The sequence below is a fragment of the uncultured Tateyamaria sp. genome (assembly GCF_947503045.1).
Classification (GTDB): domain Bacteria; phylum Pseudomonadota; class Alphaproteobacteria; order Rhodobacterales; family Rhodobacteraceae; genus Tateyamaria.
In genome coordinates this window covers 224,536-280,725 of sequence record NZ_CANNCF010000005.1, presented here as the reverse complement: position 1 = coordinate 280,725, position 56,190 = coordinate 224,536, and the positions used below count along the sequence as shown (strand labels likewise).

The following is a 56,190-nucleotide window of genomic DNA, read 5'->3' as shown; positions in this document are numbered from 1 at the left end:
GTTAGCCGGTCAACGCGCCCTCGAAGCGGGGATGACGCTGGAACGCACGCTGGAACTGGCGCGCAGTTTTCGCGAACAGGATGACACCACCCCGATCGTATTGATGGGCTATTACAACCCGATCTATTCACGCGGTGTGGAAAAGTTCCTTGTGGACGCCAAAGCCGCAGGCATAGACGGTCTGATCGTCGTCGACCTGCCCCCCGAAGAAGACAACGAGCTGTGCATTCCGGCGCAGGCTGCGGGCCTGAACTTTATCCGTCTTGCCACGCCCACCACGGATGACAAGCGTCTGCCCCGCGTGCTGCAAAACACCTCCGGCTTTGTCTATTACGTCTCGATCACCGGCATCACCGGCGCGGCCGAGGCTGAAGCCACGGATGTCGGCCCCGAAGTGGCGCGGATCAAGGCGGCGACCGACCTGCCCATTATCGTCGGCTTTGGCATCAACACGCCCGAAAAATCCCGCGCCATCGCATCGGTGGCGGACGGGGCCGTGGTCGGCTCGGCCATCGTCAGCAAGATCGGTGCTGGTGACAGCACCGAAGACGTGCTGGCTTTTGTGAAATCCTTGTCGGACGGCGCACACGCGGCCTAACAAGCGCCAGGCTGGTGCAGCCCGGCATCCGCGCAACTGCCTCGAGTCCGGGACGGCACACAGAAAAACACTCCGGGGAACTGTTTAGCCCCGCGCCTGTTCCACAAAGGCAATCGCCGCCGCCACAGCCGCCTCGATCCCCATCTCGGACGTATCCAGCACTTCGGCCCCGATCGCAGGTTTCAAAGGGGCCGCGCTGCGTTCACTGTCGCGCCGGTCACGCGTCTCGACATCGCGCAGCACGTCTTCAAACACCGGGCCATGACCGCGCGCCTCCAACTCGTCAAAGCGGCGGCGCGCACGCACCTCGGGCGAGGCCGTCACAAACAGTTTCACCTCGGCCTGCGGGCAGATCACGGTGCAAATGTCGCGCCCGTCCAGCACAGCGCCGCCCGCCCGACGGGCAAAAGCACGCTGAAAATCCAGAAGGGCCGCGCGCACTTCGGGGATGACGGCCACTTTACTGGCCTCTTGCGCCACCGCAGCCGTGCGCAGCGCATCATTCTCCAACGCCTGTGCGTTCAAGCCTTGCGCGGCCTCCACCGGGTCCGCACCGGTCAACACCTGCGCCCCGACCGCGCGGTACAGCAGCCCGGTGTCCAGATGCGCCAGCCCGAACCGTTCCGCAATCGCCCGTCCAATCGTGCCCTTTCCGGCAGCGGCAGGGCCATCAATGGCGACGGTAAAGGGCTGCGTGCCAATCACCCTGCACTGTCCCGGGTCACCTGCGCCCCAAGGCCCGCCATGAGCGGTTCAAAGATCGGAAAAGACGTCGCAATGGGCCCGCCATCATCGACCGACATCGGATTTTGCGTGGCCATCCCCATCACAAGGAAGGACATGGCAATCCGGTGATCCAGATGGCTGGCGCAGCGCACCCCGCCCCGCACATTGCCATGTCCAAGGCCCAGCACAGTCCACCAGTCCGGCCCATCCTCAACTCCGACGCCAGCGGCGCGCAACCCATCCGCCATGGCGGCAATCCGGTCGCTTTCCTTCACGCGCAGTTCCTTGACGCCTGGCATATGCGTCTCGCCTTGGGCAAAGGCAGCCACAACCGACAGAACAGGGTATTCATCGATCATGCTGGCCGCGCGCTCTTCGGGCACGGTAATGCCTTTGAGGTCGGGCGAAAAGCGCACGCGCAGATCCGCGACAGGCTCTCCACCCTCGATCCGCTCGTTCTCATAGGTCAGATCCGCGCCCATCTCGCGCAGCGTGGTGAACAGCCCCGCCCGCGTCGGGTTCAGCCCGATGGTCGGCACCAACACGTCCGAGCCGGGCACGATCAGCGCCGCACAGACCGGAAAGGCGGCCGAGGACGGATCGCGGGGAACGTCGATATGCTGCGGCTTCAACTCGGGGCGGCCCTTCAGGGTGATGACCCGGCCCTCTTGCGTCACCTCGGTGCTGATTTCGGCGCCAAAACCCGCCAGCATCCGCTCGGTGTGATCGCGTGTCGCCTCGGCCTCGACCACCACCGTCTCGCCGGGCGCGTTGAGGCCTGCCAGCAGCACCGCGGATTTCACCTGGGCCGACGGCATCGGCACGCTATAGCGCACCGGCACAGGGCCCGCCGCACCCACCAGCGTCATGGGCAAACGCCCGCCGTCGCGACCCACCGCCTCGCAACCAAACAGCGCCAACGGGTCGGTCACCCGCGCCATCGGGCGCTTGTTCAGGCTCGCATCACCGGTAAAGGTCGCCGCAATAGGCGAGGTCGCCATCGCGCCCATGATCAAACGCACGCCGGTGCCCGAATTGCCGCAATCAATCACCTGTTCCGGCTCGGCAAATCCACCGACACCGACACCGTGCACAGACCACCGCCCGCCACCGTGATCGGTGACCTCGGCGCCAAAGGCGCGCATCGCCTTGGCGGTGTCCAGCACATCCTGCCCTTCCAGCAGGCCCTGAATGGTGGTCTCACCCACCGCCAGCGCCCCAAGGATCAACGAGCGGTGCGAAATCGACTTGTCGCCGGGCACGTCCGCCACGCCCGACAAGGGGCCGCAGGGGGCAGAGGTCATCGGGATAGGGTCACCGTGGCTGGACATGGCTGATCTCGCATCTGTTTATTCGCGGCACACCTATCCGCCCGCGAAAGGCCCGTCCAGACCGGCGCGACCCTCTTGCATTTCTTCTGACCAAAAATACCACGGGGGAGGCCGCAAGGCCGGGGGCAGCGCCCCCCCCCAAACCCTCAGCCCAAGCGACGAAACGTCAGATAATGCGGCACCCGCCCCTCGCGCAGCGCCTTCTGCTCATAACGCGTGCTCAGCCAGTCGTCCCACGGCGCGCGCCAGTCGGATGGACGCTCGGCGAGCCACTCGAACCCGGCCTTGGGCACTTCTTCCAGCGTCTGGCGCACGTAATCGGGAATGTCGGTCGCCACGCGCAGCACAGCGCCGGGCTGCATCACGCGGGCCAGGGGGTCCAGATGCTCGGGTGTCACGAACCGGCGGCGGTGATGCCGGGTCTTGGGCCAGGGATCGGGATAGAGCAGAAAGGCACGCGCAATGCTCGCCTCCGGCAGCACATCCATCAGATCGCGCGCATCGCCGGGATGCACCGCCAGATTGTCGACACCGGCACGGCGGATCTTGCCCAGCAGCATCGCAACACCGTTGATGTAAGGCTCTGCCCCGATGATGCCGACATCCGGGTTCAGACCGGCCTGATGCACCAGATGCTCGCCGCCGCCAAAGCCGACCTCAAGCCACACAGGCCGCCCGCCAAACAGGGCCTCAAGGTCCAACGGCACCCGGTCGGGATTGTCCTCCCAGGACACGGGCCCCGGCGACAGCGCGTCGAGGTCCTCGGCCAGATAGGTCCGTTGGCTGTCCTTCAGGGTCTTGCCCTTGATACGGCCATAAAAATTGCGATGGGGGCGATCTGTCATGGCGGCGCATTTAGCGTGCAGCGCGGCGCGGGGCAATGGTGTAAGGCGCACTTGCGTGTGCGCCGACCTCAGCCGTCGCGGGCACGGTCGAGAAAGATACGCAAATCCGTGAGCACCGGCTTGATGTCGACCAGCCGGTCCAGATCAAACCCTTGGGCCAGCTGCGCCAGATCAGGACCAAGGGCGGCAATGGTCCCGTCGCGCAAATCCCTCCCCTCGTCCGTCAACCACACGCATTTCGACCGCCCGTCCTCGGGGTTCGGGCGCAAGGCCACCAGCCCGCGCTCTTCCAGCACTTTCAGCGTGTGGGTCATCGAAGTCTTGGGCACCTGAAAGGCGCGCGCCATATGCATCGGCGTCTGCCCGTCGCTCACGCGACACAGATGGTTCAACACAGTGAAATGCGGCGCGATCAGCCCGTCCGGCAGCCGCGCCTCCAAAATGGCGCGGCTCAACTGTTCGATAATGCCGATCTCGTTGAATACCTCAAAGAACACGGCGGGTGACGGGTCAGGCATGCACGAATTTGCTTTCCAATGGCCAGCGCGGACTCTGACCCACCTCGGGGCCATATCCAATCCGGGCAAACATTTGCACGGTTCCCCCGTCCGGGGCCAGCCGCTTGTGCAATTGATCGTAGATGCCAGACATTTCCGGGTATTCCTGCAGGCCCTGGCTCAGCGGTTGCATCCCCAGACCGGCCGCGGCCGTGGCGAGGTTCAACCGCACCCAGTCGCGCCCGGCCTCGATCTGATCAGCGCGGGTATTGCCCCGTGTGACCTGCCACAGATGGCCCATCGCCGTGTCCGTGTTGGCAAAGACCGCCTTTTCGCCTTCGGAATAGGCCATGGACGAGCGATCCAGCGCCCCTTCCCGCGTGAACATGCCCGTCAACGCCATCGCCTCGAACATCGGACCCGTAAAATCGATGCCATCGGGATTGGCCGCCACTTCGCGGCTGCCGATACGGAACAGATCGACGCTCTCCTGATAGGTGCGGGGCGTGTCCAGCTCGATGCGCAGGGCGGCATGGCTGATCTCGCGCAGTTCCGCGACGTCGCCCGGGTCGACCGAGCCTGCAACGGATGTGCGCCGCGCTGCCGCCAGAACGCCAGCCAGAGTGGCCGGATCAACTGTGCGCGTTGTATCAAACGGCTCTTTCAGCGACCGGCGCGCCATGACCTGATCAAACAGTGCAGGTTCGGGCGTTGCCGCATCGGGGATTAAGCGGGCCACAGCGACGGGGCGGGAATCCAGTGCATTGATGTCGGACCCGTCCGGAAACAGATCAAACTCGACCCCATAGCCATCCTGCGCCGCCGCCAGCGCCAACACCTCAAGAAAGCAGCCCAGACCAATCACGATCTGGCGGCTGAACGGATCGGTGTGGGGCAGCAACCGGTCGGTGTCCACGTACAGGGTCACCTCACCGTCTTTGCGCAAATCCACCAGCCACGGCTGGCGATTGTGTGGATTGGGCGCAAGGATCGCATAGCTCAGCGCCCGCATCCGAGGTTCCGAATAAGTCCCCGCCGCCGCCCAGGGGGCAAACGCCGTCTCGGGCATGCGGGTCACGCTCACTCCGGCAGCGGCCGTGGCGGCCAGAATGGTGCCGCCCCCCAACAGGGCGAGTGTCTTGCGACGGGTCAGGGTCATGGGTTTCTCCTATTGGTACGATTTCGAACTACGTGAGTTGATATAATACGATTTCGCACCAAACAAGTCCCATTTCGTACCATTTCCACGATTTCAAAAAGGAGATTGATCCCAACTTGTCGAATTGGTAATGAAACCTGACCAATATGCGAGGTTTGCCCGTGCCCGTCATCACCAATATCGACGATCTCAAGCGCATCTATAAGCGGCGCGTGCCCAAGATGTTCTTTGATTACTGCGAATCCGGGTCCTGGACCGAGCAGACCTTCCGCGAAAACACGTCCGATTTCGACCAGATCCGGCTGCGCCAGCGCGTCGCTGTCGACATGACCGGGCGCAGCACGAAAACCCAGATGATCGGGCAGGATGTGGCGTTGCCCGTGGCCCTCGCCCCGGTCGGCTCCACGGGGATGCAACACGCGGATGGTGAGATCCTCGCAGCCAAGGCGGCCGAGGCCTTTGGCGTTCCCTTCACCCTGTCCACGATGTCCGTCTGTTCGATCGAAGACGTGGCGGAGCACACCTCCAAACCGTTCTGGTTCCAGCTCTATGCGATGAAGGACAAGGACTACACCAAGCGCGTGATCGAGCGGGCCAAGGCCGCGAACTGCTCTGCCCTTGTGGTGACGCTCGATCTGCAAATTCTCGGGCAACGGCACAAGGACATCCACAACGGGTTGACCATCCCGATCCGCCCGACGCTGGGCAATATCATCGATCTGGCCACGAAATGGCGCTGGATCGCGGGGATGGCGCAAACCAAACGCCGCCAGTTCGGCAATATCGTCGGCCACATTGACGGCATCAGCGACATGTCATCGCTTTCGGTCTGGGCGGCGGAAAGTTTCGATCCAAAGCTGAACTGGGAAGACGTCAAGGAAATCAAAAAACAGTGGGGCGGTCCGCTCATCCTCAAAGGCATACTCGATGCCGAGGACGCGAAAATGGCGCTGCAGGTCGGGGCGGATGCGATTGTCGTCTCCAACCACGGCGGGCGGCAGCTTGACGGCGCTCTCAGCTCGATCCGCATGCTGCCCGCGATCATGGACGCGGTCGGCGACAAGATCGAAGTGCATCTCGACAGCGGTATCCGTTCGGGCCAGGACGTGCTCAAGGCGCTTGCCATGGGGGCCAAGGGCACCTTTATCGGGCGCGCCTTCATCTACGGGCTGGGCGCGATGGGTCAAGAGGGTGTGAGCAAGGCGCTCAGCGTGATCCACAAGGAACTCGACATCACCATGGCGCTGTGCGGAGAGACGCAAGTCACCGATTTGGGGCGGCACAACCTGCTGGTCCCCGAAGGGTTTGAAGGGCGCTGGCAGCCATAGCACCGGCACGGAATCAAGGCCGCAGGCCGCCGTGCCAGCGGCTGCCCGCCCCCCCCCCGGGCGGCCGCTACTTTGCCGTTGGCGCCATGCTCGGACCCAATAGGCAAATGATCCCGATAAACCGCGTCGTATTGCCCGTTTTGCGGCCTTCCGCGGGCAGCCGCTGCCCCGGCTCAGCGCGCGGGTGCTTCACGTCCCGCCAGCATCCGCGCCCATGCCGGCACCAGCACCGCCGCCACCACCAGCATCACCGCCCCAATCACGTAAAACGACGCGCGCAGGCCGAACAACTCGGCCACGTACCCCATCACCACCGGACCTAGGAAAAACGCGGCATAACCCAGCGCCGCCGCCTGTGAAATCGCGGCCAGCCGATGACGCGCCGACACCGCCTGCCCCACAAGGCCCAGGGCCAGCGGGCCCACAACGGAAACGCCCAGACCACCCAGCAAAAAGCCCACATAGGCCACCGGCAGCGAAGGCGCCGCCCCGGCCAGCGCAAGACCCACACCCGCGAGGCACGCGGCAATGATCATCACCCGGATCGGCGGCCAGCCCGCACCAAACAGATGCGCCCCAAGCCGACCCAATGCCATGCCGGTGCCCAGCAGGGCCGGACCCAGCGCACCTTCGGCGGGGCCACCGCCCAGCGTGCGCTCAAGATGCAAGGCCGACCACCCCTCGGACGCCGCCTCGCCCAGAAAGGCGGCCAGCACCACAATGCCACCAACCCAGACCAGCGCGCGCGGCATGCCTGCAGCCTCAACTGCTTCGTCCTCGATATTGCGCCGATCCGGCAGCCGCATCCAAATCATCAAAACGGCCACCACCACACCCATCCCGGCAAAGACGGCAAAGGGGCCAAAGCCCGCCTCGCGCGCGAACCCGACACAGATCGCGGCCATCGCATAAGTCAGGGAAAACAGCCCGTGATTTAGGTTCATCAGACTGCGCCCGGTCTCGGATTCAGCCTCACTGACCTCGGCATTGGCCAGAACATCGCCCACACCCGACCCGGCGGCGGCCAGAAACAGACCAAAGCCGACAACCATCGGGTCCTGCGCCAGCCCGGTCACCAGAAACCCGAGGATCATGAACGAGATACCGGCCATCAGCGCCCATGTGCCCAGCAACCGATAGACCAGCGGCGCCAGCCACATCGCCATCAGCGCCCCGGTCGAGCCCATCAGGATCAGCGTCCCCCAGAACCCGTCGCCGACGCCGACTTGGGCCTTGATCACAGGCATCTGCGCCGAAAAACTCGCCCAGCCGATGCCGATCACGGCAAAGGCGGCAAGCGCGCGCCGCGAGGCATAAAGGTCGTCCCAAATCCGCATCAGCAAGCGGTGCCACGTGGCCCCTGCCCCGTCCAGCCCAAACCACGCTGCATTTGCACTTTTCAACTCGACCAATCCGGTCTATAGCGCGCACTTCACGCGGGGTGACAGCCTTGGAGGCATCCCGCCCTTACAAATTGGAGAATTATCATGGCTGGAGAGATTCCTGATCTCGAAGCTCTGGAACGGACGGGGACAGGCAAGGGCGCCGCTCGTCAGGCACGCCGCGACGGCATGGTTCCGGGGATTGTATTTGGCGGCGACACAGATCCGCTGCCCATCAATCTGCCCTTTAACAAGCTGCTGAAAATGTTGCGCGCAGGCCGGTTCAAATCGACCCTGTTCAACATGAAGGTCGACGGCCACGACGACGTGCGCGTCATCTGCCGTGACGTGCAGCGCGATGTGGTCAAGGACCTGCCCACTCACGTGGACTTCATGCGTCTCAAGCGGACCACCAAGATCAACCTGTTCATCGGTGTCGAAGTGGCAGGCGAAGACGTCTCGCCCGGCCTCAAGAAGGGTGGCGTGCTGACGCTGATCCGTCCCGAAGTCGAACTGATCGTGACCGCCGGGGACATCCCCGAATTCATCACCATCGACGTCTCCGAACTGGAAATCGGCGACAACGTCACCATTTCGTCGGTGAACCTGCCTGAAGGTTCGAAACCAACGATCGACCGCGACTTTGTGATCGCCAACATCTCTGCTCCGTCCGGCCTGCGCGCCGCCGACGATGAGGAAGAAGGCGAAGCAGAAGACGTCGATGCAGCCGACGTGCCAGCAACAGAGCGGACCGAAGAGGCATAAGCCGACTCATATCTGCTGACCAGATCAAGGCCGCTCCTGCCCGGGGCGGCCTTTTTCAATGGGATCAGGGGTTTGTGCGGTAAGTGAGGGGCCGGAAAGGCGTCAGACCCGCTCTTTACGCATCTTGCGCCGTGCAACGGCAAAGGCGCCAACACCGCTCAGCAGCATCACCGCACCCGCGGGCAGCGGCACCGGGCTTACTGGGGACGAAAAGTCAGCAGTGTAGATGCCGTTGTTGAAGAACGCAGTCGATCTGGCATCTGCCTTGTCGGCAGTGAAAAACGCCTTCCAAGCACTGACGCCCAGCGAATAAGAGCCGCTCGCCAGCGCATCTACACCGAGGAACGACAGGGTTGTCCCGCCGCCGCCATTGCCCGACCCGCGCGTGCTTTGCGCAACAAGGGTCGATCCGGAATAGAGGGCGATGATCTCGCGGAAGTTGCTGCGCGGCGCGCTGGTCACGGAAATGGTCAACTCGGTCGCCGGACCACCAGATGTACCCACGGTGAATTCAATGAAATCAAGCGTCTGCACGCTCAAGGTCTGCGTCGTGCTCGCACCGCCCGTCACATCCCCAAGGATATGCGTGGCCGCAAGACCCGCACTGGCGGAACTCGCAACAAGCACGCAGGACAGGATCACGGATTTCAACTTCTTCGCAAACATCGACAGCACCAGATAGACAGCAAGCAGGGGTGCAGCAGGACGCACCACAGGCTTTGGGTTCAGTTGAGAATGAATACCCTTCAATTTTGTTAAAATTTGGACAAAATGATGGGGGACATGAGGCTGCGATCGACAAATTGGCCCGCCTGAGAACGCTCTTTTGGCCCTTAACCTTTCATCAACATTTCGCAGCGCACGCTGCGTTAACCCGCCCCAATCCGCCCAATCGTATGCCGGGTGGTGCACAGGGTGTGCACAGTCTGTGCACGGAGTGTGACTCGCCGATTCGCCTTGTTTTCATGGCGTTAACGCTTCCAAAACAACGCGGCGTCAACTGACGCCCCCGCCCCGTTGCGCGTACGGTCCTTGTTCGCCCATCCGCGCGGGCGTATGCTGCACAGCGGCAAACAGGCGGAGACCTCCATGAAACTGATCGTCGGCCTTGGCAATCCGGGTGCGAAATACGCGCACAACCGGCACAATATCGGCTTCATGGCGCTGGACAGAATCGCCGCCGATCACGGCTTTCCGGGCTGGAAATCCAGGCATCAGGGCGTCATCAGCGAAGGACGCTTTGGCTCCGACCGCGCCGTCCTGCTCAAGCCCGAAACCTATATGAACAAGTCCGGTGACTCGGTCGGGGCCGCGATGCGGTTCTACAAGCTGGAGCCCGAGGATGTCATTGTTTTGCATGACGAAATCGATCTCGCGCCGGGCAAGGTAAAGTGGAAAATGGGTGGCGGACATGCGGGCCATAACGGCTTGCGCTCGGTGCATGCCCATATCGGGGCCGACTACGGGCGCGTGCGTCTGGGCGTCGGACATCCCGGCCACAAGGACGCGGTGCCGGGCTACGTGCTGCGCGACTTTCCCAAGGCGGATGCGGACTGGCTGGACGATGTGCTGCGCGGCTGCTCGGACGGCGCGCCGCATCTGGCGCGTGGCGACGGGGCCAAGTTCATGAACGCCGTGGGCCTGCGCCTGTCCCCGCCCCGCTCGGGCACAGGCGAGAAAACGCCCGTGAAACCAAAGGCTTCCGCGCCGGAAACGACTCCCCCCCCGGACACCCGCACCACCCTGCAAAAACTCATGGACCGCTTTACATGAGCCTCCTTCAGGCCTTCCGCGACCAGTCCGACACCTGCACGCGAATGGGCTCTCCCCTTATGGGCCGCGTGCTGCGCATCCTGGCGGAAAACTGGGATGCAGACAGCGCGTTGGGGCAGAAAATGGCGCAATATCAGGGCGATATCGGCCCCGCCGGACATTCCCTGCCATTGCGCATCTGCGGCGGGTTGCACGCGCTGGTCCTGCAGGATCGCGACGCAGGTCTACGCGCCGCCTACCCGCCCAACACGAGCAGCGATGCACAGCTTGAAGAGGCCGTGCTAATCGCCTTGAAAACGCATCAGGATTTCCTGATCGACTGGACCCAAAGCCCGCCGCAAACCAACGAAGTCCGCCGTAGTGCCGCGCTGATGGCCATGGCTCATGTGACGCTGTCCCATTTCGATCGGCCCATCGTGTTGTCCGAACTCGGCGCCAGCGGCGGGCTGAACCTGATGTGGGATCACTTTGCACTCGACACCGGCAGCGCCCGTTTGGGGCCCAAGGACGCGGTCCTGACCCTCGAGCCCGATTGGACGGGTGCCGCGCCACAGCAGGCTTATCCACAGGTTGTGAACAGATCAGGTGTTGATCTCAACCCCTTGAATCCAAACGACCCTGCAGACCTGTTGCGCCTCACCGCATATCTTTGGGCAGATCAACCACATCGTCTGGCGCTGACCAAGGCGGCAGCCTCCGTGATGGATGCCCTTGTCGAAAAAGGCGATGCAATCAACTGGTTGGCGACGCGTCTTGAGGCAGCACCTGAGGGGCATCTGCACATCATCCAGCACACCGTCGCCTGGCAGTATTTTCCGGCAGAGGCGCAAAAGCGCGGCACCGATCTGATCGAGGCCGCAGGCGCGCGTGCCACGCCCACCACGCCGCTGGCATGGATGCAGATGGAAACCGATGGGGACGCAACCGGTGCCATTGGGGCCGCCCTCACCCTGCGGCTTTGGCCGGGTGATCTGACGCTGCATCTGGGGCGTGCAGATTTTCACGGGCGCTGGATCAAATGGGCGGGCCGACCTGCGGCGCGCCGTCAGTTAAGGGTAGGTTAGGACAAATGGGGAAGATTACATGCGCAAGGTCCTGAAATGGATAGTCCGCATCGGCGCGGCGTTGATAACTGCGGCTGTTCTGGTCGGATTGTGGAAGCGGGAAGAGATCACGCGCCTGCTTGCAGTGAATTCGCTGTTTAACGAAGACCGCATTGTGTCGAACTTTTCGAACATGGACAGCGCATTTCTCCACCGTGATGTCCACAAGGGCGACGGCCCCGTCAGCCCCCTGCCCGAAGGCGATCAGATGGAGATGCCCGGCAGCTACGCGGACTGGGTCAGCGCGCGCACTGTCACCTCCGTTCTGGTCCTGAAGGACGGGCAGATCGTGCACGAGGCCTATTATCAAGGCACCAGCCCCGACGACCGCCGGATCAGCTGGTCGGTCGCCAAGAGCTACCTGTCTGCGCTGTTCGGCATTCTGGTGGACGAAGGGGCCATCGGCTCGCTGGACGATCCGGTCACAAAATACGCGCCCTCTCTCGCCGGTGGCGCCTATGACGGAGCGAGTGTTCTCAACGTTCTGCAGATGTCGAGCGGGATCACCTTTGACGAGGACTATCTCGATTATGACAGCGATATCAACCGGATGGGCCGTATCCTTGCCTTGGGCGGCAAGATGGATGACTTTGCGGCGGGCCTGAGCGAGAGCTTTGCCGCGCCCGGCGAAACCTGGCAATACACCTCGATCGACACCCATGTTCTGGGCATGGTTGTGCGGGGTGCGACGGGGCGCGATATTGCGGATCTGATGAGCGAAAAGCTGGTTCAGCCGCTTGGCCTCGAACAGACGCCGTTCTACCTCACCGACGGGGTCGGCGTTGCCTTTGTGCTGGGCGGGCTCAACGTCACAACGCGCGATTACGCTCGCTTTGGGCAGATGATCCTGCAGAACGGCGCATGGCAAGGACGCCAGATCGTGCCCGCCGACTGGATCGCCGCCTCGACCGTCGCGAGCGCCCGGACCGACCCGGGCGAAATCCGCTATGGCTATCAGTGGTGGATCCCGGTGGACGCCAATGACGGAGAGTTCATGGGCCGTGGAATTTACGGCCAATACCTCTATATTGATCAGGCAGCGGGCGTCGTTGTCGTCACCACGGCGGCGGACCGACAGTTCCGCGAAGACGGCGTAAGCGAGAGCAATATCAACATGTTCCGCGAAATCGTGGCCGCAACAAAGGACTAGGATCATGGAGCCAGATGACAGCGTCAACGTGCTGGGCACCGAATTGTCGGCCTGCGGCATGGACCCGGTCACAGGCTTCTTTCGCGACGGGCATTGCAACACCTGCGCCGCCGATCAGGGCAGCCACACGGTCTGCGCAGTGATGACGGCCGAGTTCCTCGCCTTTTCCAAATATGTGGGCAATGACCTCAGCACGCCGCGCCCCGAATTCCGCTTTGCCGGGCTCAAACCGGGGGACAGCTGGTGCCTCTGTGCAGCGCGTTTCCTGCAGGCCCATGACGAAGGCTGCGCGCCCAAGGTCAGCCTTGAGGCAACACATATGCGCGCGCTTGACGTCGTGCCGCTGGACGTGCTGCAGCAACACGCGGCCTAGGTGATCGGGCCATCCATCAAGTCTTCGATAAACAGGCTGAGCAATTGTGGACGTCCAGACACTCCGGCCTTGCGGTAGATCGCATTTGTCTGCGCCTTGACCGTTCCTTCGGATACCTCACGTATGGCCGCAATGTCCTGAATACTCAGCCCTTTTATGGAAAAAAGTGCAACGTCGCGCTCGGACGGGGTCAGCTCCCATTCCTCGAAACGGTCCTGCATCAGCTCTGCAAAAGCACCGGAGGCTGCGCGCAACTGGGATTCCACCCGCTCCGCCCGTTCCTCAATACGCCGCAATAACAATGTCCCCATGACCACTCCCACGATCAGGCTGATTGCGGCCGTCAATTCGATGACCTCGTGCAAGGTCCAGTCCAGAATGACAGGGATACCCAGGATCGGGATCATCAAATCGAACATAAACAGCGACGCCGCCACCACCTGAAGACCAAGCACCAAGATGATAACTACGCGTCTTGCCATGTGTTTACGCAGGTGCGCTCCGCGTTGACCTAATCATCATCGTGATCATCCCCATCCTCGGAACCGCCGTTCCGGTTACCCGGTCCGCTGTTGTCGTTGTCATCGTCCTGATCATCGTCATCGTCATCGTCATCGCGGTCATCGTCATCGCGATCATCATCGTCATCGTCATCGTCGTCGTCATCATCGTCGTCGTCGTCGTCGTCGTCAAAATCATCAGCGTCGCCCTTGTCGCGCCGCTTTCTGATTTCCCAATAATCACGCAGGATCTCGCCGGTATTGGGGTTCATGATGATTTCGCGCCGACCGGCAGCGCCAGAGGCCTTTATCCTTGTACGCCCCAGAAACGTCCGAGAAACCGTAATTTTTTCAAGCCCTTGGTCGACAAGTTGTTGCACGACCGTATCGACGGGCCCAGCGGCGCGCACTGGAACACCGTCAACAAGCAAGGCCAAGAGCAACATGGTTGCAAATATCATGCGCCATCTGGACATGCGTTATGATTTCCCACCTTTACGTCGCAGCTTGCACAACACAGGGCAAAAAGCCAACCAAGCACGATGAACCGCATGGAGGGGCAAGCTCAGTCGTCGTCGCTGTCGTCATCGCGGTCATCGTCCCGATCGTCATCGCGACCATCGTCCCGATCGTCGTCGCGATCATCATCTCGGTCGTCATCGCGATCATCATCTCGGTCGTCATCGCGATCATCGTCCCGGTCGTCATCATCATCCGAACGGTTACGAATTCCCCGATCACGAAGGAAATCACGGTCCCGCGTGTCGACTTCAATGCCAGGCGCGGTGTCGTCAGTGGCTGACACCTGTTCAGTCTCTTGCTTGACCACAGTGCCAGACGCACGATCATAGATGACCTCGACCTTCTGGGTGCCCCTGATCGCTTCGACCTTGGTTTGTGTCGGGCCATTCTTGACTTCAATACGCGTGTACCCGAGGTCCTGAAACTGGCCGATCACCCTGTCTGAAAAACTCTGGGCAAGGGCCATCGAGGCCAAGGTCACACTTGCTGCCGTGGCGAGGAAAATCTGTTTCATTGCTTCATCCTTTTGATAACAGACCGGATATATTCCGGACGTCGTTCAAACAGTCATGATGCGATCCCGTTTCCTATCGAGCACAAGTTTAGACCCCGCGCCATGGGCACAGGGTTTAGATGCATAAACTGGAGTTTAGAGCCGTGTGACGCGGATCAGACCGAAAGTTTCACTCGACATTGCGCCCTTCGGGCCCGGTCATGTCAAAGCCAAGGGCGCGGGCCACTGTAAAGATGTCCTTGTCGCCCCGCCCGCACATGTTCATGCAGATGATGTGGTCGGCCGGCAGGTCCGGTGCAATCTTCATCACATGGGCCAGTGCGTGGCTGGGTTCCAGCGCGGGAATGATCCCTTCGAGCGTGCAGCAGAGCTGAAACGCCTCCAGCGCCTCTCTGTCGGTGATCGAGACATACTCCGCGCGCCCAATCTCGTGCAGCCACGCATGTTCTGGGCCGATACCGGGATAGTCGAGGCCAGCCGAGATCGAGAACCCTTCGAGGATTTGCCCGTCATCGTCCTGCAAAAGGTAAGTGCGGTTGCCATGCAGTACGCCGGGGCGTCCGCCGGTAAGCGAGGCGCAATGCTCCATCTTGGCGTTCACGCCCTTGCCGCCCGCCTCGACGCCGATGATGCCGACCTCTTTGTCGTCGAGGAAAGGGAAGAACAGGCCCATCGCGTTGGACCCACCGCCAATGGCGGCGATCAATGTGTCGGGAAAGCGCCCTTCGGCCTCGACCATCTGTTCGCGCACTTCCTTGCCGATGATGCTTTGGAAATCGCGGACCATCGCCGGGTACGGGTGCGGCCCGGCCACGGTGCCGATGCAGTAGAACGTGTCGCGCACATTAGTCACCCAGTCGCGCAGCGCGTCGTTCATCGCGTCCTTGAGCGTGCCCCGCCCGGAGGTCACCGGGATCACTTCGGCACCCAGCAACTTCATGCGGAACACGTTGGGGGCCTGACGTTCAACATCATGCGCACCCATGTAAACCACGCATTTCAAACCGAATTTCGCACAGACCGTGGCTGTGGCCACACCGTGCTGCCCCGCGCCGGTTTCGGCAATGATCCGGGTTTTGCCCATACGGCGGGCGAGGATGATCTGGCCCAGCACGTTGTTGATCTTGTGCGCGCCGGTGTGGTTCAGTTCGTCCCGTTTCATGTAGATCTTGGCGCCGCCCAGATGCTCGGTCAGGCGCTCCGCATGATAAAGCGGGCTGGGGCGTCCCACGTAATGCTTCCACAGGAAATCCATCTCGGCCCAGAACGACTCGTCCGTCTTGGCCTTTTCGTACTCTTCCTCAAGGGCCAGGATCAGCGGCATCAGCGTTTCGGACACGAACCGCCCGCCGAAGTCACCGAACCGCCCGTTTTCGTCCGGGCCGGTCATGAATGAGTTGAAAAGGTCGTTTGCCATCTTGGCCCTCGCGCGTTCAGATCAGATCGCGTTTATACCCGATATGCGAAGGGGTAAAGCCGAGGCGCTGGTAGAACCGTGCGGTATCGGTGCGACGTTTGTTCATCGTCAGTTGCATCAGCGTACAGCCTGCGGCGCGCGCACGGGCCTCGGCATCCGCGATCATCAGCGCACCGATCCCCTGCCCCCTCAAGTCGCTGGCCACCCGCACCGTTTCGATCTGCGCGCGCCGTGCGGCCCGCAGGGACAGGCCCGAGATATAGGTGATCTGGTAGGTCGCCACGATCCGCCCGTCGCTTGTGCCAACGATCAGGTGGTTGTTGCCCTCACGCTCCATGCTCTGAAAAGCGGCGCGGTATGGCGCGATCTCCGGCACCTCTCGGGTTGCCCCCAGCACATCATCGGCCATCAGCGCGAGCACGTCGGGTAGATCATCGAGGGTGGCTGCGCGGAACTGAACGCTCATATCTCTTGCGTGACGGCCAGAAACTGACGGATCAGGCCACTGTCCTTTTGCCCCGGCGCCGTTTCCACGGCCGAGCTGAGATCGACCTGCCGCGCGCCGGTGATGCGCACAGCCTCGGCCACATTGTTATGGGTCAGACCGCCGGCCAGCATCCATGGCACCGGCCAACGCCGCCCGGAAATCAGCGTCCAGTCAAAGGCCGCGCCATTCCCCCCAGGCAGGTCCGCGTCCTTGGGGGGTTTGGTGTCCACCAGCAATTGATCCGCCACGAGGGCATAGTCATCCAAGACAGGCAAGTCGCTGGCATCGGCCACGCCCACGGCTTTCATCACCGGCAAGCCGTAGCGCGCCTTGATCTCAGCCACACGTTCGGGGGTCTCTGCGCCGTGCAATTGCAACATGTCCAGCGGTACAGTGGCTGTCAGCGCATCAAGAAAGGCGTCATCCGGATTGACCACCAGCGCGACCTTGGCCACGCCCGGCGGGACGTCCAGCGCCAGATCACGGGCTGTTTCCAGGCTCACATTGCGCGGGGATTTGGAAAAAAAGACAAAGCCGACATACTTGGCCCCCGCCTCAACAGCAGCAGACACGTGCTCGGCACGGCTCAGGCCGCAGATTTTCACAGAAACGTCCGACATGGTGTCGGTCTAGCTTGCCTCGTCCAGCAGGGCCAGCACTTCGTCCTGGCCTTCGTGCTTTTCAGACTTGAGGCGTTTGACCTCTCGTTCGAGGCGGCGGACTTCGCGGGCATTGCGGGCGTTTTCGGCACGCACCGCATATTCGCGCATCCATTCCCAGATGAACCCAACCAGAAGGCCGGTCAGAATACCGCCAAAGATCACCAGAAACAGCGGCAATTGGACGGTAGGAGCAACGGCAAACAAACCCGCAATCTCGTCAGGCAGCAGCTTCAGCGTGACCGGGCCGCGATTGGCCAAGGCAACAGCAATCAGCGCGATCGCAAAAACCGCGATGCAGGCATAGCGGATGTAGCGCATCAGGCTTTCCCGTTCAGACGATCACGCAGCAGCTTGCCGGTCTTGAAAAACGGCACGTGCTTTTCCTCGACATCAACGGTTTCCCCGGTGCGCGGGTTGCGCCCGACACGGGCGTCACGCTTTTTGACAGAGAACGCGCCAAAGCCGCGCAACTCGACCCGGTCCCCCCGCGCCATCGCGTCCGTGACCTCATCAAAGATGGTATTCACAATGCGTTCGACATCGCGCTGATAGAGGTGTGGGTTTTCGTCGGCGATTTTCTGGATCAGTTCTGACCGGATCATGGCATTTCCCCCCCAAAACGATGCAACGTCTTGTTCCAATTTCGACTCAGACTATAGGAACAATAATGCGGGCCGTGAATAGCAAGGCGTTGGTCTAAGCGGGTTTTTACGCCGCCAAACGCAATCATTCGGGCCCGGTGCCAGCCAAATTGGCCAAGGGCGGCGCTGCGCGCGTCCAACTTCCGCGCGAAGGCAGTGGCACGGGGTTCATTGATTCGGTGCCGCAAATTGGATCATGGACATGCAAAAGGGGGGCCGCGCTGGCCCCCCTTTCTCGTTCATTTCGATGGCGCCCCGCGGAGCAACCCTCAGTCGTCGGTTTTCAGCGCCGCGCCAAGGATATCGCCCAGGGACGCGCCAGAGTCTGAGGAGCCATACTGTTCGACGGCCTCTTTCTCTTCTGCGATCTCGCGCGCCTTGATGGACACACCCAGACGACGGGTCTTGCTGTCGATGTTGGTGATGCGCACATCAACCTTGTCACCAACCGAGAAACGCTCGGGGCGCTGTTCGGCACGGTCACGGCTGAGGTCAGAGCGGCGGATGAAGGATTTCATGCCCTCATATTCCACTTCGACACCACCATCTTCGATCGCTGTCACTTCGACCGTCACGATCGAGCCGCGCTTCACGCCGCCCACCGCTTCGGCGAACTTGTCGCCACCAACGCCCTTGATCGAGAGCGAGATGCGCTCTTTCTCGACGTCGACTTCGGACACAACCGCGTGGACCATGTCGCCCTTGCGGTAATCCTGGATCGCTTCTTCACCGCGCTGATCCCAGCTGAGGTCGGAGAGGTGAACCATGCCGTCGATGTCGCCTTCGAGGCCAACAAACAGACCGAATTCGGTGATGTTCTTGACTTCGCCTTCGACCTCGGTGCCCTCGGGGTGTGTTTCTGCAAACACTTCCCATGGATTGCGCATGGTCTGTTTCAGGCCCAGAGACACGCGACGCTTGGCGCCGTCGATTTCCAGAACCATGACTTCGACCTCTTGCGAGGTGGACACGATCTTGCCGGGGTGGACGTTCTTCTTGGTCCAAGACATCTCGGAGACGTGCACCAGACCTTCAACGCCGGGCTCCAGCTCAACGAAGGCACCGTAATCGGTGATGTTGGTGACACGACCGGTATGCGAGGATTCCAGCGGGTACTTCGCCGCTACCAGATCCCATGGATCTTCCTGCAGCTGTTTCATACCCAGCGAAATGCGGTGTGTTTCCTTGTTGATCTTGATGACCTGCACCTTGATCGTTTCGCCAATCGTCAGGATTTCCGACGGGTGGTTCACACGACGCCATGCCATGTCTGTAACGTGCAGCAGGCCGTCTACGCCGCCAAGGTCCACGAACGCACCGTATTCGGTGATGTTCTTGACCACACCATCGACAGTCTGACCTTCGGTGAGGTTGCCAATGACTTCGGCGCGCTGTTCGGCGCGGGATTCTTCGAGGATCGCACGACGCGACACAACGATGTTGCCCCGGCGACGGTCCATTTTCAGAATCTGGAACGGCTGCTTCAGACCCATTAGCGGGCCAGCGTCGCGCACGGGGCGCACGTCAACCTGAGAGCCGGGCAGGAACGCCACGGCACCGCCGAGGTCGACCGTAAAGCCACCTTTGACACGGCCAAAGATCGCGCCTTCGACGCGCGCTTCGCCAGCGTAAGCGGTTTCCAGACGATCCCAGGCTTCTTCACGGCGCGCCATCTCACGAGAAATGACCGCTTCGCCCTTGGCGTTTTCAGCCGAGCGCAGGAAGACTTCCACTTCATCTCCAACGGAGATGTCGGGGGCTTCACCGGGATTTGCGAATTCTTTGAGTTCGACGCGGCCTTCCATCTTGTAGCCTACGTCGATGATGGCCTGACCCGCTTCGATTGCGAGAACTTTGCCTTTGACGACAGACCCTTCTTCGGGTGTGTCCATTTCGAAGCTTTCTTCAAGGAGGGCTTCGAATTCCTCCATCATTTTATCAGCCATGTGGCGTCGGTTTCCTTTAGGTGTTGTTTCTGGCCGTGCGGTTGTCTCCGCCGGTCTTTGGGTTTCGTTAGACGGTGCCCTTAATACAAAAAGGGCCGGTAACCCAGCCCTATTTTCGCATTTATTGTATCACGTCGCGTGTGGGCGAACCTCACACCCTGCGCGGCTTACGCCTTTGCGCGGCGACGCATGAAGGCCAGTGCGCCAAGACCACCGATCAACAGCGGCAAACCGGCGGGCAGTGGTACAGGAGACGGGTCTTGTTGCAATTGAGGCCCTGCGCTCACGGCGGTGATGTTGAACGCGTAGTTCGCGACCACACCAGCATCAGGTTCGGCGATGCGGAAAAAGTACGATCCAGCCGATTGAGTACCGAACAGCGGCCCAGTGAACCCGGTCCCCGTAAAGTTGCTTGCCAAGGAGTCGTCACGCCCGTTGAACGAGCCATCATCCACATAAAGACGCCATGCGGAACGTGCTGCGGTGACAGAAAAGGCAGACAGCGAGATATCAAAATCCACGGAGGACGAAAACTTGTACATGTCACGCACGTCGCCATTGTCGGCATCCGTTCCACCGACAACGTTGATCACGTCACCGAAGTTGGAAAGCTTGCCCAGCGACGTTGCCGCCAGCGGCCCGTTGCCGCCATCACCGTCAATCGCCTCATCGTAAGACGTTACTGTCGCAGCATTTACCGCACCGGCGAGAACCATCGCGGCGGACAATGTCGTAAGATACAGTTTCATTTCGTTACCTACTCACTAAAACAGTGCCAAATCTTTAACAAACATTCGCTGTTCATGCCAGCTTTACCCTACGTGAAGCGCCAAAATCTTCAAGAAATCAAGAGAAATTGGCCTTTGTCGACGCGAGGGCACATTGTCGCTGTAAAGCCGACACATTGGGGCCAAATCGTAAACACAGTTCTGCCACAATCTCTATCAGAGGTAGAAGCGTCTGTTTCAGCACGGAAATCCCAGATCGGAAGCGTTCGGCGATTCGTTGCGGATCGTGGCAATTCTATGCCTTCGACCCATGCCCGGGTGCCAAGACACAGGAAACACCCGACGCGAGCGATGAAACGAAAGGCGGACAACAGACCGTACAGGTCTAGACCCTCAGATTTCTTCACCCAACTCCTGCAATTCTTTCAGCAATTCCTGATAGATGCCGTTGCTGTCTCCGCCCCCAAAACTCAGCGCGCCACCGGAATAGGTCTGCCCATAGGTGCGCGCCACGTTGATGGTCTGGATGAACGCGGACAACAGCTGGTCTTTTTCAAGCGAGCTGAGCGGGTGGATGAACACCCCCCAAAGGCGCCCCTGCGCCACGGCGTAGCGCGCATCGAGGGCCGTGTCGAAATTGGCCTGCATCAGCCGCATCAACTCGTCCGAGCTGAGCCCTGCCGCCGAGCGGATCGGCACCATGGCGCGCATCCTGTTGGCCCCGGGATCGGCAATTACCACGACGGGGATGTCATCGATGATGAACTGAATGGCGTTGCCTGCCGCTTGTGCTTCGGGGTCGATGGCCCGGATGATCTGGGCCATGCGCACCATTGTCATGGGCGGTTCGGACGCGAGGGGTGCCTCTGGCGCATCCGGAGCCTCCAGTGCGCCGGGTGCTTCCTGCGCGTCCGGGGTTTCGCTCTCCTGCGCGATGGCAAGATTTGTGCAAGCCATGAACGCGGCAAGGGCAATGAGATGGCGGAACGGGCGCAGGGGCATGTGGCAAAACCTTTCGTAAGACACAGAAAGGCTAGGCCAGACGACCCTCAAATACCAAGCACCGTTTGGTGATCGCGCCCGCAGCGCGCCCGGCCACCCCGATCAGAGAGCGGCGCGCAGCGCGTCCGCAAGGTCCGTCCGCTCCCAGCTGAACCCGCCATCCGCGTCCGGCGCGCGGCCAAAATGCCCGTAAGCCGCAGTGCGCTCATAGATCGGGCGGTTCAGTGACAGGTGCTGGCGGATGCCACGCGGCGTCAGGTCCATCGCCTGGGCCACGGCAGCTTCGATCGCAGCGTTTTCCGCCTGACCGGTGCCGAATGTGTCGCAATAGATCGACAGCGGCTTGGACACGCCGATGGCATAGCTGAGCTGGATCGTGCATTTATCGGCCAATCCCGCGGCCACCACGTTCTTGGCCAGATAGCGCGCTGCATAGGCAGCCGAGCGGTCAACCTTGGTGGGATCCTTGCCCGAAAACGCACCGCCGCCATGCGGTGCAGCGCCACCGTAGGTGTCCACGATGATCTTGCGACCTGTCAGGCCCGCGTCCCCGTCAGGGCCGCCGATTACGAACTTGCCGGTGGGGTTCACGTGCCACTCGGTCTCGTCGCTCAACCAGCCATCGGGCAGGACCTCTTCGATGTAGGGCGCAACCATGGCGCGGATGTCATCGCTGCTCAGGCTTTCATCAAGGTGCTGTGTCGACAGCACCAGCGACGACACGCCGACAGGTTTGCCATCGCGGTAGATCACCGACAGCTGCGATTTGGCGTCGGGGCCAAGGGCAGGCTCTGTCCCGTTCTTGCGGACCTCGGCGAGGCGACGCAGGATCGCGTGGGCGTAGTGGATCGGGGCGGGCATGAGTTCGGGCGTTTCGCGGGTGGCAAAGCCGAACATGATGCCCTGATCACCAGCACCCTCGTCCTTGTTGTCGGCTGCATCCACACCTTGGGCGATATGGGCGGACTGCTCGTGCAGCAGGTTGGTGATTTCGCAGGTTTTCCAGTGAAACTTGTCCTGCTCGTACCCGATGTCCTTTATACAGGCGCGCGCGATCTCGTCGATCTTGCCCATATAGTCTTTCAGCTTGTCCTGATCGCTCAGTCCCACTTCACCGCCGATGACGACACGATCCGTCGTGGCAAAGGTTTCGCAGGCCACGCGGGCTTCGGGTTCTTCGGCCAGAAAGGCGTCCAGCACGGCGTCGGAAATGCGGTCGCAGACTTTATCGGGGTGGCCCTCGGAAACGGATTCCGAAGTGAAGGTATAGTTTTGCCGGGACATAAGTGCTCCATTTATGAATGCATGCGCCACGCCAGGAAGCCGTTGTGACGATTTCGGACGCACTTACGCGCCCGGCCTGTTCGCGTCAATGCCTGAGCGGTCGCGCGGTGCGCGCCCTTCGCAACAGGGCCACCAAAACGCCGCCAAGCAGGACAATGGCCCAAGGCAGATCACCCGTGCGGGCATAAAGGGTCGCCGCATCCGGGCTGGGCAATGCGGCATCCAGATAGCCTGCGGTGTTCAGCCCAAGGGCGGCGGTGATGCGTCCGCGCGGGTCGATCACCGCCGAAATGCCTGTATTGGCTGCGCGCACCATGGGCAGCCCCTGTTCGATGGCCCGCATCCGCGCTTGCGCGAGGTGCTGCTGCGGCCCCGAACGCGCCCCGAACCACGCATCATTGGTGAGTTGCATCAAAAAGCTTGGCCGTTCCGGCGCACCGCTCACATCGTGGGCAAAGACCGCCTCGTAACAGATCAGCGGCAGCGCCGTGCCCAATGCGCCGAAATCGAGCAATTGCGGCCCCGGCCCTGCGGCATAGCCGCCCTCGGCCCGCGCTGCCAATCCGCCGATTTCGATCCGGCGAAACAGCCACTCTGCGGGCATGTATTCGCCAAAGGGCACAAGGTGGTGCTTGTCATAGCTTTGCACGATCTGCCCGGTGTCATCGAGCACGACGAGGCTGTTGAAATAGTCCGCCTCCGAGCGGCGCTGAATGCCGAGCACAACAGGCACCCCGCCCGCCGCTTCGCCAATCACGTCAAAGACCACTTGCGCGTTTTCGGCCAGATAAGGCAGCGCGGTTTCCGGCCAGATGATCAGATCGGGCGCGCCCGGTGCGGCGGTATATCCGATCTGGCGATCCACAAAGAGCGGGATCTTTTCCGGGTCCCATTTCTCATCTTGCGGGGCATTGGGCTGGATCAGTCGTATAATGTGCCCGGTTTCGGGCATCGGGCGATCCGACACGGGGAGCAGGGAAAGGGCGGCGACAGCGATGATCGGTGCACTCCATAGTGCCCTGCCCGTGGGCACCGACATCAGCGCGGCGACAAAACCCATCAGTACCAGCGTCAGCCCATGTGGGCCCAGCCACGCCAGCCCCTGCCGCGCCCACACGTCAATCAGAGCCTGTACAGGCGTGGCCCAGGGAAAGCCGGTGAAGACATAGGCGCGCAGCATCTCGGCACCCGCCCATGTCAGCGCCAGCATCCAAGGACGGCCGCCCAACCAACGTGCGAGAGCCAGTGCGCCCGCCCAGAAACTGCCCAAAAGCAGGGCCAGCAAAATCAGCGCAAAGGGAGCCATCCAGCCCGTGGTTGCGGCATCAACCTGAAACGGCTCAGTGATCCAACTCAGCGTCAGCGCGAAATAGCCAAGGCCAAGCGCCCATCCGTTCAGCAAGGCCGTGCGCACACTGGCAGAGGCGCCAAGCAACACGAAACCCGCCAAAAGCGGGACAAAGATCACGGCAGCAAATGAAAACGGCGCATGGGCAAGCGCCCCGCAAGCCCCCAAAGCAATCGCCAGCACAAGGCCAGCCCAGCGCGGCAGGGCCGTAATGCGGGCCACCACAGGGATCATTCCCCGGCGTCCCGCCCCTGAAGTCGCACGCGCAGCCGCTTGATCCGGCGCGGGTCGGCGTCGATCACTTCGAATTCCGGCCCATCCGGGTGCAGCACAACTTCGCCGCGCCCCGGCACACGGCCCGCCAGCATAAAGACAAGACCCCCGAGGGTTTCGATCTCTTCCTCGTCCACGTCATCATGGGTGGTCAGCGATATGCCGATTTCGGCCTCGAATTCGTCCAGCGGGGTCTTGGCCAGCGCCAGGTAGCAGCCGGTCTTTTCGCGGGTGAACATCACATCGTCTTCGACATCGTGTTCATCCTCGATCTCGCCGACAACCTGTTCGATCAGGTCCTCGATGGTGACCAGCCCGTCCACCCCGCCGTATTCGTCGATCACCAGCGCCATGTGACGCCGTTCGGTCTGCATCTTGGTCAAGAGCACGCCGATGGTCATCGAGGGTGGCACAAAGACCAGCGGGCGCAATCCTGCGCGCAGATCGAAATCCTTGCCGCCACCATTAAAGCCGTAGTTGAGCGCGATGTCCTTGAGGTGGGCAAAACCGATGGGTGAATCCAGCGTGCCCTCGAATACCGGCAGGCGGGTCAGCCCGCTTTCCTTGAACTTGTCGACCAGTTCCTCAAGCGAAATGGTGTCGGGCACGGCGGTGATGTCGGCCGTCGGAACCGCTACATCCTCGACCCGCATGCGACGCAGGTTGATCATGCCGTGGGCTTGCGGGCGTGGGCTGGACTGGGTCTCTTCCTCGACCGTCACCTCGGATGGGGAAAGCGCACCAATAACGCGTGCGAAAAAGCCACCATTCTGGACAGGTATGTCCGTGTCATTGTCTGACTGCGCGCGGGGCGCTGCGCCAGACGATCCGTCGTTTTCGCCCATTGGCTCCTGTCCAGTTCACTGAGAGCCCAAAGGCGGGCCCCCTTTTGATCACCTCAATATGGGTCAGGGACCCCCATGATGCCAAGTAGTTTGACCTCAAGTGCTTCCATACGCGTGGCGTCAAGGTCACGGATATGGTCATAGCCCAGCAAGTGTAAAGTCCCATGCACAATGAGATGCGTCACATGATCGCGCATCGGCTTGCCCTGTCCGGCGGCTTCGAGCGCACAGGTGTCATAGGCGATCGCGATGTCGCCAAGGCTGATTGTACCGTCCGGGTCGGGTGTCGGGGCATGGGGCGGTGCGCCCTCGATGTCAGGGCTCAGATCCTCTTCCGGCCAACTCAGCACGTTTGTGGGGGTGGGTTTGCCCCGAAAATCTGCGTTCAGCGTTGCGATAAGCGCATCGTCACAGCCAAGGATCGCGACCTCAACCCGGGCAGGGTCAAGATCAAGCCCGCGCAAGGTTGTCGCAACCGCCTGTTCGGCCACTGCCGCAAGGCCGAAAGCGTCCCAGCGCGCATCATCAGGAATCACATCAATCATGGCTGCGCATACCGCGCCTCGGGCCGAAAGTCAGTGGGGTGAGCGGCATCAATCCACACAAGGTGAGTGGCATCAATCCACACAAACGGCAGCATATTGTTTCGCCATTCGCCTCTATTCGGGGAACGACTATCGCTATGGTAGAAAGACGCCAGAAAATGTGGCGGAATCGAGAATTCACTGTGGCGACTTCCGTAAACGATTGATAAAAGTTAATTTGAATTGAGAGATCTATATTGGAGTTCGATAATGATGAAAAAGCTTATTGCAATGACGACCACTGCTGTCTTGCTCGCGGGCGCGGCGCATGCAGCTCCCGTTGATTTGACGGGCTGGGCCGAAAACGGTCTTCCAAATAATGGCGCCGGCACGTGGACCGTTCAGACGGGCAACGACTCGGTGATCCAGTCGCAAAACGGCAATCCGACGGTTTTCTACGATGCAACCGTCGCGGGTGCCAACGCCCAAGGCAAACAGCTCAGCGGGTCGATCGAAGTTCTCACCGGCGGTGACGATGATTTCATCGGCTTTGTGCTTGGGTATCAGGCTAACGAGATCAACAGCACCAACGCCGATTTCTGGCTGATCGACTGGAAACAGAATGACCAGAACCCGGCCGTTGACGGCCTTGCGCTTAGCCATGTTTCTGGCGATCTGACCGGCACAAGCGGCTCAGGCACAGGCGGTTGGTGGAACCACGCCGCGCCGATCAACGAAGTGGCGCGCGGAACCAACCTTGGGTCGACCGGCTGGAACGATCTGCAAGAGTACAACTTCGATCTGACTTTCACCAACAACCTCATCGAGGTCTTTGTCGATGGCGTTCTCGAAATCAGCTATTCGTCGGCCACCCACGGAAGCCTGTTCACCGATGGTGCGTTCGGCTTTTACAACTTCTCGCAGTCGCAAGTGAAGTATGCCGGGATCACCGAAGACGTGCTGCCACCCGTGCCACTGCCAGCAGGTCTGCCCCTGCTGCTGGCCGGTCTGGGTGCCTTTGGCCTTGTGTGTCGCCGCAACGCCTGAGCGATCTGAGACTATGAGATTGAAACGGACGCCTCGCAGGGCGTCCGTTTTCGTTTGGGCTCAGCTTGCCTCGGTATCCGCCTCGTAGGCTTCGATGATGGCTGCGACCAGCGGGTGGCGCACAACGTCCTTGGACGTGAAGTAGTTAAAGCTGATCTTGGGCACCGATTTCAGCAATCGTTCCGCATCCCACAACCCCGATGGTACGCCACGTGGCAAGTCGATCTGCGTGCGGTCCCCGGTGATGACCATGCGCGACCCCTCGCCCAGCCGGGTCAGAAACATCTTCATCTGCATCGTGGTGGCGTTCTGCGCCTCATCCAGCACCACGTAGGCGTTCGACAGCGTACGTCCGCGCATGAACGCAAGCGGCGCAATCTCGATGGTCTTTTCCTCTTTCAGCTTGGCCAATTGCTTGCCCGGCAGAAAGTCGTTCAGCGCGTCGTAAAGAGGCTGCATATAGGGATCGACCTTTTCCTCCTGCGTGCCGGGCAGAAAGCCAAGGCGCTCGCCCGCCTCGACCGCAGGGCGGCAGAGGATGATCTTGTCCACGTGGCCCTGAATGAACATCGACACGCCAACGGCCACGGCCAGATAGGTCTTGCCCGTGCCCGCTGGTCCGATGCCAAAGGCCAGTTCATTGTCAAAGAGCGACTGCACATAGGCCTTCTGGGCGTCCGTGCGCGGTTCGACCAGCTTTTTGCGGGTCTTGATCTCGATCCGGTTGCCGACGGGCATTTCCAACTGGTCACCATCATGGGTGCCGGTGTCCTGTTCCGACCCGCCCATGCGCAATTCGCGGTCCACATCCGCCGGTGCGACCTCTTTGCCGCCTTCAAGGCGCAGATACAGGGCCTGAAGAACCTCTTTGGCGCGGGTCTGGGCCATCTCGTCGCCCAATAGAACCAACACATTGCCACGTCTGACGATCTGGATATCCAGTGCAGTTTCTATGGCGGTGAGGTGCCCGTCATAGGGTCCGCAAAGATCGATCAACAGTCTGTTGTCGGGAAATTCAAGCAGAGCTTCGGTCGCAGTGACAGTGCTCAAGTGATGCATCCTTTCTGGTGAGTCTCGGGGATGGTGCCAAGCCTGTGCGGCAGCAGCAAGGCATGCGGGCGGAAAACAACAAAAAAACCGCGCGAGACAGTCTCGCGCGGCTCATTTTTTGGATCACTCCGCAAAGTCAGTTGTGCGGTGTTTCAACGGGGTGAACAACATGGCCATGGCCCTTTGTTTGACGCACAACAACCTGTTCGGTGCGCACATTGGCCGGACGACGTGGCACGCGATCCCGCACACCCTGTGTCCCTGAGCGATATGGCCCAAGCACGGTGCCCGGTGCCGCCGCGGCACTACAGACCGGCAGGCCCGACACTGGATCAAGACGGTTCGACGCACGCGCCTCGACCCCGTCGTCGATATACCATGTCTGACAACCGTCTGGCGTGATCGCGATCCCTGCATTGTCATTGCGTGACGCCGTGGAATCGATGCCCCGGTCTGCTGCGATGGCGATATAGTCATCCGGGCCGGAATAGGCCTTGAGGCCCGTGCCTGGTTCTGCGCAGGCAGACAACAGACCCGCGGCCATGACGAGCGGAATAATTGTTTTGTGAGCCATGTTTACCACCTGTAGCAGATTACTTCGACGCGCCGGTTTTTCTTCATCCCGGCTGCCGTTGAGTTGGATGCCCGTGGGCGGGTCTCGCCGAACCCGATCTCACGCTCGATCACGGCCCCTACAGAGCGGCCAACATTGGCCACAGAGCGGGCGCGATGTTCGGACAGCGTCTGGTTATAGGCGTTGGAAGCCCGGCTGTCGGTGTGGCCATAGACGGCGTATCCGAACACGCCATTCTGGGAAAAGACCTTGCGCAGCTTTTCACGCGCACCGGCATTCAGTTTCGAGCTGTCGGTGGCAAACATCGTGTCGGAATCCCCGACAAAGCATGTGTTCTGACGCACACAGACCGGCTTGCCCGATTTCGGGTCCAGACGGTTCACCTGCACCTGCTCAATGCCACCATCAGCCATCCAGTGCATACACCCGTCGGGGTCAATCCAAATCCCCCACTGAATGCGACCGGACTGCTCGCCCCGCGCGACGTCTTGTGCGGATGCACTTTCGCTCAGCATGCCAAGCCCGCAGGCCAGCGCCAATGCGAATTTGAGCATCCCATTTTTTCTTAACATGAACTGACCCCCTTCACCGGAGCGCCCGCTTTTTCCTATGCGCGGGCACATCACTATGTGTTTCTGCGTTCAGGTGTGCCGATATATTGGCAGCACGACACACCCGCCTCATGGCGCAGAGTGTAGCAAAGAAAACGCGACTGTGAAGAGAAAACCACCAGATATCGTGGCTATGTCGAGGGTTTCAACAAAAACGGGCGGTTATCACCCTATTTTGCGGTTTACGTTACGTCCTCACCAAGGTGCCTGCCAAAGAATTGGTCGCAGCCGAGATGATTCTTACCGGAGCGATGTCCCCAACAGAGACGTCCGCATCGTCCACATGGACCGCGTGCAGGTACTCGCTTTTGCCGCCCATCTGGCCCGGCAAGCGCCCCGGTTTTTCAAACAGCACATTGACGGTGCGCCCCACCATGCTCTCCTGGATGGCGCGCTGTTGGCGGGTGATAAGCGCCTGCAGGCGCTGTAACCGGTCGTCCGCCTCGCCGGCATCAACCTGCGCGCGTTCCGCCGCCGGCGTGCCCGGACGGGTCGAGTATTTGAATGAATAGGCATAGCCATAGTTCACCGCCTCAACCAGATCGAGTGTGGCCTGAAAGTCGGCCTCGGTCTCTTCGGGGAAGCCCACGATAAAGTCGCCGGACATCAGGATGTCGGGACGCGCTGTGCGGATACGCTCGATCAGGCGCAGATAGCTTTCTGCGGTGTGGCTGCGGTTCATCCGCTTGAGTATCCTGTCGCTGCCGGATTGGACCGGCAGGTGCAGGTAGGGCATCAGCTTGGAACAGGTGCCGTGCGCCTCGATCAGATCGTCACTCATATCATTGGGGTGGGAGGTGGTGAAGCGGATACGCTCCAGCCCGTCAACCTTGTCCAGATCCCAGATCAGCTTGGCCAGCGTATAGTCCGACCCGTTCGGCCCGGCCCCGTGATAGGCGTTGACGTTCTGACCCAGCAGGGTGATCTCGCGCACGCCGCGTTCGACCAGATCGCGCGCTTCGTCCAGAATGCGCGCGGCGGGGCGGCTGACTTCGGCGCCGCGCGTGTAGGGCACCACGCAGAACGCACAGAACTTGTCGCAACCTTCCTGCACGGTCAGAAACGCGGTTGGACCCCGCGCCGCCTTGGGGCGCGATTTCAGCTTTTCGAATTTGTCTTCTTCGGGAAATTCAGTGTCGAGCGCCTTCTCGCCAGCTCGGGTCCTGGCCTCCATCTCGGGCAGGCGGTGATAACTTTGCGGACCAACAACCAGATCGACCAGCGGTTGGCGGCGCATGATCTCGGCCCCTTCGGCCTGCGCGACGCATCCTGCTACCCCGATCTTGAGTTCCGGCTTTTCGGCCTTGAGACCCTTGAAGCGGCCCAGTTCGGAATAGACCTTTTCGGCAGCCTTTTCGCGGATATGGCAGGTGTTGAGCAGGATCATGTCCGCCTCTTCGGCAGACTTCGTCTCGACATAACCCTGCCCGCCCAGGCTTTCGGCCATACGCTCGCTGTCATAGACATTCATCTGGCAGCCATAGGTCTTGATGAAGAGCTTTTTCGGCGTCGTCATGGGGGGTATCCGGGCTTGGAACAGGTTGGCTGTGCGATCTAGCAGCGGCACGGCTCTCTTGCAATGCGTTGCAGATTAACGGAATGAAAGGGGGTGACCGTCAAGATGCGAAGCCAGATGCACTATCCCGACCTCGCCACCATGATCAAATCGACCGCTGCCGTGCCCCCCCAGGGGCCGATTGCGCTGGTTCTGGTCGAAGATGATGTCGAAGTGGCCACCACCCTGCGCCACCACCAGCATATCGGGTTCAAGTCGCTGATCGCCTGTATGCCGTCCACGTTCAAACTGCCCCGCGATCTTGAGGACACTGTGATCCGCGTCGACTACGACATGGCCGTCCCTGACGCGATGCAGGACGCGGTGAATCTGCTGATCACCGCGCTGCCCGAGGGCACGTGGCTCTACTACTGCTTTAACGCCGAATACCTGTTCCACCCGTTTTGCGAGACGCGGACGGTGGGTGAAATGCTTGCCTTTCACAACGAAGAGCGGCGCGCAGCGATGCTGACCTATGTGATCGACCTTTATGCGGACGATCTGTCGGAGTTTCCCAATGCCGTGGCCCTTGACCGCGCGCATCTGGACCGGTCAGGCTACTACGCGCTGGCCCGTCCCGATGCCAAAGGGCACCCCAAGGAACGCCAGCTTGATTTCTTTGGTGGCTTGCGCTGGCGCTACGAGGAACACGTACCCGCCGCCCGGCGCAAGATAGATCGCATTGCCCTGTTCAAAACCAAACCGGGGCTGAAGCTGCGCCCTGACCACACGTTTTCGGACGAGGAATACAACACCTATGCCTGCAAATGGCACCACAACCTGACAGCCGCCGTCTGCTCGTTCCGCACTGCCAAGGCGCTGAAGCTGAACCCGGGCAGCACCTTTGATATAGACACGTTCAAATGGCACAATTCTGCTCCGTTCGAGTGGCACTCACGGCAGTTGCTGGATCTCGGACTGATGGAACCGGGGCAGTGGTTTTGAGCAATTGATCCGGGCGTGGAGTAGATGTCGCATACTGCGGTCAGTTTGAATGGCATATTTTAGAGATACGCGACAGTTCATTGTTCTGAACTTGCCTGAAACTCAGGTCTGCAACCGGAAAGGCTTCGGATGAACAACCTTACGACCGCGCCGGTGCTGAAGACTGAACGGTTGCTTCTGCGTGGTCCCGAACGGGGCGATCTACCGGAATTCACCCGGTTCATGACCAGTGCCCCGTCGATGCAATCGCAGGGCGAGACGGTTACGGCGGAACAGGCCTGGTTCGGATTTCTGACCGGCATTGGGCATTGGCGTTGGCACGGCTTTGGCTTTTTTACTGTTGTTGATCAAAAGACGGGGCAGCCCGTTGGTCGGGTGGGCCTGATCAAGCATTCGAACTGGCCGGGAATCGAGTTGGCATGGCATCTGTTCGAAGGGGCAGAGGGAAAAGGCTTTGCCACCGAAGCTGCGTTGGCCGTCAAGACATGGGCCCGGGAGGAACTGGGGTTGGATCAGCTCTACAGTTACATTGACTGTGACAATGCGCGTTCAAAGGCTGTTGCAAAGAGGCTTGGCGCTGTCACGGATGGAACGCGGGCCCCGCATGAGCCAGAGGCCGAAGTTTGGGTTCACGCAATGGACGGCGGGTGAGGCATTGCGCATCCGCAATCCGGGTTTTCTTTGATGAATTGTTCACACTAGGCGACAGCGTCCGGGATAATATCTTTCCAAGCAAACTTGCCGGGGTTTTCCGGATCATCCCGTCATAGGGACCCATTCGGGGACAAAAATGTGTTTGGCAGCCCCGAAGGGCTGCCAATCCTTAGAGCGACATTGAGACAAAGCGCGCCGCGCCCAAGCGTTGTTCAGCTCACCTTGCGCCGCCGACGCAACACAGTGCCCGCACCCAGTGCCGAAAGCAGCAAGAGCGCTCCGGCCGGGAGAGGGACCGGCGCAACCGGGCCGGAATTGTCGAAGGTCAGCGAAATGTCGTCGAGGCCATAATCGTTCCCGCCGAAACCCACGCTTTGTTCGACAAAGGCGAGCGCAAAGGTACCCGATGCCGCTGCGGTGAAGGTCGCGCCAAATGACAGAAAGTTTGCGCTGGCAGGCGCAAGCGCGTTAAGGATTTCCGTGCCGCCGAACTGGACGGACAACTGCCCGACGGGCGTGGGCTGCAAGGAAGTGCCGCCCAGCAGGAACGACAGGAAATACTCAACCCCGCCAACCACGGTGATGTCCTGTTCCCAGACCGTCGGCAATGCGCCAGCGACGTTGCCACCATTCACAGCCAGGAACGCGCTGCCCGAACTGGGGGCAAGCCCGAAATAGGTGGTGGTCATCACAGACACGCTCGCCAATCCCGGCGTTGCGCCGTTGGCATTGGTAAAGTCCGTGGAAAAGCCGGTGTTTCCGGCCTCAAAGCCGCCATTCACAACCAGTTCGACCGGGGCGGCAGACGAGGCCGATGCGATTGAGAGTGTCGCGGTCAGAAACGTCGCGTTGCAGAGCAGTTTCAAATTTTTCAAAAACACTATTTGTCCGTCCTAACATTGTTCTCGCTATCGTGCTCAACGGCACGGCAGGGACTATGAAAAGGGCAACTCCAACCGGTCAATTCAATTTCTTTTCCCTTTGCAAAACGAAAATCGATACGTGCAACTTTTGCGAGATCATTGGGATGAGGTTTGAGGGGTGACGTCGAAAATTCTTTCAAAACAAAAGATTATACACCCCTGCAGGTTGAGCCTATGGCAAGACAACCCCTGTTTCTTTGCAAAATGAAAAGACGGGCGACGGCGGTGTTTGCCGCAAGCCGTGCGGCATCTGCCGTTTGGAGATAAAGGCGCGAATCGCGATCACGAACGACGCGCGGGATCGGGGACCGCTGCGGATGAGACGGGCAGCGCCGTTCGGAACTGATTCAAGCCCGCCAAGAAAACAGGCCACCGATCGAGCGCTCGCAAACCGTCGAAGCAACCTGATTGTGAACACAGTTTATTTCTGTCTCTGCAAAATGCCGCTAGTGTCGCGCGAAATTATACGGTGAGCATTTATGAACCTGCGAGATTTGGAATATGCGGCAGCGGTCGCGAAACTGGGAAGCTTCAGCGGGGCCGCCGATATCTGTCACGTGTCCCAGCCCGCCCTGTCCAACCAAATCCGCAAGCTAGAAAAAGAACTGGGTATGGACCTGTTCATTCGCATGAGTGGTGAAACACGGCTGACCGCCTTTGGCCAGCGGGTCGTCGCCATCGCCGAAGAGATGCTGGTGGGCGCGCAACGGATCAAGGACGCCGCAACCGAATTTCGCGACCCCGAAGCGGTGCCGTTTCATATCGGTCTCACGCCGACACTCGCCCCTTATCTGACCAAGTATTTCTCGGAACTGTTCAGCGAGCTGTTTCCGGGCATGCGGGTCACGATGATCGAGGACCTGCCGCAAAACATGCTGCAACAGGTCGAGGATCACACGTTGGATGTGGCGCTTGTTGCGCAACTCAACCACAATCCGACACTGGATTTCACCTCGATCTGGTCCGAGCCTTTGTACCTGGCAGTGCGCAACGGACATCCGCTGGTAACGCTGACCTCCATCCGCCCCGAAGAGGTGCCGGAGCATGATTTCATCCGCTTGCCCCATTCGTTCGGCTATGCGTTGGAGGATCGCCTGCCCACCCCGGACCGGCAGGCGCGCGCAACCAAACGCTTTGATCTGACAGCCCTGCGGTTCGAAACCATTTGCCGCCACATCTGCCATTCGGACGATTGCACGATTGTGTCGGCCCTTGCGGCGGAACAATTCCGCCAGGATGCGTGGCCCTTGTCCTTCATCCCTTTTGAGGCGCCCGGCAATCTGCGCAACCTGGGTGCTGCGTCGCGCAAGAACTGTCCGCGCAAACCGTTGCTCGCCAAGATTGGCGCCTACATCCAGCGCAACCCACCCGAAGGGGTCACGCCTACATTCGAGGCGTGACACTCGGCTCATTCGATGAACGTCCGCGCAAGGCGATCGCTCAGCGGTTGGGCCAGATAGCTGATGACCGTGCGCTCACCGGTGTTGACGAACAGATCGGCGGGCATGCCGGGCACCAGATCCAGTGCCGCGATGTCCTCGGTCTGCTCGCGGTCCAACTTGACCCGCGCAACATAATAGAACTCGCCCGTTCGGTCGTCTTCGAGGCTGTCAGCCGAGATGTTGACAATGCGCCCCTGCGCCTCGGGCACCTCGCCCTGATCAAAAGCAGACAGGCGTACGCGCGATGACTGACCGACATACAGCTTTTCGATGTCTGCCGTGTTCACCCGCGCCTCAACGATCAAGGGCTGGTCCACGGGAACAATGTCGAGGATCGGCATGCCGGGACGCACAACGCCGCCGGCTGTAAAGACGGTCATTTCCACAACGCGCCCGCTGACCGGTGCGGTGATCGCCACGCGCTTCAGCCGCTCGGTTGCGCCGACATATTGCGGCGCCAAAGATGCAAGCGCAGCCTCGACCTGCGCAAGTTCTCCCGACAGGGTCTGGTCACGCAGGGTTTGTGTGCCGACAGCCGCCAGACGCAATTCGTTGATCTGGTTGCGGGCCTGGGTTTCCTGGGTGGCGAGCGTGGCGTCGACCCCATGCAAGCGCTCGACCTCGACCCGGCGCGCATTCACGCGCACAACCGCGACAAGGCCCTTGTCGAGCAAGGTCTGCAAATTGGCCAGTTCCTGCAAGGTGATCTCCAACTGACGGGTGTTAGAATCCCGTTGCGCTTGCAGACCGCCCACTTGATCCTCAAGATTGTCAACCCGTTGTTCCATCAACGCTTTTTCAGCGACGCGCGAGCGATGCTCGACATCAAAGAGCAGTTTTTGGGTGGCATAAGCTGCCGCCCAGTCAGCTTGCTCCATCGCCACCGACAAGGTGGCTGCAACCGCTCCTTCGCTGAAATCAGCGCTGCCCTGCAACTGCGCCAGCAAACGCGCGCGGCGCACCATCAGATCACTCAACTGGCTTTTGATCACGTCCAGATCAACGCCCAGATCGGTGCTGTCGAGTTCGAGCAGTGTCTGCCCCGCCTCGACCAGATCACCATTGCTGACGGCGATGGTGCGTACGATGCCGCCATCCAGATGCTCAACCGTCTTGCGGTTGCCTTCGACCACGAACGAGGCCGGGGCGACCACTGCACCATCGAGTTTCGAGGCCGTGGCCCAATAGGCTGATCCACCGATGAAGCAGGCCACGACGAACAGGCCGAAAAAGATGAAGCCTTTGATGCCGGATCCTGCGGTCTTGGTTTGAATGCGGTTGTAATCTTCAAGCCGCAGAACAGCTTGTGTGGACGGGGCGGTGCGTTCGGGCGTCATTGGACAGCTCCTTTTTCCATACGTGGTTGCGGCGTGCGCGCGGCCAATTGCGAGGCAGGTTTCTGGGCGACCTCGCCGGGTTTGCGCGGGCGCAAGATGTCTTCCTTGTTGCCAAAGCCGGTCTGCGTGCCCTTGCCGAGGGTCAGCACCTTGTTGACCGCTTCCAGCGTGCTGGGACGGTGGGTCATCACAAAGGTGATGGCCCCGCGCGCACTGGCCGCGCGGATCGCGTTGCGCAGGGCCAACTCGCCTTGCCCGTCGAGGTCCGAATTCGGCTCGTCCAGAACCAGCAGGAACGGATCGTCATAAAGCGCGCGCGCCAGCGCGATCCGTTGGCGTTGACCACCCGACAGGTGAAAACCGCTGCCAATCTCGGTTGCGTAGCCATCCGGCAGACCGCTGATCAACCCGTGCACGTCTGCGGCCATGGCGGCCGCCAGCACTTTGCCGTCGTCGATTGAGGTGGAAAACCGCGCGATGTTTTCGCGGATGGTGCCGTCAAACAGCTGCACATCCTGCGGCAGATAGCCGACCAGTTGGCCAAGTTCCTCAGGTTCCCACTTGTCCATGGGTGTCCCGTCAAGGCGAATGGCCCCACGTTGCGGCATCCACACACCGGCCAGCATGCGCGCCAGTGTCGACTTGCCAGAACCGCTGTGACCGATCACGGCCACCACGTCGCCAGCGGACAGGGCAAACCCGATCCCGCTGATGGTCGCGTTCTTGGCCAGCGGTGGTCCGGCCTGCGCGATCGCTGCGTGCAGCGAGATTTGCGGGCGCGGCATCGACAAGCGCTTTTCGGGCTGGGGATAAGTTTCGGACAGGGTGCGCAAGGATTTGTAGGACCCCCGCGCTGCCAGAAACGTCCGCCACTGACCGATCAGCTGGTCGATGGGCGCGAGGGCGCGGGACAGCAGGATAGTGGCGGCGATCATCACACCAGCCGTCGCATCGCCGACCACAGCCAGGGCGGCACCAAGGCCCAGCATGGCGGATTGCAGCGCCATGCGGATGGTTTTGGACACCACCGAAAAGCTCGCGATGCGGTCGGCCACGCGGGTTTTCAGGTGGTGGGCATCATGTTGCAGAGCCGTCCAGCGACGGGCGAGATCACCAGTCATACCCATCGAGTGGACAAGCTCTGCGTTCTGTTCACTTGCGGTGAACAAACTGTCGGACCTGGCGCGCGCTTGCGAGGCGTCTTGCATGACGTCGGCAGAGCGTGCGTTGTTGATCAGGGCCATAATTGTCAAAACCAGCGCGCCCGCGAGGCCAAGCGCGCCGAGATAGGGGTGCAGCATGTAAAGCACCCCAAGATAAAGCGGGATCCAGGGCGCATCGAAAAAGGCGATCAGCGTTGGTCCTGAGATAAAGTCGCGCAGACCGTTCACGTCGGCAGCGGGGTTTTCGGCCTTGGGGCTGTCTTGCACACGGCGTCGTATGGCCGATTGCAGGATGGGGGCGCCAATGGTCAGTTCAAACCGTGCGCCTAGGCGGCCAAGGATGCGCATGCGGATCAGATCCAGCAGGCCGGTGACGACAAAAACGCCACCCAGCAGGATGCTGAGGGCAATCAAAGTGTCCAGATTCTGGCTGGTCAGGACGCGGTCATAGACCTGCAGCATGTAAAGCGGGCCTGCGAGCATGAGAACGTTCAAAATCAGGCTGAAGAAGCCGATGGCGGAAAATCCGGGACGCAGGGCGTTCCATGCGGATTTGACGGAGGATTTTTTCTGAAACATGGGGGTGATCTCTTTGTCAGGGTGAAGAGGTGGCGACATATGCCGCCACCCCGGTGTGTTTCGATCAGGCGATGAAATCGTCGTCGGTCAGGTCTGTGCTGTTGACCCCTTCAAGGCGCACAGAAGCGTCCGAAGAGAAGGTCAGCACCGCGTCGTTTCCGTCCTGGGTGATCTGCGCGCTTTCCGCGAAATCCGGCCCAAAGTCGGAAAAGTCCAACCGGTCCACGCCAACTTCGAAGTCTCCGATAGTGTCGTTGCCAAAGAACCCTTCGAAAGTGAACGTGTCAGACCCTTCGCCGCCCAGCAGCAGGTCGTCGCCGCCCTGACCGTTCAGCAGGTCATCGCCGTCTTCACCGCTCAGGGTGTTGGACTGGTCCGAGCCGACAATGATGTCACCATCGTCCGATCCGATCACGTTCTCGATCGAGCTGAGCACGTCGACTTCGATCTGGTTGTCGATGACATCCGGACCGACAACGCCTGTGGGCGCATTGGCATCGAGGATCCCACCGGCATCCACCAACGTGTCCTGCAGGATTGGGCCGTTCACACCAGCAGGTGCGTTGTGAACGTGGATGGCTGACACGCCACCTGCACCCGGTGTCTGCAGGTCCGCCTCGTTCAGCCCCACAACGCTCAGTTCGGAGGAGTAGATCGCCTCGCCCTGTTCGTTGAAGGTGATGGTGAGGGAGCCTTCGCCTGTGGCTGCACTGTCGGAGGTTGGGCCGGGTTCCTGGCTCGCATCCAGCGATCCTGCAAGCTCGATCACCCGGTCATGGCCTGTCCCGGTGTCGCTGACGATACTCAGCTGACCGCGAATTTCACCGCCCAAGAAGTCACTTGTGTGGATGTTGAAGTAGAGGTTACCCGCTTCGGCCGCTGCGACAAATGCCGCACCATCGCTCACAACCTGATCCGTGACCGACACGTTGAAACCTGTGTCGCGGGTCGCTGTGCCGTTGCCGTTGGGACCAAGGTTGACGTTCACCGCCACATCCAGATCAGAGAAATCTGCCGTGTCGACACCGTCGCCGCCTTCGATGAAGTCATTGCCGAGGCCGCCGACAATCACGTTGTCGCCGCTCCCTGCAATCAGGACATCATCACCTGCGCCGCCATCGACGACACCGTTGATCTGACCGAGGTCCACAACGATGTCGTCTCCGGCACCAAGTAACACATTACCATTTACCACACCTTCGTCATCATTGACGAAAGTCACGTCGCCTGCATCGGTCGCGTCGATGGCGTTCACCGAGCCGGTGATTTCGCCCTCGTTGATGATCGCGCCCAGCAGGTTCAACCCACCATCGATCCGGATACCAGCGGCGGCATCGCTGTCCGAAGACCCGGCGATAACGCCTTCGTTCTGGACCAGACCGGCAAAATTCGCGTCTTCCTGATTGCTGAAGAGACGCAGGCCGTCACCGACCGTGTTGCCGTCAACCGCGTCTCCGCGCCCTTGCAGGATACCTTCGTTGAAGATGGACGCCGATACGACATCACCCGCCACATCACCGGTTTGCAACGACACAGCAGAACCGTTGTTGCCGATGCCCGCATCAACGAGGCCGGTGTTTGTGAATGTGTAGTCGTCCGCCGTGCCATCCGCATAGACGGTCCCGTTGCGCTGGTCGCCGGTGCCAAGGATGGTGCCTGCGTTCTCAACCGAGAGGCCGGTGCCATCAATGTTCAGCGCCCGGCTGTCCGAAGACACGAGGCCCGTGTTGACGAAAGAACCACCCGAGTGATCGCCGGTGCCAAAGTACACACCGTTCTGAACACCTGCGATGGTGCCTTCGTTGCTCAGCGTGCCTTGGAAGTTCACACCGTTCACGACGCGCAGACCGGCCACGGTGCCGTTGGCCCCTTCGGACAGGATCTCGCCTGTGTTGGTGATCGTGGCATCGGTTGTGCCGGAGTTGCCGACATTGCCGATGCGCACACCGTCACCCGCAAGCGGCGTTCCGGCAGCGGCATTGCCACGGCCCTGGATCGTGCCCGAGTTGTCCAGTGTGAACGTGTTGGCCCCGTCTGCGGCGCCGCCGATCTCGACACCAAAACCGGAGCCCTGGTTGCCTTCACCAGCATCGATTGTGCCGCTGGCGATGTTGGTGACAGAAAAGTCGTCAGCCGTACCATCTGCATAGACGGTGCCGTTGCGCTGGTCGGCGGTGCCGAGGATGTCGCCGCCGTTCAGCAGGTCAACGCCCGTGCCGTCGATGTTCACAGCGCGGCTGTCCGACTGGATCGTGCCAAAGTTCAGCACATCCAGATCATGCTCAGCTTCGCCGATGTAAAGGCCGTTGCGCACGCCTTCGATTGTACCGGTCGACGTGTTGAGGATGCGGCCTTCGGCGGCAACACCATCCGCGATCCGGACACCGCCTGCGGTGCCCTGGTTGCTTTCCGATGAGATCAGACCGCTGTTGACGATGTCGGTGTCCGACACAGTGCCGTCAGCGCCGTTGTTGATGCGAATGCCGTCGCCCGCGCCGCCCGTATTGGCCGCTTCCTGGCCACGGCCCTGAATGGTTGCGCCAAAGCCGTTGAAGATGGTGTTGGAAACAACGTCGCCTTCTTCGTCGCCAACCTGCAGCGAGATACCCGCGCCGCTATTCCCCTCGCCTGCGTCGATCGTGCCGCCGGAAAAGTTCGAGATGCTGACATCTTCGGCTGTCGCGTTGGTATAGATCGTGCCGTTGCGCTGGTCATCGGTGCCGATGATGTCGCCAAAGTTGCGAACGCTGATGCCCTCGCCTTCGATCTCAACGGCGCGGCTGTCGGACGAGATGACACCGCCACGGAAGTTGTCGAGTGTGCCGGAGCTGTCCGACCCGCTGAATTCGACGCCGTTCAATTCGCCAGCGATGCTGCCAAAGTTGCGGATGTCGGCGCTGGAGCCGTCAGTGACTTCGATACCGGTGGCCGCGGCGCCATTGGCGTCGATGCTGCCCGAGCGGAAGTTAAAGACCTGAACGTCTTCGGCCTCGACCGACACGGCAGAGGCCGCGTCATTGGTTTCGACCTGACCAAAGTTCAGGAACCGGGCCAGATCGTTGTTCAGGATAAAGGCCGGTGTGTTGTCGACCACAACGCTTTGGAAAAAGCCGTTGGTCAGGGTTTGTCCGTCGCGGACGGTTTCCTGGGCCAGTGACGAGGATGTCAGCAGTCTGGCGCGCAGGCTGGAGAGGATTTCGGATAGCATAGCGAGACTCCGCAAGTGATTAATGCATGGCGAAGATCAAACCGTGGTGCTGGTCTCTCCGCCGTTTCATCAATTGTGGATGCCCCTGTTTATTGGAAATTCCTGCTTTGAATGAGGGCGATAACCTTTGGAAATACTCACGGGGTGCGTGACAATTGTGAGGGCGTGCACCCTGAAAACCAGCGGTTCTTGCGCGCGGCGGCGCAGCGGAGATTTCATTCGATGACGCGCTTTCACGAAAGTGTTGGCGAACTTGAGCAGGGCAAGCGCGTTTTCTGTGGCTCAGGGGCGTGCGGGAGTGGGTCATGGCAGCGCCGCATAACGCTGTGCGGCGGGGTGAAACCCCGCCCTACCGGCGAACCATAGGTTTGAGTCGGAGGTCTGCGCGGCGCCTGAACATCTACATGGTTATCGAACGCTCAAACCGAAACGCCAACTGGTCACGCGTACCTGCACAATCTCACCGCAAGATCGGGAACCAGTCCTCGCGCAGCCGTTGGCCCTGCACCATCCCATGCCCCGGAAAGGGCGGCGATGTTGGGCCGGGCCGCGTCACAAAGCGCGCATCATCGCCCACCAATCGAAGCGAGAACGCGCGCCGCCGCGCGTCGCTTTGATTGCCGCGCGCACCGTGCAGGGTGCGAAAGTGGAAGGCAACAGTGTCACCCGGCTCCATCTCGTATTCCACAATCCGCATGCCCTCGGCCTCAGGGTCGGGCACAGGCATGTAGTCGCCTTCAAAGAACGCCTCTTCGGACACCCAGCGGGTCGGCACCACATCCTTTTCCCACAGATGCGAGCCGGCAACGCAACGTAAAGAGGCCGCGTGCACCGGATCAAGCGGCGACCAGAAGCTGATCGTGTGTTGCCCTTCCACGAAATAATAGGGCGCGTCCTGATGCCAGGGGGTGGCCATGGACGTGCCCGGTTCTTTCACCAGCACGTGGTCATGGAACATCTGCACGGATTGCGACCCCATCAGGGTCGCTGCCACCTCGGCCACGCGCGGATCATGCACGGTAGGGTGAAATTCGGGGATGCGCTGCCAGTTGCAGTAGTCGTCAAAAAACAGACCCGTATCGCCGGGCCGGTCATTGGTCGAAGCATAGGGGCCGGGCTCGGCCATGTTGCGCGCGATACCGGCGCGCAGGCTGTCGATGTGATCGGCAAACAGACCCTTGATCAGAACAACGCCGTCCGCCTGGTAACGCGCCGCGTCCTCATCCGTGACGCGGACCAAGGGCTCAGCCCTTGCGGCGCAGGCGGATCACCACGTCGACAGAGGCGATTTCAGCGCCATCAGGTGCGTCGGGCAATTGTGCGATCACCAACTGGTCCGATGGGGCGTCCGTCAGCTTGGCCTCGTCTTCCCAGAAGAAATGGGGGTGATCGTGGGTGTTGGTGTCAAAGTAGCTTTTGGAACCGTCCACCATGACTTCCTGCATCAGCCCCGCATCGCAGAAGGCGCGCAGGGTGTTGTAGACCGTGGCAAGGGACACGCCGTCGCCTTGCGCCTTGGCGGCCTCGAACAGGCTTTCGGCGGTGACATGGCGGTGCTGACCGTCACCAATCAAGAGCGCGGCAAGGGTCACCCGCTGGCGTGTGGGACGCAGACCTGCGCCTGCCAGCCATGTGGTTCCGACCTCGTGTTGATCCAGTGCCATCGTCATCCTCAACTCTTCGCATAAGCATATAAGGGCGCATGCCCGTGAAATTCAATTGGAAAACGGGTCTCGTTCATTATGCCACAGGCGTGTGACCGCCCTGCCCCGCGCCCTTGCGCACGCAGTCTGCACGGTGCTAGACCGAGCCGGACCCGGCCTGCCGGACAGATGCGCGAAGACAAGAGGCCAAGAATGGCAGACTACCCGACGAGCTTTGACAAAGAGGGCTTGCTGAAATGTGCACGCGGAGAGCTGTTCGGCCCCGGTAACGCACAATTGCCCGCCCCTCCGATGCTGATGATGGACCGTATCACCGATGTGTCCGGTGACGGCGGCGCCCACGGCAAAGGCCACATCACAGCTGAATTCGACATCACTCCCGATCTGTGGTTTTTCGACTGCCACTTTCCCGGCAACCCGATCATGCCCGGCTGTTTGGGTCTGGATGGGCTGTGGCAGCTGACCGGGTTCAACCTCGGCTGGCGCGGCTGGCAGGGGCGCGGCTATGCGCTGGGTGTGGGCGAGGTCAAGCTGAAGGGCATGGTGCGCCCGGACCGCAAGATGCTGACCTACAAAATCGACTTCACCAAAGCCATCCAGACCCGCCGCCTGACCATGGGCGTCGCCGACGGCATCGTCGAGGCGGACGGCGAAGTGATCTATGAAGTCAAGGATATGAAGGTCGCGCTGAGCGAAAGCTGAGACTGACTGCTTTGTCTGCTGGACAAGGCGAACCGGATTTTGGATATTCTACTGTTCCTGAGCAACGCTTGGGATGTGGCTGATAGCATCGGCGTCTGTTTTCGCCACCTTTCACGACGTCTGCGCAAATGTTTCCAGGTAGGTGGGCAACTGACGCTGAGGGTCTGAGGAAGGGCCAAGTAAGGTTGAGGTCCACGCCTCGATCTCGTGCTGCACGATATTCATTTCCCATACGCAGCCAACGATTTCGTCCACGCCATCGTTGAACAGGGTGGGCGCGTCCCACTGCGCCTTGATCTGGCACGCCCGCGCCAGCACGCTGCCCCACTGCCAGTAGAAAATCGGCGAGACCACCGCAGTTTCGGCAAAGTGTATGACCTGAAACCCAACGCCGTGGTTTCCTGTCCCGTTTGCCAAGGACCCGGCCTCGGGCAAACGTTTCAGGGCTTCGGCGGTTGCCGCAGCGGCCACGTCCGCATCAAACTGCCTACCCTCTGCAAGGATCGCATACCGTTTCAGATGCCAGCCCTGATCAACAGCCGGTTCCAGAGGCAAGACATCGCGCTCTTTGAACGGTTTGAGGTGTTCCATTCCGAACTCTTAGGCCATGGCTGAGACGTTGGCCACTTCTACGGCGTTCAGAAGAGCAATAAGATCCGTCGCGACATGTACGGTCGGTGATTGGCGCAGTCGGACAAACCACAAAAAATCGTCACTCGGCAGGCTGCGCGCGGGGCTTGGTCCAATCCATCACGATCCGCGTTGCAAGCATCCCAGCAATCAGTGCCGCCACAAAGACAATCACCCGGCTGTCCAGCGTACCAAGGGCTGGCAGCGCACCGCCCGGGCAGAACCCGGCAATGCCCCAGCCGACTCCGAATATGCCCGCGCCAGCCACGAGCCGCCCGTCCAGTTGCCGATTTGTCGGCACATCAAAGGTGGGCTCGTAAATCGGCGCAGGCCGTTGCATCACCAACCTGTAGCCGATGAAGGTGACGATCAACGCTCCGCCCATCACAAAGGCAAGGCTGGGGTCCCAACGGCCCGCCACATCAAAAAAATTGATCACCTTGGCAGGGTTGGCCATGCCGGACATCGCAATCCCGGTGCCAAACAGCGCGCCGGTCAGAAAGGTCAGAAATGTGCGCATGCTTATCCTCCCCACAGATGGCGGATCACGTAGACCGTCAGCCCCGTGCTCAGCATGAAGGTGGCCGTTGCCGCGAATGAACGGGGCGACAGGCGCGCCATGCCGCAGACCCCGTGACCCGAAGTACAACCGCTGCCCAAGGTTACGCCGACGCCGACCAGACATCCGCCGACAACCAGCAGCGGCGTGGAGGACGGGACATCGATCACAGGCAACGCGCCTGTCAGTGCGCGAAAGATCCACGGCCCGGTGAACATGCCTGCCAGCAGGGCTGCGCGCCATGTCCAGTCGTATCGGCTCGCGGGCCAAATCACGCCCGCCAGGACGCCCGTCGCCCCCATGATACGCCCGCGCAACAGCATCAGGCACACGGCGGCCAGACCGATAAGAACACCCCCCGCCAGGGAGGCCAGTGGTGTAAATGATGTCTCCATCACTCAGAGCTTGCAGGTGGAGATACCGACGATCCGGTAGAGCGGGCAAAACCGGACCAGCGCGGTCAGAACAAGGATCGCACCGACGCCCATGCTGCCATAGGCCAGCGCACCGCTGGACCAGATGGCGGGCATGTTCAACAGGGGCAAAACGATCAGCACAAGGCCTAGGATGGCTCTGATCAGGCGGTCGGGGCGTCCGAGATTGGCAATCATGTTTGGGTCCTTTCCTCTTTTTCAGTTGCATGTTGCGCCAAAGCGGACCAGCCCGTCTGTGATAATGTCACACCGTAGGCCGCGCATTCATGGCGCGTTTGACAAACGTTCGATCGCTGCGGCTTCACGCAACTCAATTGCGCCACGGCTGAGAGCCACCCAACCGCGCCGCTCGAACTCCTTCAACTGGCGCGAAATCACCTCTCGCGCTGTGCCCAATTCGACCGCCAACTGCTGGTGCGTGAGGTGCAGCGTATTGTCCGCATCCTGCAATTCGAGCAATTTTTGAGCCACGCGGATGTCCATGCGTTTGAACGCGATCTCTTCGATCACCATGAACAGATCGGTGATCCGTTTCGAATACGCCTCAAAGACAAAGGCGCGGAACGCCTTGGACACGGACATCAATTCGTCAAAGGTGTCGCGCGGGATCAGGACAGCTTCGACATCCGTCTCGGCGATGCCTTCGGCCGAATAATCCTCGAACGCCAGCAAGCAGGCCGTGGTCAGAACACAGCTTTCGCCAGCATGCACGCGGTAGAGCACAATCTCGCGACCCGCCTCCGAAAGCTGCTGCACGCGCACCGTGCCGGATACCAGAAGCAACAGGTTTTCAGCCGGATGCCCGGGCCCGAATATCGCCACACCTTTGTTGACGGACGCCATCACCGCGCGTTTGTCGAGCAGGTCAGAGACTTCAGCGGACAGACCCGCAAGGCCAGGAAAGTGATGCCGCCATGTGAAATCAGTGAGCATGTCTTGATCCTCGTTGTCGGTGACTTTGCGCGCAATCGGGAGGTGTTGATTGATCTTTATCAAAGGGTCGCACCGTTCCCTGGGCCAAGGTTTGGATGGCAAAAACGAAAGGTCGACCCATGCCCAACACGTCCCCTGATACCTGCGTTGCCTTTTACTCACGCTCTGGTCATTCCAAGCGTCTGGCCACCAAACTGGCCGAGAAATTGAAGGCCGAACAGGTGGAAATCACCGCACCGGCCTATGAGGGGCGGATTTTCGGCTACATGCGCGCAGGTTACGACAGCTTGCGGCAAAACTGCGTGCTTGGGCCGCAATTCTTTTCCACGCTCACCACGTATCGCCATGTCATTCTGGTGGGGCCGGTCTGGACCTCCTACCCTGCCGTGCCGCTGCGCGCCCTGCTGCGGGCGGGCACCAATTTGCCGCAGGCCGTGTCCCTGTTCCTGACCTCGGGCGCGCATTCCCCACCGGAAAAGGCCTACGAAGTTGGCGCATCCGACCTTGGGCGTCCCTTTGTCGCCACTGCCACCTTGCCGAATTCGGCCGAAGGCACCGGAGTGGAGGGCCACACAATTGCGGCGTTTCTATCTGAGCTGGAGGCGCCGGACGCAAAGGCCGTCTAAAATTGAGATCAATCAATTGGCCGCCTGCGACGGCCTCTAAGGGAGGGTGCGACAGGAGAAATTTGTGTCCGACGTTATTTTCAGAACCCAAGGCATCACCAAGGTCTATGACACCGGCGAGGTGAAGGTGTTCGCCTTGGCCGGTGTCGATCTGGAACTCTACAAGGGTGAGTTGGCCGTTTTGCTTGGCCCCTCGGGCAGTGGAAAATCCACCCTTCTGAACATCCTTGGCGGTCTGGATCATGCCACCGATGGGCGTGTCTGGTTTGACGACATTGAACTGACCGATTTGCCCGACCGCGGGCTAACGAAATACCGGCGCGATCACGTCGGCTTCGTGTTCCAGTTCTACAATCTCGTGCCCAGTCTGACCGCGCGGGAAAACGTGCAACTGGTCACCGATGTGGCCCCCAATCCGATGCCCGCCGAAGAGGCGCTGAACCTCGTCGGGCTTGGCAAGCGGATGGACCACTTTCCATCCGAGATGTCTGGCGGCGAGCAACAGCGCGTTGCCATCGCGCGCGCCATTGCCAAGCGCCCGCAAATCCTGCTGTGCGATGAACCCACGGGCGCGCTCGACAGCACCACGGGCGTGCAGGTGCTGGAGGTGCTGCGCGACATCAACGAACGCTTTGGCACGACCACGGTCGTCATCACCCACAACGCCGAAATCCAGCGCATGGCGCATCGGGTGATCTTTTTTCAGGACGGCAAGATCAGCGAAGTCCGTGAGAACGAGACGCGCCTCGCCCCATCCGAGATTGTCTGGTGAGCGGGATGCAGGCCATAGACCGTAAATTGCTGCGCGATTTCAAGCGATTGTGGATACAGGCGCTTGCCATTGCGCTGGTCCTGGCATGTGGTGTGGCAATCTTGCTGACCTCTGTAGGTATGTACACCGCGCTTTCGGAAACGCGCACCGCCTATTACGAGCGCAACCGATTTGCGGACGTCTTTGCCGTGGCCCGACGCGCGCCCTTGTCCCTTCTGTCGGAAATTGCTCAGATCGATGGGGTGCTGGGCGTTGAGGCGCGGATATCGGGCGAAGCGATCCTTGATATCCCGGGCCGTACGCGCACAGCCGTGGGGCACATCCTGTCCTATCCCGAAACCGCTGATCCTGTGCTGAATGTTCCTCTGCTGGTCTCGGGTCGGTTTCCCGATCCGCTCAGCACGGACGAGATTGTGGTGAACGCTCCCTTTGCGCAGGCCAACGGGTTTGTTGAGGGTGACAGTTTCAGCGCCAATTTGCGTGGCCAGAAACGCGAGTTGACCATTGTCGGCACCGTGTTGTCGCCCGAATTCATCTACACCATCGGCCCAGGCGCGATGATGCCCGACAATGCAGTGTTCGGGATCATCTGGATGCCCGAACGCGCGGCGGCGGCGGCCTATGACATGACCGGGGCCTTCAACGACGTTTCGCTGTCACTGGCTGCGGGGATGCAGACGGCCCCGGCGATTGATGCGCTTGATACCCTGCTGGAACCGTTCGGAGGCCTTGGTGCCTATGACCGATCCACACATCAGTCTGACGCCTTTCTGGATGCCGAGATCGATCAGCTCAAGGGCATGGCCGCGATCCTGCCACCGATCTTTTTTGGCATCTCGGCGTTTCTGGTCAGCATGGTCATGGGCCGGATCATCGCGCTGGAACGCAGCGAGATCGGCCTGCTCAAGGCCATCGGCTATTCCAACACCGAGATCTGCCTGCACTTCCTGATGCTGGCCGGGCTGATCGCCGTTGTCGGCGTTGGCGTCGGATGGATCGCAGGCACGATACTTGCCCGCGATACGGCGGCCCAATACGCAGAATTCTTCAATTTTCCATTCGTGATTTTTCGAGTGTCCTATTGGGTCTACGCCGCTGCGGGTCTGGTCGGGTTGTTCACCACCAGCCTTGGCGCGGCCCAGGCGGCCCTCAAGGCGGCCAAACTTGCCCCTGCGATCGCGATGCAGCCCCCGGCCCCGCCCCGATTCAAACGCTCGTTCATTGATGTGGCAATGGCGCGGATGCGGCTGGCGCAATCCACCGTGATGATCCTGCGTTCCTTGCTGCGCTGGCCACTGCGCAGTTTTCTGACATCGTTGGGTCTGGCCCTCGCGGTGGCGTCGGTGATTGCGGCCACGTTCATCAATGATGCATTGGATGAAATCGTCGATCTGGCGTTTTATCAAACCAACCGGCAGGACGTGATGGTGCTGTTTGCGCAGGACGTGCCCGAGGCCGCCGTGGAAAACGTGCGCCACTTGCCCGGCGTTTTGCAAACAGAAGGCCAACAAGCTCACGCTGCCATACTGCGCCACGGTCACCGCACCAAACGCACAGCCGTCGAATCCCGCCGCCCCGGCAACGATCTGAGCCGGGTGCTGGATGCAGACGGCCGCCGAATCGATGTCCCGCCCGGTGGGATTGTCCTGTCCTATCGTTTGGCCGCGCATCTGGACGTGCAGGCCGGTGACAGCATCGAGGTCGAATTCCTGAGCGGTCGTCGCGAGACTTTTGCGTTGCGGGTGGTGGACCTGGTCGAACTGCGTTTCGGGCTAGGGGCCTATATGGACTTTGAGTCCATGAACGCGATGTTTCGACAGGCGCCGCGCGTCTCGATCGTGAACGTCACTCTGGATGACACCCGGATCGAAGCACTGCATGCAGCGATCAAGGACACACCGGAGATCAGCGGCCTCGTCGAGATGAACGAGAACCGCCAGTCCTTTCAGGATACGGTTGAGCAGAACATCGTGGTGATGAACACGATCTACATCGGTATTGCCGTGCTGATCACCGTTGGTGTGTCCTACAACGCAGCCCGCATCCAGTTGTCCGAGCGCGCGCGGGAACTGGCCAGCCTGCGCATCCTTGGCTTTGGCCGTGGCGAGGTCAGCTACATTCTGATCGGAGAGATGATGCTGATCGCCCTGATCGCGCAACCCTTTGGCTGGCTGATCGGTGCCTGGATCGCGCAGCTGATGTCCACCAGTTTCACCAGTGACCTCTATAGCATCCCGCTGGTGCTCAGGCCTGCAACCTTCACAACTGCCAGTCTTGTCGTGCTGTGCGCCGCCTTTGTCTCGGTGATGATCGTGCGGCGACGGCTTGACCGTCTCGATCTGGTTTCTGTCATGAAAACAAGGGAGTGACCCGATGTCTTATTCCACCCGCACAACTGTCCTGATCGGCATTGGCGTCGCGCTTGTGGCCGGGTTGTCCTATGTCAGCTTTCGCGAGGATCCCGTGCCAATCGATCTGGCCACGGTCACAAAAGGCCCGCTCGAGGTGACAATCAACGCCGAAGGTCAAAGCCAGGTGCGTGATCTGTTCGAGGTGGCCTCGCCGATCTCAGGCACCGCACTGCGCTCGCCTGTGTCCGAAGGGGATCTGGTGCAGGGTGGTGAAACGGTGGTTGCCGTTGTGCGCCCGGCCTCATCCGCCTTGCTGGACGCCCGCGCGCAATTGCAGGCCGAGGCAGCATTACAAGAGGCCATGGCCGCGCGCCACGTCGCGCAGGCGGATTTGAAACAGGCCGAGGAAACAGCCCGTTTTGCCCAGTCCCAGTTCGTCCGAACCGAGGCCCTGGTCACCCGCGGCGTGGCATCCCTCACGCGGCTTGAGGACGACGCGCAGCGACTTGCGGTGGCCAATGCGACCATCGAGGCAGCGCAGGCCCGCATTCAGATGGCGGATGGCGCAATTGAACGCGCGCGGGCGACCCTGATGCTGCCCGACAGCCCTCAAGCTGCAAGCGAAAGCTGCTGCGTCGAGGTTCGGGCACCCAGCGATGGCGTTGTCCTGTCGGTTGCTGCAATCAGCGAACGGCCCGTGTCCATCGGCACGCCACTGGTCAGTATCGGCGATCCGCAAGAGCTCGAACTGGTCGCAGATATCCTGTCAAACGACGCGGTGCGGCTCAGTCCCGGCGCGCAGGCCTATGTCGAACGCTGGGGAGGTACGGAGGTTTTGCATGCGACACTGGACCGGATTGATCCAAAGGCCCGCACCAAAGTCTCGGCATTGGGGATCGAGGAACAGCGGGTGGATGCCTATTTTCTGATGACAACGCCTGCCGACAAACGGCCCAATCTGGGCGACGGGTTTTCGGTCTTTTTGCGCATCATCGAGTGGCGCGCAGAAGATACGCTACAGGTGCCACTCAGCGCGGTGTTTCCGTCTGACGAGGGCTGGGCGGTTTTCGTCGCGGTCGAGGGCGTGGCCGAACGGCGCGCCGTGACGCTGGGGCGGCGCAATGACCGGATGGTTCAGGTCATAAACGGTTTGGAGGTCGGTGAACGCGTCATCACCCACCCCAGCGACGAGATCACGGCAGGCGTGTCCCTCGTGGAAAGGTCGCAGTTATGAGTGCGGATCAAGCCCGCCCTGCCGGACTTGACGCGCAATGGCATGCGGCGCTGGCGCAGTTGACCGGAGGGCTTTCACCCTCAGCCCTTGCGACGGCTTATCTGGATTGGTGGCTGCACATTGCTGGATCGCCGGAAAAACAGGCTGAATTGCTCAAACTCGCCCTTGAAGGTGCAGAACCGCAAGAACGCAGCGATCCCAGGTTTGCCGATCCGGCATGGGATGCCTTTCCCTATTCCCATTTGGCGCAAGGCTTTTTGGCCACTCAAAACTGGTGGGATGCCGCCACAACCGATGTGCACGGCGTGGACCCCAAACACGCCAGCATCGTGAACTTCGCAGCACGCCAATGGCTTGATATGCTGTCCCCTGCCAACTTTGCCGCGACGAACCCGCTGGTCCGAAAACGCACGCAAGAGGAACAGGGGCAAAACCTGCTGCGCGGGGCGCGTTACTGGATGGAGGATTTCAACCGTCTTCTGGCGAAAGCGCCACGCACCTCGGGCCGTCACAAAGTTGGCAAGGATCTGGCCACGACCCCCGGGGATGTGGTGATGCGCAATGCGCTGGTCGAGCTGATCCTCTACCGCCCGACCACAGAAATCGTTCATCGCGAACCGATCCTGATTGTGCCCGCGTGGATCATGAAATTCTATATTCTGGATTTGACGGCGCAACGCTCGCTGGTTGCCTATCTGCGCGATCAGGGGTTCGAGGTTTTCATCCTGTCCTGGAAAAACCCGGACGAGGCGGACGCAGACCTGTCCCTGCAGGACTATGTCGACCTCGGCGTGCGCGCCGCCATCCAGCATATCAAGGACATCGGGCATCCGCGCCTGCATGCTGCTGGCTATTGTCTGGGCGGTACGCTTTTGTCGATTGTCTCGGCGGCTTTGGCGCGCGACGGGGATGACTGCCTGGCCAGCGTCAGCCTGTTGGCCGCGCAGGTGGATTTTTCCGAACCCGGCGAGTTGGGCCTGTTCATCAACGAAAGTCAGGTGGCGTTTCTTGAGGACCTGATGGCAACGCGCGGCTATCTGAAAGCGGACCAGATGACCGGTGCGTTCCAGCTCTTGCGCTCCAATGACCTGATCTGGAGCCGGGTGATCCGCCACTATCTGCTGGGCGAACGCACGGCGGACAATCCGCTGATGGCATGGAACGCCGATGCAACTCGGATGCCTGCCCGCATGCACACCGAATATCTGCGCCGGCTGTTCCTCAAAAACGATCTGGCAAAGGGGCGGTTCAAGGTGGATGGCAAGGCGGTGGCCCTGAGCGACATCCGCGCGGATATCTATTGCGTCGCAACCGAGACCGATCATGTCTCGCCCTGGACGTCGGTGTACCGTTTGGCGTTGCTGAGCGACACCGACGTCACATTTGTTCTGACCAATGGCGGGCACAATGGCGGCATCCTTTCAGAGCCCGGCCACAAGGGTCGCCATTTCCGCAGCGGGCACAAGGCCGAAGGCGATGCGCACATCACCGCACCCAAATGGTATGACGCTCACAGCCCGCAAGACGGGTCGTGGTGGCCTCACTGGGCGGGATGGCTGCAACAGCACAGCAATGAACGAACGCAAACGGCGGCCCCCCAGAAAACACTGGGGGCCGCGCCGGGTCGTCACGTTCTTGGATAGCCGCAGCGCTCAGTTCTTTTTGGGTGCAAAGGCCTTGGTGCCCATCTCCACCAGTTTGCCGGTTTCGGCCTGATACTGATCCATCGCTTTCTGGATGAATTGCGCCTGAATGTGCTGCAGGTCTGCCACGTTCTGACAATGCAGAATCTGATGCTGGGTTTTCACGTCTTCCTTGATCCGTTCGGCCACGAAATGGGCCACCTCGGCGCTCATGTCGCTGATGGCCTCCGCCCATGCTGTGCCCATGCCCATCATACTGCCCAATCCCGCCTCCTGAAGCTGCGTGATCGCGTTGAACGGCGCATCGGACGTCGGTGACTTGTCCTCGGTTGGTGACTTGTCGGCCATCTCTGGTCCTCCGGTTTGTGGTGACATGCGACGATCATATGCGGCCCATACCTGCGTGCTTTGACATGGCTCAATCAGCGGTGGTGATTGTTGCCGATACCTGCATCAACACTTCCCGCGCAGAGGATGCAGAATGGCCGATACGCAACTCCCCACCGGACTGACCGACGCTGACGTGCTTGCAGCCCGGCGCGTGCATGGTTGGAACGAATTGCCCAAGGTGAAACAGACAGGCCCCTTGCGGGTGCTGCTGCGCCAGTTTTCGAGCTTTCTTGTGTTGATCCTGATCATTGCAGCGGCCGTCGCCGTCGCCCTTGGCGAACGGGTGGACGCGCTGACCATCGGATTGGTCGTGGTGCTGAATGCGGGCCTCGGCTTTGTGCAGGAATGGAAGGCCGAAACCGCGCTGAGCGCCTTGCGCGAGATGCTGTCGCCGCAGGCGCTGGTCCTGCGCGATGGTCGCGAGCAGATTGTCGCCGCCCGCGACATCGTACCGGGCGACATCCTGATCCTGACACCGGGCACCAAGGTTGCCGCAGATGCGCGCGTGCTGCACGCCGCGGACCTGTCGATCGATGAAAGCGTGCTGACCGGGGAATCCGTGCCAGTCTCCAAAGGGGTCGCGCCCGAACATGCCGAAGTGTTTGCAGGCACCTCCGTCACGTCCGGGCGGGCAGAAGTGTGCGTCACCGCAACAGGGCCCGCCACTGAATTTGGCAAGATCGCGCATTTGACGGGATCGGTCGGGACCAAGACAACCAATCTGCAAATCAAGCTTGGGCATCTGGCGCGTCAACTGGGGATTGCGGCGCTTTTGGTCGCGGCAGCGGTTGCCGGGCTTGGCATCTGGCTGGGCCGTGATCTGACGGAAATGGTGATGACCGGCCTGTCCTTGTCGGTTGCCATGGTGCCCGAAGGGTTGCCCGCCGTAGTGACCATCACCCTGGCCCTTGGTGCCACGGCGATGGTGCGTCAGAACGCGCTGGCCCGCCGCTTGCAGGCGGTCGAGACCCTCGGCGCGGCGTCGGTGATATGCACCGACAAGACCGGCACATTAACCGAAAACAAAATGACCGCGACTCAGGTCTGGACGCTGGATCGGCAATATCGGGTGACCGGCACTGGGTACGATCCGGCGGGGCATATCGAATGGAACGGCACGCGGATACGGGCGGCGGATGATGCGGTGCTGGGCGCGGTCCTGAAAACCGGCCTTTATTGCAGTCATGCGCATCTGACCCGCACCGGCGATGGCTGGCAGATGGTCGGTGCCCCGACCGAAGGGGCGCTGATCACCCTGGGCTACAAGGGGTGGTGCGACCTGCCGCAAGAGCGCAACCTGATGGCGGAGCTGCCTTTCAGCAGTGCGCGCAAACGGATGTCCGTCTTGTATCAAAGCGCAGAGGGGCCCGAAATCCTGACCAAGGGCGCGCCGGAACAAGTGCTTGAGGTCTGCACCCATGTGATGACGCAGACCGGTGCCCGCCCGATCGGCGAGACAGAGCACCAAGACATCGAGGCAGCCTATGCGAGATTGGCGAAACAAGGCCTGCGCGTCATGGGCTTTGCCTGCCGCCCGGCGCCGGATCACCAGATTGCCGAAGGTAGCATGACCTTTCTCGGGCTGGTCGGCCTGATTGATCCGCCGCGCGTCGAAGTCCGGGACGCCATTGCGATGGCGCACTCAGCAGGCATTCGCGTCGTGATGATCACCGGTGACAGCCCGATCACTGCCGATGCCATCGCCCGACAACTTGCTTTGCCCGTGACGCGGCAACTGACCGGAGCGGACCTGGATGGATTGGATGCCATACAACTCAGCGACGTGCTGCAAGCTGATGTCCTGTTTGCCCGCACCAAGCCCGAACAGAAAATGCGCATCGTGTCGGTCCTGCAAGCGCAGGGGCAGATTGTGGCGATGACAGGCGATGGGGTCAACGACGCGCCCGCCCTCAAACAGGCCGACATCGGCGTGTCCATGGGGATCAGGGGCACGGATGTCGCGCGGGACGCATCCGATTTGGTTCTACTCGATGACAACTTTGCCACGATCGTGCGGGCCATCGGCGAGGGACGGCGGCAGTTCGCAAATGTGCAGAAGTTTGTTCGCTATCTTCTGTCGTCCAACGCGGGTGAAGTCATCGCATTGGTCATCAATATCGCCATCGGCGGTCCTCTGGTCTTTCTCGCCACACAAATTCTATGGATGAACCTTGTGACCGATGGGGTCACCGCCGTTGCCCTCGGGTTGGAAAAATCCGAGCCGGATCAGATGCAACAGCCACCGCGCCACAAGGACACTCCGATCTTGGGGACCAGCGGGATTGTCACGATTGTCCTGTTGGGCACCTATACTGGCCTCTCCAGCCTCTGGATCTTCTTTCACTTGATGGATCAGGGTGTGGAGCTGGCGCGGACAGCGGCCTTCACCGCCATGGTGGTTTTTGAAAAGGTCAGCGTCTTTGCCTTTCGGTCCCTGCGTCTGACAAGCTGGCGCATCGGGTGGTTCAGCAACCCGTTTCTGTTGATCGCGCTTGCCGTAACGCTTGGGGCGCAGGTGGCGGCTGTCTATTGGCCACCGCTTCAGCTGCTGCTGCACACGGTGCCTATCGGGGGGGACGAATGGCTGCTGATCGGTGCCTTTGCGCTTCCCATCCTCGTGGTGCCGGAGATCGCAAAGGCGCTGCGCCCCGCCCCGCTACCGCGCGACGTAATAGGCCACAAGACTTCCTAGAAAGGTCAGCAGAACCAGAATGGAGTCCAGCCCAAACTCACCCAGCCGCGGCTTGCGCCGCACGATCAGCCCAGTGAGAAAAATGGCGGTGACCGCCAGCCCAAAGGCCAGTGCAAGGCTGACGGTGCGTGATGTGTCTTGCAGGATCGGCCCGGCGCGAAACAGCATATCCGCCGGCAGGACCAACACCAGCATGATCAGATTGCTGCCAAAGATGTTTGAAATTGCCATTGTGTAGGCCCCGATGCGCACGGCGGCGATGCTGGTTGTCAGCTCAGGCAGAGAGGTTGCCGCCGCCAGCAGCGTGACCCCGACAAACCCGGTGCCCAGTCCCGACTGATCCGCAATCCGCTCGGCAAAGACGACCAACAGCAGACCAAAGACGAGAATGGCAAGGCAGGCCGCAGCCGCCTGCCAGATCAGCGCGGCGTTCCCCGCATCATTCAGCCCAGTCGGGGCAGGAAAGGCCAGCGGATCGGGATCGGGCAGATCGACAGGCACCCAATCGCTGCTGTCGTCATAGCGCCGCAACAACCAGATGGCACCGCAATAGATCACACCGATGGCAATGCTGCCCAGACCAACCCCCGCAATCACAAAAGTCTCGCCCAGATTGGTGACGATCAACGCAACCGACAAGAGCAGCACCAGCAACGTCGCTTCGAGCGCGTGATTGGCCTTGCGTGGATAATTGGTGATCGGGCCGCGCGCCCAGAAATCCGACATCGCCAGAATGGCCGTCTGCAAGG

At 60.8% G+C, this 56,190-nt stretch carries 56 protein-coding genes, 1 pseudogene and 1 riboswitch (2 of these 58 cut by a window edge); of the genes and pseudogenes, 19 read left to right on the top strand and 38 right to left on the bottom strand.

Annotated features, from left to right (window positions below; all coding sequences use genetic code 11):
• On the top strand, positions 1–598 hold the 3' portion of the coding sequence (gene trpA / locus Q1A89_RS20125; RefSeq protein ID WP_299732790.1) for a tryptophan synthase subunit alpha. 194 nt of this gene lie to the left of the window's left edge; 598 of the gene's 792 nt are visible here — the last part of the coding sequence; its start codon lies off the left edge, out of view; the stop codon is at positions 596–598.
• A gap of 84 nt (positions 599–682) precedes the next feature.
• On the opposite strand, the gene Q1A89_RS20120 is transcribed toward trpA, so the two are convergent.
• The 5 genes from Q1A89_RS20120 to Q1A89_RS20100 form a co-directional block, all read right to left on the bottom strand.
• Positions 683–1,303: a d(CMP) kinase gene (locus tag Q1A89_RS20120; protein WP_299732787.1), complete on the bottom strand. Its 621-nt coding sequence runs from the start codon at positions 1,301–1,303 to the stop codon at positions 683–685.
• Positions 1,300–2,655 (bottom strand): 3-phosphoshikimate 1-carboxyvinyltransferase, encoded by a 1,356-nt coding sequence (aroA, locus tag Q1A89_RS20115; RefSeq protein ID WP_299732784.1) that lies wholly within the window; start codon positions 2,653–2,655, stop codon positions 1,300–1,302. The genes Q1A89_RS20120 and aroA overlap by 4 nt, the downstream gene beginning before the upstream one ends.
• A gap of 146 nt (positions 2,656–2,801) precedes the next feature.
• Positions 2,802–3,500 carry a tRNA (guanine(46)-N(7))-methyltransferase TrmB gene (locus Q1A89_RS20110; RefSeq protein ID WP_299732781.1) on the bottom strand — a complete coding sequence of 233 codons (699 nt, stop codon included), beginning with the start codon at positions 3,498–3,500 and terminating at the stop codon, positions 2,802–2,804.
• A 68-nt stretch (positions 3,501–3,568) separates the two neighbouring features.
• Positions 3,569–4,018, bottom strand: coding sequence for a MarR family transcriptional regulator (locus Q1A89_RS20105; RefSeq protein ID WP_299732778.1), 450 nt, complete (start codon positions 4,016–4,018; stop codon positions 3,569–3,571).
• On the bottom strand, positions 4,011–5,156 hold the full coding sequence (locus Q1A89_RS20100) for a twin-arginine translocation pathway signal protein (RefSeq protein ID WP_299732775.1): 1,146 nt from the start codon (positions 5,154–5,156) through the stop codon (positions 4,011–4,013). The genes Q1A89_RS20105 and Q1A89_RS20100 overlap by 8 nt, the downstream gene beginning before the upstream one ends.
• A gap of 161 nt (positions 5,157–5,317) precedes the next feature.
• Here Q1A89_RS20100 and Q1A89_RS20095 point away from each other — a divergent pair, with 161 nt between their 5' ends.
• Positions 5,318–6,484, top strand: coding sequence for an alpha-hydroxy acid oxidase (locus Q1A89_RS20095; protein WP_299732772.1), 1,167 nt, complete (start codon positions 5,318–5,320; stop codon positions 6,482–6,484).
• A gap of 173 nt (positions 6,485–6,657) precedes the next feature.
• Here Q1A89_RS20095 and Q1A89_RS20090 read toward each other — a convergent pair whose 3' ends face one another.
• Positions 6,658–7,896 (bottom strand): MFS transporter, encoded by a 1,239-nt coding sequence (locus Q1A89_RS20090; RefSeq protein WP_299732769.1) that lies wholly within the window; start codon positions 7,894–7,896, stop codon positions 6,658–6,660.
• 75 nt (positions 7,897–7,971) lie between these two features.
• On the opposite strand from Q1A89_RS20090, the gene Q1A89_RS20085 reads away from it, so the two are divergent.
• The gene (locus Q1A89_RS20085; RefSeq protein WP_299732766.1) at positions 7,972–8,631 is read left to right on the top strand and encodes a 50S ribosomal protein L25/general stress protein Ctc; all 660 of its coding nucleotides are present in this window, start codon (positions 7,972–7,974) and stop codon (positions 8,629–8,631) included.
• Positions 8,632–8,733: 102 nt separating this feature from the next.
• Here the strand turns inward: Q1A89_RS20085 and Q1A89_RS20080 are convergent, their stop codons facing one another.
• Positions 8,734–9,381, bottom strand: a complete 648-nt coding sequence (locus Q1A89_RS20080; protein ID WP_299732763.1) for a VPLPA-CTERM sorting domain-containing protein — start codon at positions 9,379–9,381, stop codon at positions 8,734–8,736.
• A 339-nt stretch (positions 9,382–9,720) separates the two neighbouring features.
• Between Q1A89_RS20080 and pth the strand changes: the two genes are divergently transcribed.
• The 4 genes from pth to Q1A89_RS20060 are packed head-to-tail and all read left to right on the top strand — an operon-like array spanning position 9,721 to position 13,030.
• The gene (pth, locus tag Q1A89_RS20075; RefSeq protein WP_299732760.1) at positions 9,721–10,404 is read left to right on the top strand and encodes an aminoacyl-tRNA hydrolase; all 684 of its coding nucleotides are present in this window, start codon (positions 9,721–9,723) and stop codon (positions 10,402–10,404) included.
• Positions 10,401–11,468, top strand: coding sequence for a DUF2332 family protein (locus tag Q1A89_RS20070; protein WP_299732757.1), 1,068 nt, complete (start codon positions 10,401–10,403; stop codon positions 11,466–11,468). The genes pth and Q1A89_RS20070 overlap by 4 nt, the downstream gene beginning before the upstream one ends.
• A gap of 19 nt (positions 11,469–11,487) precedes the next feature.
• The gene (locus tag Q1A89_RS20065) at positions 11,488–12,657 is read left to right on the top strand and encodes a serine hydrolase (RefSeq protein ID WP_299732754.1); all 1,170 of its coding nucleotides are present in this window, start codon (positions 11,488–11,490) and stop codon (positions 12,655–12,657) included.
• A gap of 4 nt (positions 12,658–12,661) precedes the next feature.
• On the top strand, positions 12,662–13,030 hold the full coding sequence (locus tag Q1A89_RS20060; RefSeq protein ID WP_299732751.1) for a DUF2237 domain-containing protein: 369 nt from the start codon (positions 12,662–12,664) through the stop codon (positions 13,028–13,030).
• Here the strand turns inward: Q1A89_RS20060 and Q1A89_RS20055 are convergent.
• Positions 13,027–13,485 (bottom strand): helix-turn-helix transcriptional regulator, encoded by a 459-nt coding sequence (locus Q1A89_RS20055; protein WP_366524513.1) that lies wholly within the window; start codon positions 13,483–13,485, stop codon positions 13,027–13,029. The genes Q1A89_RS20060 and Q1A89_RS20055 overlap by 4 nt on opposite strands.
• Before the next feature lie 68 nt (positions 13,486–13,553).
• Here Q1A89_RS20055 and Q1A89_RS20050 point away from each other — a divergent pair, with 68 nt between their 5' ends.
• Positions 13,554–14,015, top strand: coding sequence for a hypothetical protein (locus Q1A89_RS20050; RefSeq protein WP_299732745.1), 462 nt, complete (start codon positions 13,554–13,556; stop codon positions 14,013–14,015).
• A gap of 80 nt (positions 14,016–14,095) precedes the next feature.
• On the opposite strand, the gene Q1A89_RS20045 is transcribed toward Q1A89_RS20050, so the two are convergent.
• The 13 genes and pseudogenes from Q1A89_RS20045 to ybeY form a co-directional block, all read right to left on the bottom strand.
• Complete coding sequence (locus Q1A89_RS20045; RefSeq protein ID WP_299732742.1) at positions 14,096–14,566, bottom strand: PepSY domain-containing protein; 471 nt, start codon at positions 14,564–14,566, stop codon at positions 14,096–14,098.
• Positions 14,567–14,735: 169 nt separating this feature from the next.
• The gene (gene trpB, locus Q1A89_RS20040) at positions 14,736–15,983 is read right to left on the bottom strand and encodes a tryptophan synthase subunit beta (protein ID WP_299732739.1); all 1,248 of its coding nucleotides are present in this window, start codon (positions 15,981–15,983) and stop codon (positions 14,736–14,738) included.
• Positions 15,984–15,999: 16 nt separating this feature from the next.
• Positions 16,000–16,449, bottom strand: coding sequence for a GNAT family N-acetyltransferase (locus Q1A89_RS20035; protein ID WP_299732736.1), 450 nt, complete (start codon positions 16,447–16,449; stop codon positions 16,000–16,002).
• Entirely contained in the window at positions 16,446–17,090 is a 645-nt protein-coding gene (locus Q1A89_RS20030; protein ID WP_299732733.1) for a phosphoribosylanthranilate isomerase, read from the bottom strand. The genes Q1A89_RS20035 and Q1A89_RS20030 overlap by 4 nt, the downstream gene beginning before the upstream one ends.
• Positions 17,091–17,099: 9 nt before the next feature.
• The gene (locus tag Q1A89_RS20025) at positions 17,100–17,450 is read right to left on the bottom strand and encodes a LapA family protein (protein ID WP_299732731.1); all 351 of its coding nucleotides are present in this window, start codon (positions 17,448–17,450) and stop codon (positions 17,100–17,102) included.
• Positions 17,450–17,734, bottom strand: a complete 285-nt coding sequence (gene ihfB / locus Q1A89_RS20020) for an integration host factor subunit beta (RefSeq protein WP_299732729.1) — start codon at positions 17,732–17,734, stop codon at positions 17,450–17,452. The genes Q1A89_RS20025 and ihfB overlap by 1 nt, the downstream gene beginning before the upstream one ends.
• A gap of 308 nt (positions 17,735–18,042) precedes the next feature.
• Positions 18,043–19,725 (bottom strand): annotated as a pseudogene (gene rpsA / locus Q1A89_RS20015) (30S ribosomal protein S1); the annotation flags it as partial.
• Positions 19,726–19,886: 161 nt separating this feature from the next.
• Positions 19,887–20,468 (bottom strand): VPLPA-CTERM sorting domain-containing protein, encoded by a 582-nt coding sequence (locus Q1A89_RS20010; protein WP_299732727.1) that lies wholly within the window; start codon positions 20,466–20,468, stop codon positions 19,887–19,889.
• A 372-nt stretch (positions 20,469–20,840) separates the two neighbouring features.
• Positions 20,841–21,449: a hypothetical protein gene (locus tag Q1A89_RS20005; RefSeq protein ID WP_299732724.1), complete on the bottom strand. Its 609-nt coding sequence runs from the start codon at positions 21,447–21,449 to the stop codon at positions 20,841–20,843.
• Between the two features lie 102 nt (positions 21,450–21,551).
• Positions 21,552–22,733: a methionine adenosyltransferase gene (metK, locus tag Q1A89_RS20000; RefSeq protein ID WP_299732721.1), complete on the bottom strand. Its 1,182-nt coding sequence runs from the start codon at positions 22,731–22,733 to the stop codon at positions 21,552–21,554.
• A 3-nt stretch (positions 22,734–22,736) separates the two neighbouring features.
• Positions 22,737–22,787: riboswitch (SAM-SAH riboswitch) on the bottom strand.
• 31 nt (positions 22,788–22,818) lie between these two features.
• The gene (lnt, locus tag Q1A89_RS19995) at positions 22,819–24,315 is read right to left on the bottom strand and encodes an apolipoprotein N-acyltransferase (protein ID WP_299732718.1); all 1,497 of its coding nucleotides are present in this window, start codon (positions 24,313–24,315) and stop codon (positions 22,819–22,821) included.
• Complete coding sequence (locus Q1A89_RS19990; RefSeq protein ID WP_299732715.1) at positions 24,312–25,199, bottom strand: hemolysin family protein; 888 nt, start codon at positions 25,197–25,199, stop codon at positions 24,312–24,314. The genes lnt and Q1A89_RS19990 overlap by 4 nt, the downstream gene beginning before the upstream one ends.
• A 53-nt stretch (positions 25,200–25,252) precedes the next feature.
• Positions 25,253–25,744 (bottom strand): rRNA maturation RNase YbeY, encoded by a 492-nt coding sequence (gene ybeY / locus Q1A89_RS19985; protein WP_299732713.1) that lies wholly within the window; start codon positions 25,742–25,744, stop codon positions 25,253–25,255.
• Positions 25,745–25,993: 249 nt separating this feature from the next.
• On the opposite strand from ybeY, the gene Q1A89_RS19980 reads away from it, so the two are divergent.
• Positions 25,994–26,770 (top strand): VPLPA-CTERM sorting domain-containing protein, encoded by a 777-nt coding sequence (locus Q1A89_RS19980; protein WP_299732710.1) that lies wholly within the window; start codon positions 25,994–25,996, stop codon positions 26,768–26,770.
• A 60-nt stretch (positions 26,771–26,830) separates the two neighbouring features.
• Here the strand turns inward: Q1A89_RS19980 and Q1A89_RS19975 are convergent, their stop codons facing one another.
• The 4 genes from Q1A89_RS19975 to miaB all read right to left on the bottom strand — a co-directional run bounded on the left by Q1A89_RS19975 (position 26,831) and on the right by miaB (position 30,521).
• Positions 26,831–27,829 carry a PhoH family protein gene (locus Q1A89_RS19975; RefSeq protein WP_299732707.1) on the bottom strand — a complete coding sequence of 333 codons (999 nt, stop codon included), beginning with the start codon at positions 27,827–27,829 and terminating at the stop codon, positions 26,831–26,833.
• Between the two features lie 127 nt (positions 27,830–27,956).
• Positions 27,957–28,394 carry a hypothetical protein gene (locus Q1A89_RS19970; RefSeq protein WP_299732704.1) on the bottom strand — a complete coding sequence of 146 codons (438 nt, stop codon included), beginning with the start codon at positions 28,392–28,394 and terminating at the stop codon, positions 27,957–27,959.
• A 2-nt stretch (positions 28,395–28,396) separates the two neighbouring features.
• Positions 28,397–28,966, bottom strand: coding sequence for an OmpA family protein (locus Q1A89_RS19965; RefSeq protein ID WP_299732701.1), 570 nt, complete (start codon positions 28,964–28,966; stop codon positions 28,397–28,399).
• Positions 28,967–29,192: 226 nt separating this feature from the next.
• Positions 29,193–30,521, bottom strand: coding sequence for a tRNA (N6-isopentenyl adenosine(37)-C2)-methylthiotransferase MiaB (miaB, locus tag Q1A89_RS19960; RefSeq protein WP_299732698.1), 1,329 nt, complete (start codon positions 30,519–30,521; stop codon positions 29,193–29,195).
• A gap of 117 nt (positions 30,522–30,638) precedes the next feature.
• Between miaB and Q1A89_RS19955 the strand changes: the two genes are divergently transcribed.
• Both Q1A89_RS19955 and Q1A89_RS19950 read left to right on the top strand, forming a co-directional pair.
• Positions 30,639–31,505 carry a hypothetical protein gene (locus Q1A89_RS19955; RefSeq protein WP_299732844.1) on the top strand — a complete coding sequence of 289 codons (867 nt, stop codon included), beginning with the start codon at positions 30,639–30,641 and terminating at the stop codon, positions 31,503–31,505.
• A 129-nt stretch (positions 31,506–31,634) separates the two neighbouring features.
• Positions 31,635–32,156, top strand: a complete 522-nt coding sequence (locus Q1A89_RS19950) for a GNAT family N-acetyltransferase (protein ID WP_299732695.1) — start codon at positions 31,635–31,637, stop codon at positions 32,154–32,156.
• Positions 32,157–32,371: 215 nt separating this feature from the next.
• On the opposite strand, the gene Q1A89_RS19945 is transcribed toward Q1A89_RS19950, so the two are convergent.
• Positions 32,372–33,040 (bottom strand): VPLPA-CTERM sorting domain-containing protein, encoded by a 669-nt coding sequence (locus Q1A89_RS19945; RefSeq protein ID WP_299732692.1) that lies wholly within the window; start codon positions 33,038–33,040, stop codon positions 32,372–32,374.
• Positions 33,041–33,561: 521 nt separating this feature from the next.
• Between Q1A89_RS19945 and Q1A89_RS19940 the strand changes: the two genes are divergently transcribed.
• Entirely contained in the window at positions 33,562–34,482 is a 921-nt protein-coding gene (locus Q1A89_RS19940; protein ID WP_299732689.1) for a LysR family transcriptional regulator, read from the top strand.
• An 8-nt stretch (positions 34,483–34,490) separates the two neighbouring features.
• On the opposite strand, the gene Q1A89_RS19935 is transcribed toward Q1A89_RS19940, so the two are convergent.
• The 5 genes from Q1A89_RS19935 to irrA form a co-directional block, all read right to left on the bottom strand.
• Complete coding sequence (locus tag Q1A89_RS19935) at positions 34,491–35,861, bottom strand: HlyD family type I secretion periplasmic adaptor subunit (protein ID WP_299732686.1); 1,371 nt, start codon at positions 35,859–35,861, stop codon at positions 34,491–34,493.
• The gene (locus Q1A89_RS19930; protein ID WP_299732683.1) at positions 35,858–37,603 is read right to left on the bottom strand and encodes a type I secretion system permease/ATPase; all 1,746 of its coding nucleotides are present in this window, start codon (positions 37,601–37,603) and stop codon (positions 35,858–35,860) included. The genes Q1A89_RS19935 and Q1A89_RS19930 overlap by 4 nt, the downstream gene beginning before the upstream one ends.
• A gap of 64 nt (positions 37,604–37,667) precedes the next feature.
• Positions 37,668–40,811 (bottom strand): CHRD domain-containing protein, encoded by a 3,144-nt coding sequence (locus Q1A89_RS19925; RefSeq protein WP_299732680.1) that lies wholly within the window; start codon positions 40,809–40,811, stop codon positions 37,668–37,670.
• Positions 40,812–41,271: 460 nt separating this feature from the next.
• On the bottom strand, positions 41,272–42,051 hold the full coding sequence (locus tag Q1A89_RS19920) for a phytanoyl-CoA dioxygenase family protein (protein ID WP_299732677.1): 780 nt from the start codon (positions 42,049–42,051) through the stop codon (positions 41,272–41,274).
• 4 nt (positions 42,052–42,055) lie between these two features.
• Positions 42,056–42,475 (bottom strand): iron response transcriptional regulator IrrA, encoded by a 420-nt coding sequence (gene irrA, locus Q1A89_RS19915; protein WP_299732841.1) that lies wholly within the window; start codon positions 42,473–42,475, stop codon positions 42,056–42,058.
• 192 nt (positions 42,476–42,667) lie between these two features.
• Here irrA and fabA point away from each other — a divergent pair, with 192 nt between their 5' ends.
• The gene (gene fabA / locus Q1A89_RS19910) at positions 42,668–43,177 is read left to right on the top strand and encodes a bifunctional 3-hydroxydecanoyl-ACP dehydratase/trans-2-decenoyl-ACP isomerase (RefSeq protein ID WP_299732673.1); all 510 of its coding nucleotides are present in this window, start codon (positions 42,668–42,670) and stop codon (positions 43,175–43,177) included.
• A 111-nt stretch (positions 43,178–43,288) separates the two neighbouring features.
• Here the strand turns inward: fabA and Q1A89_RS19905 are convergent, their stop codons facing one another.
• From Q1A89_RS19905 to Q1A89_RS19885, 5 genes are all read right to left on the bottom strand, one after another.
• Positions 43,289–43,768: a hypothetical protein gene (locus Q1A89_RS19905; protein WP_299732670.1), complete on the bottom strand. Its 480-nt coding sequence runs from the start codon at positions 43,766–43,768 to the stop codon at positions 43,289–43,291.
• A gap of 121 nt (positions 43,769–43,889) precedes the next feature.
• Positions 43,890–44,327 carry a YeeE/YedE family protein gene (locus Q1A89_RS19900; RefSeq protein ID WP_299732669.1) on the bottom strand — a complete coding sequence of 146 codons (438 nt, stop codon included), beginning with the start codon at positions 44,325–44,327 and terminating at the stop codon, positions 43,890–43,892.
• Positions 44,328–44,329: 2 nt separating this feature from the next.
• The gene (locus Q1A89_RS19895; protein ID WP_299732667.1) at positions 44,330–44,761 is read right to left on the bottom strand and encodes a YeeE/YedE thiosulfate transporter family protein; all 432 of its coding nucleotides are present in this window, start codon (positions 44,759–44,761) and stop codon (positions 44,330–44,332) included.
• A gap of 3 nt (positions 44,762–44,764) precedes the next feature.
• Complete coding sequence (locus tag Q1A89_RS19890) at positions 44,765–44,977, bottom strand: DUF2892 domain-containing protein (RefSeq protein ID WP_299732663.1); 213 nt, start codon at positions 44,975–44,977, stop codon at positions 44,765–44,767.
• A gap of 87 nt (positions 44,978–45,064) precedes the next feature.
• Positions 45,065–45,733, bottom strand: a complete 669-nt coding sequence (locus Q1A89_RS19885; RefSeq protein WP_299732660.1) for a Crp/Fnr family transcriptional regulator — start codon at positions 45,731–45,733, stop codon at positions 45,065–45,067.
• A gap of 119 nt (positions 45,734–45,852) precedes the next feature.
• Between Q1A89_RS19885 and Q1A89_RS19880 the strand changes: the two genes are divergently transcribed.
• From Q1A89_RS19880 to Q1A89_RS19860, 5 genes are all read left to right on the top strand, one after another.
• Complete coding sequence (locus Q1A89_RS19880; RefSeq protein ID WP_299732657.1) at positions 45,853–46,359, top strand: hypothetical protein; 507 nt, start codon at positions 45,853–45,855, stop codon at positions 46,357–46,359.
• A gap of 64 nt (positions 46,360–46,423) precedes the next feature.
• Positions 46,424–47,131, top strand: a complete 708-nt coding sequence (locus Q1A89_RS19875) for an ABC transporter ATP-binding protein (RefSeq protein ID WP_299732654.1) — start codon at positions 46,424–46,426, stop codon at positions 47,129–47,131.
• Positions 47,132–47,136: 5 nt separating this feature from the next.
• Positions 47,137–49,500 carry an FtsX-like permease family protein gene (locus tag Q1A89_RS19870; protein ID WP_299732651.1) on the top strand — a complete coding sequence of 788 codons (2,364 nt, stop codon included), beginning with the start codon at positions 47,137–47,139 and terminating at the stop codon, positions 49,498–49,500.
• A gap of 4 nt (positions 49,501–49,504) precedes the next feature.
• The gene (locus Q1A89_RS19865; protein ID WP_299732648.1) at positions 49,505–50,716 is read left to right on the top strand and encodes an HlyD family efflux transporter periplasmic adaptor subunit; all 1,212 of its coding nucleotides are present in this window, start codon (positions 49,505–49,507) and stop codon (positions 50,714–50,716) included.
• A complete protein-coding gene (locus Q1A89_RS19860; RefSeq protein WP_299732645.1) occupies positions 50,713–52,359 on the top strand; it encodes an alpha/beta fold hydrolase in 1,647 nt (548 codons plus the stop codon). The genes Q1A89_RS19865 and Q1A89_RS19860 overlap by 4 nt, the downstream gene beginning before the upstream one ends.
• Before the next feature lie 9 nt (positions 52,360–52,368).
• Here the strand turns inward: Q1A89_RS19860 and Q1A89_RS19855 are convergent, their stop codons facing one another.
• Complete coding sequence (locus tag Q1A89_RS19855) at positions 52,369–52,707, bottom strand: phasin family protein (RefSeq protein ID WP_299732642.1); 339 nt, start codon at positions 52,705–52,707, stop codon at positions 52,369–52,371.
• Positions 52,708–52,840: 133 nt separating this feature from the next.
• On the opposite strand from Q1A89_RS19855, the gene Q1A89_RS19850 reads away from it, so the two are divergent.
• On the top strand, positions 52,841–55,441 hold the full coding sequence (locus Q1A89_RS19850) for a cation-transporting P-type ATPase (RefSeq protein ID WP_299732639.1): 2,601 nt from the start codon (positions 52,841–52,843) through the stop codon (positions 55,439–55,441).
• Here the strand turns inward: Q1A89_RS19850 and Q1A89_RS19845 are convergent.
• Positions 55,406–56,190 carry the 3' portion of a hypothetical protein gene (locus Q1A89_RS19845; RefSeq protein ID WP_299732636.1) on the bottom strand. Its footprint extends 253 nt past the window's final position, so 785 of the gene's 1,038 nt are visible here — the last part of the coding sequence; its start codon lies off the right edge, out of view; it ends in the stop codon at positions 55,406–55,408. The genes Q1A89_RS19850 and Q1A89_RS19845 overlap by 36 nt on opposite strands.

Bases quoted from the DNA above. Each gene is read 5' to 3' on its own strand.
- aroA (WP_299732784.1), bottom strand. From the start codon at position 2,655: ATGTCCAGCCACGGTGACCCTATCCCGATGACCTCTGCCCCCTGCGGC.
- Q1A89_RS20110 (WP_299732781.1), bottom strand. From the start codon at position 3,500: ATGACAGATCGCCCCCATCGCAATTTTTATGGCCGTATCAAGGGCAAG.
- Q1A89_RS20105 (WP_299732778.1), bottom strand. From the start codon at position 4,018: ATGCCTGACCCGTCACCCGCCGTGTTCTTTGAGGTATTCAACGAGATC.
- Q1A89_RS20100 (WP_299732775.1), bottom strand. From the start codon at position 5,156: ATGACCCTGACCCGTCGCAAGACACTCGCCCTGTTGGGGGGCGGCACC.
- Q1A89_RS20085 (WP_299732766.1), top strand. From the start codon at position 7,972: ATGGCTGGAGAGATTCCTGATCTCGAAGCTCTGGAACGGACGGGGACA.
- pth (WP_299732760.1), top strand. From the start codon at position 9,721: ATGAAACTGATCGTCGGCCTTGGCAATCCGGGTGCGAAATACGCGCAC.
- Q1A89_RS20070 (WP_299732757.1), top strand. From the start codon at position 10,401: ATGAGCCTCCTTCAGGCCTTCCGCGACCAGTCCGACACCTGCACGCGA.
- Q1A89_RS20065 (WP_299732754.1), top strand. From the start codon at position 11,488: ATGCGCAAGGTCCTGAAATGGATAGTCCGCATCGGCGCGGCGTTGATA.
- Q1A89_RS20060 (WP_299732751.1), top strand. From the start codon at position 12,662: ATGGAGCCAGATGACAGCGTCAACGTGCTGGGCACCGAATTGTCGGCC.
- Q1A89_RS20045 (WP_299732742.1), bottom strand. From the start codon at position 14,566: ATGAAACAGATTTTCCTCGCCACGGCAGCAAGTGTGACCTTGGCCTCG.
- trpB (WP_299732739.1), bottom strand. From the start codon at position 15,983: ATGGCAAACGACCTTTTCAACTCATTCATGACCGGCCCGGACGAAAAC.
- Q1A89_RS20035 (WP_299732736.1), bottom strand. From the start codon at position 16,449: ATGAGCGTTCAGTTCCGCGCAGCCACCCTCGATGATCTACCCGACGTG.
- Q1A89_RS20030 (WP_299732733.1), bottom strand. From the start codon at position 17,090: ATGTCGGACGTTTCTGTGAAAATCTGCGGCCTGAGCCGTGCCGAGCAC.
- Q1A89_RS20025 (WP_299732731.1), bottom strand. From the start codon at position 17,450: ATGCGCTACATCCGCTATGCCTGCATCGCGGTTTTTGCGATCGCGCTG.
- ihfB (WP_299732729.1), bottom strand. From the start codon at position 17,734: ATGATCCGGTCAGAACTGATCCAGAAAATCGCCGACGAAAACCCACAC.
- Q1A89_RS20010 (WP_299732727.1), bottom strand. From the start codon at position 20,468: ATGAAACTGTATCTTACGACATTGTCCGCCGCGATGGTTCTCGCCGGT.
- Q1A89_RS20005 (WP_299732724.1), bottom strand. From the start codon at position 21,449: ATGCCCCTGCGCCCGTTCCGCCATCTCATTGCCCTTGCCGCGTTCATG.
- metK (WP_299732721.1), bottom strand. From the start codon at position 22,733: ATGTCCCGGCAAAACTATACCTTCACTTCGGAATCCGTTTCCGAGGGC.
- lnt (WP_299732718.1), bottom strand. From the start codon at position 24,315: ATGATCCCTGTGGTGGCCCGCATTACGGCCCTGCCGCGCTGGGCTGGC.
- Q1A89_RS19990 (WP_299732715.1), bottom strand. From the start codon at position 25,199: ATGGGCGAAAACGACGGATCGTCTGGCGCAGCGCCCCGCGCGCAGTCA.
- ybeY (WP_299732713.1), bottom strand. From the start codon at position 25,744: ATGATTGATGTGATTCCTGATGATGCGCGCTGGGACGCTTTCGGCCTT.
- Q1A89_RS19980 (WP_299732710.1), top strand. From the start codon at position 25,994: ATGATGAAAAAGCTTATTGCAATGACGACCACTGCTGTCTTGCTCGCG.
- Q1A89_RS19975 (WP_299732707.1), bottom strand. From the start codon at position 27,829: ATGCATCACTTGAGCACTGTCACTGCGACCGAAGCTCTGCTTGAATTT.
- Q1A89_RS19970 (WP_299732704.1), bottom strand. From the start codon at position 28,394: ATGGCTCACAAAACAATTATTCCGCTCGTCATGGCCGCGGGTCTGTTG.
- Q1A89_RS19965 (WP_299732701.1), bottom strand. From the start codon at position 28,966: ATGTTAAGAAAAAATGGGATGCTCAAATTCGCATTGGCGCTGGCCTGC.
- miaB (WP_299732698.1), bottom strand. From the start codon at position 30,521: ATGACGACGCCGAAAAAGCTCTTCATCAAGACCTATGGCTGCCAGATG.
- Q1A89_RS19955 (WP_299732844.1), top strand. From the start codon at position 30,639: ATGCACTATCCCGACCTCGCCACCATGATCAAATCGACCGCTGCCGTG.
- Q1A89_RS19950 (WP_299732695.1), top strand. From the start codon at position 31,635: ATGAACAACCTTACGACCGCGCCGGTGCTGAAGACTGAACGGTTGCTT.
- Q1A89_RS19940 (WP_299732689.1), top strand. From the start codon at position 33,562: ATGAACCTGCGAGATTTGGAATATGCGGCAGCGGTCGCGAAACTGGGA.
- Q1A89_RS19935 (WP_299732686.1), bottom strand. From the start codon at position 35,861: ATGACGCCCGAACGCACCGCCCCGTCCACACAAGCTGTTCTGCGGCTT.
- Q1A89_RS19930 (WP_299732683.1), bottom strand. From the start codon at position 37,603: ATGTTTCAGAAAAAATCCTCCGTCAAATCCGCATGGAACGCCCTGCGT.
- Q1A89_RS19925 (WP_299732680.1), bottom strand. From the start codon at position 40,811: ATGCTATCCGAAATCCTCTCCAGCCTGCGCGCCAGACTGCTGACATCC.
- irrA (WP_299732841.1), bottom strand. From the start codon at position 42,475: ATGGCACTGGATCAACACGAGGTCGGAACCACATGGCTGGCAGGCGCA.
- fabA (WP_299732673.1), top strand. From the start codon at position 42,668: ATGGCAGACTACCCGACGAGCTTTGACAAAGAGGGCTTGCTGAAATGT.
- Q1A89_RS19905 (WP_299732670.1), bottom strand. From the start codon at position 43,768: ATGGAACACCTCAAACCGTTCAAAGAGCGCGATGTCTTGCCTCTGGAA.
- Q1A89_RS19900 (WP_299732669.1), bottom strand. From the start codon at position 44,327: ATGCGCACATTTCTGACCTTTCTGACCGGCGCGCTGTTTGGCACCGGG.
- Q1A89_RS19895 (WP_299732667.1), bottom strand. From the start codon at position 44,761: ATGGAGACATCATTTACACCACTGGCCTCCCTGGCGGGGGGTGTTCTT.
- Q1A89_RS19890 (WP_299732663.1), bottom strand. From the start codon at position 44,977: ATGATTGCCAATCTCGGACGCCCCGACCGCCTGATCAGAGCCATCCTA.
- Q1A89_RS19885 (WP_299732660.1), bottom strand. From the start codon at position 45,733: ATGCTCACTGATTTCACATGGCGGCATCACTTTCCTGGCCTTGCGGGT.
- Q1A89_RS19880 (WP_299732657.1), top strand. From the start codon at position 45,853: ATGCCCAACACGTCCCCTGATACCTGCGTTGCCTTTTACTCACGCTCT.
- Q1A89_RS19870 (WP_299732651.1), top strand. From the start codon at position 47,137: ATGCAGGCCATAGACCGTAAATTGCTGCGCGATTTCAAGCGATTGTGG.
- Q1A89_RS19865 (WP_299732648.1), top strand. From the start codon at position 49,505: ATGTCTTATTCCACCCGCACAACTGTCCTGATCGGCATTGGCGTCGCG.
- Q1A89_RS19860 (WP_299732645.1), top strand. From the start codon at position 50,713: ATGAGTGCGGATCAAGCCCGCCCTGCCGGACTTGACGCGCAATGGCAT.
- Q1A89_RS19855 (WP_299732642.1), bottom strand. From the start codon at position 52,707: ATGGCCGACAAGTCACCAACCGAGGACAAGTCACCGACGTCCGATGCG.
- Q1A89_RS19850 (WP_299732639.1), top strand. From the start codon at position 52,841: ATGGCCGATACGCAACTCCCCACCGGACTGACCGACGCTGACGTGCTT.